The sequence below is a fragment of the Thioalkalivibrio sp. XN8 genome (assembly GCF_011058255.1).
In the GTDB taxonomy this organism is placed as follows: Bacteria; Pseudomonadota; Gammaproteobacteria; order Steroidobacterales; family XN24; genus XN24.
In genome coordinates, this window is record NZ_JAALFH010000048.1 from 1 (window position 1) to 54,876 (window position 54,876).

Annotated in this window: 55 protein-coding genes and 1 tRNA gene (1 of these 56 only partly in view); 21 read left to right on the top strand and 35 right to left on the bottom strand. The window is 71.0% G+C overall.

Features of this window, described 5'->3' with window-relative positions:
• Together G6N75_RS04930 and G6N75_RS15245 are read left to right on the top strand one after the other, a co-directional pair.
• Positions 1–1,959: S9 family peptidase (locus G6N75_RS04930; protein WP_165347191.1), on the top strand; the 1,959-nt coding region annotated here is incomplete at its 5' end.
• A complete protein-coding gene (locus tag G6N75_RS15245) occupies positions 1,956–2,507 on the top strand; it encodes a DUF4136 domain-containing protein (protein ID WP_165347194.1) in 552 nt (183 codons plus the stop codon). The genes G6N75_RS04930 and G6N75_RS15245, both read left to right, overlap by 4 nt.
• A 57-nt stretch (positions 2,508–2,564) precedes the next feature.
• Here the strand turns inward: G6N75_RS15245 and G6N75_RS04940 are convergent, their stop codons facing one another.
• The 5 genes from G6N75_RS04940 to G6N75_RS04960 all read right to left on the bottom strand — a co-directional run bounded on the left by G6N75_RS04940 (position 2,565) and on the right by G6N75_RS04960 (position 8,092).
• Positions 2,565–3,731 carry a hypothetical protein gene (locus G6N75_RS04940; RefSeq protein ID WP_165347196.1) on the bottom strand — a complete coding sequence of 389 codons (1,167 nt, stop codon included), beginning with the start codon at positions 3,729–3,731 and terminating at the stop codon, positions 2,565–2,567.
• A 143-nt stretch (positions 3,732–3,874) separates the two neighbouring features.
• Positions 3,875–6,592 (bottom strand): phosphoenolpyruvate carboxylase, encoded by a 2,718-nt coding sequence (ppc, locus tag G6N75_RS04945; RefSeq protein ID WP_206202932.1) that lies wholly within the window; start codon positions 6,590–6,592, stop codon positions 3,875–3,877.
• A 5-nt stretch (positions 6,593–6,597) separates the two neighbouring features.
• The gene (locus G6N75_RS04950) at positions 6,598–7,266 is read right to left on the bottom strand and encodes a glutathione S-transferase N-terminal domain-containing protein (protein ID WP_165347198.1); all 669 of its coding nucleotides are present in this window, start codon (positions 7,264–7,266) and stop codon (positions 6,598–6,600) included.
• Between the two features lie 2 nt (positions 7,267–7,268).
• Positions 7,269–7,751, bottom strand: a complete 483-nt coding sequence (locus G6N75_RS04955) for a YajQ family cyclic di-GMP-binding protein (RefSeq protein WP_165347200.1) — start codon at positions 7,749–7,751, stop codon at positions 7,269–7,271.
• Between the two features lie 11 nt (positions 7,752–7,762).
• Positions 7,763–8,092 (bottom strand): hypothetical protein, encoded by a 330-nt coding sequence (locus tag G6N75_RS04960; protein ID WP_165347202.1) that lies wholly within the window; start codon positions 8,090–8,092, stop codon positions 7,763–7,765.
• Between the two features lie 161 nt (positions 8,093–8,253).
• Here G6N75_RS04960 and G6N75_RS04965 point away from each other — a divergent pair, with 161 nt between their 5' ends.
• The 9 genes from G6N75_RS04965 (at position 8,254) to trpA (ending at position 17,967) form a co-directional block, all read left to right on the top strand.
• A complete protein-coding gene (locus G6N75_RS04965) occupies positions 8,254–9,405 on the top strand; it encodes a hypothetical protein (protein WP_165347204.1) in 1,152 nt (383 codons plus the stop codon).
• A gap of 54 nt (positions 9,406–9,459) precedes the next feature.
• Positions 9,460–11,337, top strand: a complete 1,878-nt coding sequence (locus G6N75_RS04970; RefSeq protein ID WP_165347207.1) for an SLC13 family permease — start codon at positions 9,460–9,462, stop codon at positions 11,335–11,337.
• Between the two features lie 210 nt (positions 11,338–11,547).
• A complete protein-coding gene (locus G6N75_RS04975) occupies positions 11,548–12,912 on the top strand; it encodes an anthranilate synthase component I family protein (protein WP_165347209.1) in 1,365 nt (454 codons plus the stop codon).
• Between the two features lie 14 nt (positions 12,913–12,926).
• Positions 12,927–13,496: an aminodeoxychorismate/anthranilate synthase component II gene (locus G6N75_RS04980; RefSeq protein ID WP_165347301.1), complete on the top strand. Its 570-nt coding sequence runs from the start codon at positions 12,927–12,929 to the stop codon at positions 13,494–13,496.
• Positions 13,493–14,536, top strand: coding sequence for an anthranilate phosphoribosyltransferase (gene trpD / locus G6N75_RS04985; RefSeq protein ID WP_165347211.1), 1,044 nt, complete (start codon positions 13,493–13,495; stop codon positions 14,534–14,536). The genes G6N75_RS04980 and trpD overlap by 4 nt, the downstream gene beginning before the upstream one ends.
• Positions 14,506–15,351 carry an indole-3-glycerol phosphate synthase TrpC gene (locus G6N75_RS04990; protein WP_206202933.1) on the top strand — a complete coding sequence of 282 codons (846 nt, stop codon included), beginning with the start codon at positions 14,506–14,508 and terminating at the stop codon, positions 15,349–15,351. Before trpD ends, G6N75_RS04990 begins: the two co-directional genes overlap by 31 nt.
• Positions 15,351–15,956, top strand: a complete 606-nt coding sequence (locus G6N75_RS04995; RefSeq protein WP_165347214.1) for a phosphoribosylanthranilate isomerase — start codon at positions 15,351–15,353, stop codon at positions 15,954–15,956. Before G6N75_RS04990 ends, G6N75_RS04995 begins: the two co-directional genes overlap by 1 nt.
• Positions 15,957–15,958: 2 nt before the next feature.
• Positions 15,959–17,200 carry a tryptophan synthase subunit beta gene (trpB, locus tag G6N75_RS05000; protein ID WP_206202938.1) on the top strand — a complete coding sequence of 414 codons (1,242 nt, stop codon included), beginning with the start codon at positions 15,959–15,961 and terminating at the stop codon, positions 17,198–17,200.
• Positions 17,197–17,967, top strand: coding sequence for a tryptophan synthase subunit alpha (gene trpA / locus G6N75_RS05005; protein WP_165347219.1), 771 nt, complete (start codon positions 17,197–17,199; stop codon positions 17,965–17,967). The genes trpB and trpA overlap by 4 nt, the downstream gene beginning before the upstream one ends.
• A gap of 51 nt (positions 17,968–18,018) precedes the next feature.
• Here the strand turns inward: trpA and G6N75_RS05010 are convergent, their stop codons facing one another.
• On the bottom strand, positions 18,019–18,399 hold the full coding sequence (locus tag G6N75_RS05010) for a DoxX family protein (RefSeq protein ID WP_165347222.1): 381 nt from the start codon (positions 18,397–18,399) through the stop codon (positions 18,019–18,021).
• 40 nt (positions 18,400–18,439) lie between these two features.
• Positions 18,440–19,294 carry a pirin family protein gene (locus tag G6N75_RS05015; protein ID WP_165347224.1) on the bottom strand — a complete coding sequence of 285 codons (855 nt, stop codon included), beginning with the start codon at positions 19,292–19,294 and terminating at the stop codon, positions 18,440–18,442.
• 102 nt (positions 19,295–19,396) lie between these two features.
• On the opposite strand from G6N75_RS05015, the gene G6N75_RS05020 reads away from it, so the two are divergent.
• Positions 19,397–20,284 carry a LysR family transcriptional regulator gene (locus G6N75_RS05020; protein ID WP_165347226.1) on the top strand — a complete coding sequence of 296 codons (888 nt, stop codon included), beginning with the start codon at positions 19,397–19,399 and terminating at the stop codon, positions 20,282–20,284.
• On the opposite strand, the gene ubiB is transcribed toward G6N75_RS05020, so the two are convergent.
• The 9 genes from ubiB to dapF form a co-directional block, all read right to left on the bottom strand.
• The gene (gene ubiB, locus G6N75_RS05025; RefSeq protein WP_165347228.1) at positions 20,259–21,911 is read right to left on the bottom strand and encodes a ubiquinone biosynthesis regulatory protein kinase UbiB; all 1,653 of its coding nucleotides are present in this window, start codon (positions 21,909–21,911) and stop codon (positions 20,259–20,261) included. The genes G6N75_RS05020 and ubiB overlap by 26 nt on opposite strands.
• Positions 21,908–22,489, bottom strand: coding sequence for an SCP2 sterol-binding domain-containing protein (locus G6N75_RS05030; protein WP_165347230.1), 582 nt, complete (start codon positions 22,487–22,489; stop codon positions 21,908–21,910). The genes ubiB and G6N75_RS05030 overlap by 4 nt, the downstream gene beginning before the upstream one ends.
• Entirely contained in the window at positions 22,489–23,241 is a 753-nt protein-coding gene (gene ubiE / locus G6N75_RS05035) for a bifunctional demethylmenaquinone methyltransferase/2-methoxy-6-polyprenyl-1,4-benzoquinol methylase UbiE (protein WP_165347232.1), read from the bottom strand. Before ubiE ends, G6N75_RS05030 begins: the two co-directional genes overlap by 1 nt.
• Positions 23,238–23,615 (bottom strand): DUF971 domain-containing protein, encoded by a 378-nt coding sequence (locus tag G6N75_RS05040; RefSeq protein ID WP_165347234.1) that lies wholly within the window; start codon positions 23,613–23,615, stop codon positions 23,238–23,240. The genes ubiE and G6N75_RS05040 overlap by 4 nt, the downstream gene beginning before the upstream one ends.
• A gap of 95 nt (positions 23,616–23,710) precedes the next feature.
• Entirely contained in the window at positions 23,711–25,060 is a 1,350-nt protein-coding gene (gene hslU / locus G6N75_RS05045) for an ATP-dependent protease ATPase subunit HslU (protein ID WP_240900948.1), read from the bottom strand.
• Positions 25,057–25,590, bottom strand: coding sequence for an ATP-dependent protease subunit HslV (gene hslV / locus G6N75_RS05050; protein ID WP_165347237.1), 534 nt, complete (start codon positions 25,588–25,590; stop codon positions 25,057–25,059). Before hslV ends, hslU begins: the two co-directional genes overlap by 4 nt.
• Positions 25,591–25,621: 31 nt before the next feature.
• Positions 25,622–26,530 carry a tyrosine recombinase XerC gene (gene xerC, locus G6N75_RS05055; protein ID WP_165347239.1) on the bottom strand — a complete coding sequence of 303 codons (909 nt, stop codon included), beginning with the start codon at positions 26,528–26,530 and terminating at the stop codon, positions 25,622–25,624.
• Entirely contained in the window at positions 26,527–27,267 is a 741-nt protein-coding gene (locus G6N75_RS05060) for a DUF484 family protein (protein ID WP_165347241.1), read from the bottom strand. Before G6N75_RS05060 ends, xerC begins: the two co-directional genes overlap by 4 nt.
• Positions 27,264–28,136, bottom strand: a complete 873-nt coding sequence (gene dapF / locus G6N75_RS05065; protein WP_165347243.1) for a diaminopimelate epimerase — start codon at positions 28,134–28,136, stop codon at positions 27,264–27,266. Before dapF ends, G6N75_RS05060 begins: the two co-directional genes overlap by 4 nt.
• A 46-nt stretch (positions 28,137–28,182) precedes the next feature.
• On the opposite strand from dapF, the gene ubiD reads away from it, so the two are divergent.
• Positions 28,183–29,649 (top strand): 4-hydroxy-3-polyprenylbenzoate decarboxylase, encoded by a 1,467-nt coding sequence (gene ubiD, locus G6N75_RS05070; RefSeq protein ID WP_165347246.1) that lies wholly within the window; start codon positions 28,183–28,185, stop codon positions 29,647–29,649.
• 64 nt (positions 29,650–29,713) lie between these two features.
• Positions 29,714–30,352 (top strand): ParA family protein, encoded by a 639-nt coding sequence (locus tag G6N75_RS05075; protein ID WP_165347248.1) that lies wholly within the window; start codon positions 29,714–29,716, stop codon positions 30,350–30,352.
• Positions 30,353–30,379: 27 nt separating this feature from the next.
• On the opposite strand, the gene G6N75_RS05080 is transcribed toward G6N75_RS05075, so the two are convergent.
• The gene (locus G6N75_RS05080; protein WP_165347250.1) at positions 30,380–31,030 is read right to left on the bottom strand and encodes a GntR family transcriptional regulator; all 651 of its coding nucleotides are present in this window, start codon (positions 31,028–31,030) and stop codon (positions 30,380–30,382) included.
• Positions 31,031–31,077: 47 nt separating this feature from the next.
• The gene (locus G6N75_RS05085) at positions 31,078–32,001 is read right to left on the bottom strand and encodes an NAD-dependent epimerase/dehydratase family protein (protein ID WP_165347252.1); all 924 of its coding nucleotides are present in this window, start codon (positions 31,999–32,001) and stop codon (positions 31,078–31,080) included.
• Between G6N75_RS05085 and G6N75_RS05090 the strand changes: the two genes are divergently transcribed.
• Positions 31,993–33,012, top strand: a complete 1,020-nt coding sequence (locus G6N75_RS05090) for a CDP-6-deoxy-delta-3,4-glucoseen reductase (protein ID WP_165347254.1) — start codon at positions 31,993–31,995, stop codon at positions 33,010–33,012. The two genes, G6N75_RS05085 and G6N75_RS05090, sit on opposite strands and share 9 nt — an antisense overlap.
• A gap of 11 nt (positions 33,013–33,023) precedes the next feature.
• Here G6N75_RS05090 and G6N75_RS05095 read toward each other — a convergent pair whose 3' ends face one another.
• From G6N75_RS05095 to G6N75_RS05155, 13 genes are all read right to left on the bottom strand, one after another.
• Positions 33,024–34,220, bottom strand: a complete 1,197-nt coding sequence (locus tag G6N75_RS05095) for a heme biosynthesis HemY N-terminal domain-containing protein (RefSeq protein WP_165347256.1) — start codon at positions 34,218–34,220, stop codon at positions 33,024–33,026.
• Positions 34,221–35,429, bottom strand: a complete 1,209-nt coding sequence (locus tag G6N75_RS05100; protein WP_165347258.1) for a uroporphyrinogen-III C-methyltransferase — start codon at positions 35,427–35,429, stop codon at positions 34,221–34,223. It lies immediately after the preceding gene.
• A complete protein-coding gene (locus G6N75_RS05105; protein ID WP_165347260.1) occupies positions 35,426–36,223 on the bottom strand; it encodes a uroporphyrinogen-III synthase in 798 nt (265 codons plus the stop codon). The genes G6N75_RS05100 and G6N75_RS05105 overlap by 4 nt, the downstream gene beginning before the upstream one ends.
• Positions 36,224–36,227: 4 nt before the next feature.
• Positions 36,228–37,145 carry a hydroxymethylbilane synthase gene (gene hemC, locus G6N75_RS05110; protein WP_165347262.1) on the bottom strand — a complete coding sequence of 306 codons (918 nt, stop codon included), beginning with the start codon at positions 37,143–37,145 and terminating at the stop codon, positions 36,228–36,230.
• The gene (locus G6N75_RS05115) at positions 37,142–37,870 is read right to left on the bottom strand and encodes a LytTR family DNA-binding domain-containing protein (protein ID WP_165347264.1); all 729 of its coding nucleotides are present in this window, start codon (positions 37,868–37,870) and stop codon (positions 37,142–37,144) included. The genes hemC and G6N75_RS05115 overlap by 4 nt, the downstream gene beginning before the upstream one ends.
• Positions 37,867–38,949 carry a histidine kinase gene (locus G6N75_RS05120; protein ID WP_240900949.1) on the bottom strand — a complete coding sequence of 361 codons (1,083 nt, stop codon included), beginning with the start codon at positions 38,947–38,949 and terminating at the stop codon, positions 37,867–37,869. Before G6N75_RS05120 ends, G6N75_RS05115 begins: the two co-directional genes overlap by 4 nt.
• Positions 38,950–38,969: 20 nt before the next feature.
• Positions 38,970–39,845, bottom strand: a complete 876-nt coding sequence (locus G6N75_RS05125; RefSeq protein WP_165347266.1) for an NAD(P)-dependent oxidoreductase — start codon at positions 39,843–39,845, stop codon at positions 38,970–38,972.
• 2 nt (positions 39,846–39,847) lie between these two features.
• Complete coding sequence (gene speA, locus G6N75_RS05130; RefSeq protein ID WP_165347268.1) at positions 39,848–41,725, bottom strand: biosynthetic arginine decarboxylase; 1,878 nt, start codon at positions 41,723–41,725, stop codon at positions 39,848–39,850.
• Between the two features lie 149 nt (positions 41,726–41,874).
• Complete coding sequence (locus tag G6N75_RS05135) at positions 41,875–42,330, bottom strand: DUF4124 domain-containing protein (protein ID WP_165347270.1); 456 nt, start codon at positions 42,328–42,330, stop codon at positions 41,875–41,877.
• Between the two features lie 12 nt (positions 42,331–42,342).
• The gene (gene glnK / locus G6N75_RS05140) at positions 42,343–42,681 is read right to left on the bottom strand and encodes a P-II family nitrogen regulator (protein WP_165347272.1); all 339 of its coding nucleotides are present in this window, start codon (positions 42,679–42,681) and stop codon (positions 42,343–42,345) included.
• A 137-nt stretch (positions 42,682–42,818) separates the two neighbouring features.
• Positions 42,819–44,072, bottom strand: coding sequence for an ammonium transporter (locus tag G6N75_RS05145; protein ID WP_165347274.1), 1,254 nt, complete (start codon positions 44,070–44,072; stop codon positions 42,819–42,821).
• Between the two features lie 13 nt (positions 44,073–44,085).
• The gene (locus G6N75_RS05150) at positions 44,086–44,424 is read right to left on the bottom strand and encodes a P-II family nitrogen regulator (RefSeq protein WP_165347276.1); all 339 of its coding nucleotides are present in this window, start codon (positions 44,422–44,424) and stop codon (positions 44,086–44,088) included.
• 5 nt (positions 44,425–44,429) lie between these two features.
• Positions 44,430–45,059 carry a TorF family putative porin gene (locus tag G6N75_RS05155; RefSeq protein WP_165347278.1) on the bottom strand — a complete coding sequence of 210 codons (630 nt, stop codon included), beginning with the start codon at positions 45,057–45,059 and terminating at the stop codon, positions 44,430–44,432.
• A 191-nt stretch (positions 45,060–45,250) separates the two neighbouring features.
• Here G6N75_RS05155 and G6N75_RS05160 point away from each other — a divergent pair, with 191 nt between their 5' ends.
• From G6N75_RS05160 to G6N75_RS05170, 3 genes are all read left to right on the top strand, one after another.
• Complete coding sequence (locus G6N75_RS05160) at positions 45,251–45,499, top strand: accessory factor UbiK family protein (protein ID WP_165347281.1); 249 nt, start codon at positions 45,251–45,253, stop codon at positions 45,497–45,499.
• A gap of 130 nt (positions 45,500–45,629) precedes the next feature.
• Positions 45,630–47,282: a DUF2254 family protein gene (locus G6N75_RS05165; protein ID WP_165347283.1), complete on the top strand. Its 1,653-nt coding sequence runs from the start codon at positions 45,630–45,632 to the stop codon at positions 47,280–47,282.
• 94 nt (positions 47,283–47,376) lie between these two features.
• Entirely contained in the window at positions 47,377–48,870 is a 1,494-nt protein-coding gene (locus G6N75_RS05170; RefSeq protein ID WP_165347285.1) for a YifB family Mg chelatase-like AAA ATPase, read from the top strand.
• Between the two features lie 52 nt (positions 48,871–48,922).
• Here G6N75_RS05170 and G6N75_RS05175 read toward each other — a convergent pair whose 3' ends face one another.
• Positions 48,923–49,678 (bottom strand): hypothetical protein, encoded by a 756-nt coding sequence (locus tag G6N75_RS05175; protein WP_165347287.1) that lies wholly within the window; start codon positions 49,676–49,678, stop codon positions 48,923–48,925.
• 189 nt (positions 49,679–49,867) lie between these two features.
• On the opposite strand from G6N75_RS05175, the gene G6N75_RS05180 reads away from it, so the two are divergent.
• Complete coding sequence (locus G6N75_RS05180; protein WP_165347289.1) at positions 49,868–51,871, top strand: UvrD-helicase domain-containing protein; 2,004 nt, start codon at positions 49,868–49,870, stop codon at positions 51,869–51,871.
• A 1-nt stretch (position 51,872) separates the two neighbouring features.
• Here the strand turns inward: G6N75_RS05180 and G6N75_RS05185 are convergent, their stop codons facing one another.
• Positions 51,873–52,415, bottom strand: a complete 543-nt coding sequence (locus G6N75_RS05185) for a c-type cytochrome (RefSeq protein ID WP_206202934.1) — start codon at positions 52,413–52,415, stop codon at positions 51,873–51,875.
• 187 nt (positions 52,416–52,602) lie between these two features.
• Between G6N75_RS05185 and G6N75_RS05190 the strand changes: the two genes are divergently transcribed.
• Positions 52,603–52,679, top strand: a tRNA-Arg gene (locus tag G6N75_RS05190).
• A gap of 295 nt (positions 52,680–52,974) precedes the next feature.
• Positions 52,975–53,967: a matrixin family metalloprotease gene (locus tag G6N75_RS05195; protein ID WP_165347290.1), complete on the top strand. Its 993-nt coding sequence runs from the start codon at positions 52,975–52,977 to the stop codon at positions 53,965–53,967.
• Here G6N75_RS05195 and G6N75_RS05200 read toward each other — a convergent pair.
• Positions 53,941–54,756, bottom strand: coding sequence for an ion transporter (locus tag G6N75_RS05200; protein WP_165347291.1), 816 nt, complete (start codon positions 54,754–54,756; stop codon positions 53,941–53,943). The genes G6N75_RS05195 and G6N75_RS05200 overlap by 27 nt on opposite strands.
• 9 nt (positions 54,757–54,765) lie before the next feature.
• Positions 54,766–54,876: the 3' end of a tellurite resistance TerB family protein gene (locus G6N75_RS05205; RefSeq protein ID WP_165347292.1), read on the bottom strand. It continues 561 nt past the right edge of the window; the window shows 111 of its 672 coding nt (coding positions 562–672); its start codon lies beyond the right edge, outside the window; the stop codon is at positions 54,766–54,768.

The window sequence follows — 54,876 nt, forward strand, 5'->3', positions numbered from 1 at the left end:
GAGCCGCCGGCACTGATCGAGCGCGACAAGCTGTTCGGCAACCCCGCCCGCTCCAGCGCCCAGCTCAGCCCCGACGGCCAGCGGATCGCCTACCTGGCGCCGCGCGACGGCGTGATGAATGTCTGGGTCGCCCCGCTCGACGACCCGGCCGCGGCGAAGCCCGTGACGGAGGAGAAGGTCCGCCCCATCCGCGGTTACTCCTGGTCGCCCGACGGCACGCAGATTCTCTATGTGCAGGACAAGGGCGGCGATGAGAACTTCCTGCTCTACGGCGTCGACCTGGAGGGCGGCGAGACCCGCAACTACACCCCCTTCGAGGGCGTGCGCGTCACCCTCGTCGGCGCCAGCAGCCAGATCAAGGACGCGATCCTGATCGGGCTCAACGACCGGGATCCGCGCTGGCACGACGTGCATCGCCTGAACCTGGAGACCGGTGAGATCACCCTGGTCCGCCAGAATGACGGCTATGCCGGTTTCGTCGCCGACGACAACCTGGAGCTGCGCCTGGCCGCCAAGCCCACGCCCGATGGCGGCTTGCTCATCGAGCGCATCGGCGCCGACGGCGAGACCTCGCTGCTCACCACCATCCCGGCGGAAGACGCGCTGACCAGCAACGTGGTCGGCATCCCGCAGGGCGCCGATTTCGCCTACATGCTGGATTCACGCGACCGTAACCTCGGGGCGCTGGTCAAGCTCGACCTGGAGAGCGGCGAGACCGAGGTCATCGCCAGCGGCCGCAAGGCCGACATCGGCGGGATCATGACCCACCCGGTGACCGGCGAGGTCCAGGCCTACGCCGAGAACTACCTGACCAACCGCTGGTACCCGATCGGCGACGCCATCGAGGACGACATCGCGTTCCTCGACCGGGAAGCCGGCGGTGAGTGGACGGTCACCAGCCGCACCGACGACGACCGCTTCTGGTCGGTGGTGATCGATCGCGTGACCGAGCCCGCGGCCTACTGGCTGTACGACCGGGAGGCCAAGAGCCTCGCCAGGCTGTTCACCATCCGCCCGGACCTCGAGGGCGAGACGCTCGCGCCGATGTTCCCGGTAGAGATCACGAGCCGCGACGGCCTGACGCTCGTCAGCTTCCTGTCGCTGCCGCCGCATCTGGATCCCGACGGTGACGGCGTCCCGGTGGAGCCGGTGCCCCTGGTGCTGAACGTCCACGGCGGCCCCTGGGCCCGCGACAGTTTCGGCTACCGCGGCGACCACCAGTGGCTGGCCAACCGTGGCTACGCCGTGCTGTCGGTGAATTTCCGCGGCTCGACCGGCTTCGGCAAGGACTTCGTCAACGCCGGCGACCTGCAGTGGGGCCGGAAGATGCACGACGACCTGATCGACGCGATCGACTGGGCCATCGAGCAGCGCATCACCACTCCCGACCAGGTCGCCATCTACGGCGGCTCCTACGGCGGTTACGCCGTGCTCTGGGGCATGACGAACACCCCGGAGCGCTTCGCCTGCGGCGTCGATATCGTCGGCCCGTCCAACCTCAAGACGCTGCTCGACAGTATCCCGCCGTACTGGGCGTCGTTCTTCGAGCAGTTCGCGCGCCGCGTCGGCGACCCGCGCACCGAGGAGGGCCAGGCCCTGCTGGCGGAGCGTTCGCCGCTGAGCTACGTGGAGAACATCCGGGAGCCGCTGCTGATCGCCCAGGGCGCCAACGACCCCCGCGTCAAGCAGGCCGAGAGCGACCAGATCGTGGCCGCCATGACCGAGCGCGAGATCCCGGTGACCTACGTGCTGTACCCGGACGAGGGCCACGGCTTCGCCGTGCCGCAGAACCGGCTCAGCTTCTTCGCGGTCTCCGAGGCCTTCCTCGCCGACTGCCTGGGCGGACGCTACGAGCCGGTCGGCGACGACTTCGAAGGCTCGAGCATCCAGGTCCCGGCCGGCGCCGGCTTCGTGCCGGGCCTCGAAGAGGCGCTGCCGAGCGCCTCGGGGGCCGAGTGATCCGCGAGCATGCGAGCCGTCCCCCCCGGGGGCGGCTCGCCGGCCTGGCGCTGGCTGTGGCGATCCTCGCCGGTTGCGCCGCGACGCCCCGGCTGAGCGTGGACAGCCTGGACCAGCCCTGGCCCTGCAGCAGCGTGGGCTGGCTGGAAGAACCCGGGCAGGTGCCGGCGTCGCTGCTTGGGCAGCGGCTCCGGGCGGAGGTGCTGGAGGGCCTGCAGGCGCGCGGCTACACGATCGACCCGGCGCAGCCTGATTGCCTGGTGCACGGCGTGGTCTTCACCGGCGTGCGACCCGGCTCGCCGGTGAGCGTCGGCATTGGCGCGGGCAGCTGGGGCGGGAACGTCGGCGGCAGCGTCGGGGTCAGCCTGCCGCTCGGCGGCAGCCGGACGACCGGCAACCTCGCCATCGACATCATCGACGTCGCGGCCAACGCCGAGATCTGGCGGGGCACGCTGGAGTCGGCTTTCCCGACGCCGGAGCCGGACACGGCGCAACTGGCGGCGGCGGTGCAGCAGGTGCTGGCGTCCGTGCCCGCACCTGCGCCCTGAGTCGAGCCGGAGGGGCGGCCCGGGAGGGAGCCCGGGCACACCCCCTGCTTCACGCGCCTACGGCTCGAAGAACACGAGGGTCATCCGGCCGTCGATGACCGAAACCAGTTCGGCCGCGGCAACCGTGCCGGCGCCGTCACCGTCGGCGTCGAAGATCTCCCACTCCTCGAGTCCGCGGAACTCGATGCCGCCGGGCCGCTCGGCCACGCCCGGGCCTTCCCACCCGATGCGCACGAGCGTCTCGCCGGCCGTCCGCTGCTCATAGGCCTCGGTCAGGCTGTTCAGCCCCACCTCGCCGTTGACCAGGTCGTCGATATCGTCGTCCGGGTCGATTTCGAGGCAGTAGTCGAAGGCCATGACGAAGCTGTCGCCGACACCGACCGCGCCGTCCGGACCGCTGCCGCCATCGCTGCCGTCGTCGATCCAGGAGAAGGTCAGCGCGCCCTGGTTCGGGAACGTCGGCGGCGCCGGCGGCACGCTGAGACCCAGGTCGCTGAAGGCGTCGCACAGGACCACCACCTGGCCGCCGGTCTGGGCGAGGCCCTCGTTGATGAAGTCGAAAGCCTCGATGCCGACCTGGGCCAGCTCGAACATGAACTCGATGGTGCCTTCGTAGGCGAAGTTGCCGAGCAGCTGCCACTCGGTCGCCGCCGGGTCGTCTTCCAGGTCGTCGAACTCGTTCCAGGTGAAGTCCTCCGACTCCTCGTAGACGCCGTCACCGGCCGCATCCCAGCTGACGCGGACCCCGGCGCCATTGTTGATCACGGCCACCTCGATGCGTTCCTTGCCGCGGCTGACCACCAGGGCGCCGCTCTCCGGGTCGGAATCCGCGGGCACGGTCCAGTCTGCCGTGGCCTCGACGCTGAAGTCACCGAACAGGGTGATCAGCTCCGCCGGCGCGTCGTTGGCAAACAGCGGGCCGGACTCCTCGATCGTCAGGCTCGAGCCCGAGAACACCGAGAAGTCGCCGGTTTCCGGGCTGTATTCGCCGAACAGGCCGGGCCCCTCGAACAGGTGGCCGATGGTTACTGACAACGGGCTACCCGCCAGCGAAACGGTGATGGGATCGTCGGCGGTGCTGGTCAGCTGGTACTCGTACACCGGCAGGACGATGACATCGTCTTCGACCACGTCACCGCTGCTGCCGCTGCTGCCGCAGGCGACCGTGAAGGTCGCCGCCAGCAGGAGCGCCGGCCAGCGCATGATTCTCGTCGAGATTTTCATGGCAGTCCTCCTCTGCTATTGGGCCAAAAGGAGGTCTCGCAGCTGGATTCGCGGGCTGCCATGGAGTCCGAAGGCCCGAGCTACGAGGCCTTCCCAAGTCTTGACCTGAGTATAGTCCGCGCGGCGGGGGTTGCCGGCTGCGGTCAGCCCGTGTTCTGCAGTCCGTGGGCGATGCCGTTGACCGACAGCAGGAGCGCCCGGAACAACGCTTCGTCCTCGCGGCCACCCTCGCGCCAGCGCCGCAGCAGGTCCACCTGCAGCAGGCTCATCGGGTCCACGTAGGGGTTGCGCAGCCGGATGGTGCGGCTGAGCGTGGGGTCGTTCGCCAGCAGCCGGTCGGCGCCCTTGAGACGCAGCACCAGCTCGACGGTCTGCCGGTACTCGGCCTCGATCAGCTCGACGTAGGGCCGGGCCGGGGATGCCGCGAGTTCGGCGTAGCGGCGCGCGATGCCGAGGTCGCACTTGGCGAGCACCATCTCGAGGTCCTCGAGCATGGCGCGCAGGAACAGCCAGTTGCCGAACATTTCCCTCAAGGGGCCCTCGCCATGGCGTTCGACGGCCGCCGCCAGGCCGGCGCCGACGCCGTACCAGCCAGGCAGGATGGCCCGGGTCTGGGTCCAGGCGAACACCCAGGGGATGGCCCTGAGGTCCCGGATGCCCTGCATCTGCCGCCGGGAGGGCGGGCGCGAACCGATGTTCATCCGCTCGATTACGTCGATCGGCGTGGCCTGGCGGAAATAGGGATAGAAACCTTCGTCCTCGTGGACCAGCGCGCGGTAGCAGCGCCGGCTCTCGGTGGTCACCGTATCCATGACGTCACGCCACAGCTGCGGCGGCGGGTCCGAGCCATCCCGCAGCGTAGCTTCCGCCACGGAGCTTGCCGCCTGCTCGAGGGTACGGATCGCGATGCCCCGCAGGCCGTACTTGGCGTTGATGATTTCGCCCTGCTCGGTGACCCTGAGCCGGCCGCGCACCGCCCCGCGGGGCGCCGCCAGCGCCGCCGTGTGGGTCCGGCCGCCGCCGCGGCTGATGGTGCCGCCGCGGCCGTGGAACAGCGTCAGGTCCAGCCCGCGCGCCTCGGCCACGGCGACCAGCCGCTCCTCGGCCTGGTGCAGGGCCCAGCGCGCCGCGGCGATGCCGGAGTCCTTGTTGGAGTCCGAGTAGCCGATCATCACCATCTGCCGGCGCCGGCGCGTGTCGAGATGCGCCTTGTACACCCGGTCGTCGAGCAACTCGGCGACGATCTCCGGGCCGCGCTCGAGGTCGTCGACCGTCTCGAGCAGCGGGGCGATGTCCAGCGGCACCACGCCCTGCTCGTCGGCCAGCCCGGCCCAGCGCGCCAGCAGCAGGACGGACAGCACGTCGTCGGCGCCCTGCGCCATGGAGATGATATAGGGACCGATGGCGCGCGCGCCGTAGCGGGCGAGGCACTCGCCGGCAGCGCGGAACACTTCGAGCGTCTTCTCCGCCTCCTCGTCTTCCACCAGCGGGCACTGGGCGCCCTCGTCGAGCAGCTGCTGCAGGCGCGCGGTACGCTCGGCCTGGGGCCGCTCCATCCAGTCCTCGTCGCGCAGGCAATGGGCGATGCAGCGGCGATGCACTTCCGAGTCCTGGCGCAGGTCGAGGGTGGCGAGATGGAAGCGGAAAGTCTCGGCGCGCCGCTGCAGGCGGCGCACGGCGTAGCGCCCGGCATGCTCGCCCTTGTTCTCGAGCAGGCTGCGCGACATCAGCGCCAGGTCCTCGAGGAAGGCCTCGGCGTTGGCGTAGCCGCCCGGCGCGCCCTGCGCCGTCAGCTGCAACCGGCGCCGGAGCAGGGCGCACCAGACGCGGTAGGGCATGTCGCGGTGCCGGGGCGCGACGTCCGCCAGCGCCTCCGGGTGCGCCCTCAGGCCGGCTTCGATGCGCGCCAGCAGCTCGGGATCGAAGCCGATGCGGCTGGGCGCCTGGGACAGCTCGCGTGCCACCTGCCGCAACTCGGCCCGGTACAACTCCAGTGCGGTGCGCCGGTGCAGGGCCAGGGTCTCGCGGATGGTCCCGGGGCCGACGTTCGGGTTGCCGTCCATGTCGCCGCCGACCCAGCTGCCGAAGCGGAAGATGATGCCCGCCCGCGGCTGGTCGGCATCGTCGCCCCAGACCTCGGCAATGGCCTGTTCGAGGTGCTCGTAGACGGCCGGGACGACCCGGTAGAGGCTCTCCGCCAGGAAGAACAGGACCTGCTCGCGCTCGTCGCCCACGGTGATCCCGGTGCTGGGATGCTCTTCGGTCTGCCAGGCCGAGGTGACCTGGGCACGGATATTGGCGAGCAGCGCGGCCTGTTCCTGCGGCGTGAGGGCGGGGTTCATGCGCTCGACCAGGCGCCGCGCGATCTGCTGCTGCTTCAGCAGGATGGTGCGGCGGGTCGGCTCCGTGGGGTGGGCAGTGAACACCGGCTCGATCAGCAACTCGTCGAGGAAGGCCTGGGCATCGCGCGCGCCGGGCCGGCGCTCGGCCAGGAGCCGCATCGCCGCCTCGAGGCTGTCGGAGCGCTGCTGGCGCGTGTCGCGCAGCCACTCTCGCCGGCGCCGTATACGGTGCACCTTCTCGGCGATGTTCACGACCTGGAAGTAAGTCGAGAAGCCGCGGATGACCGCGCCCGCGGCGGCCGTGTCGAGCGAGTCCAGGAGCGCCCGCAGGTCGCCGCGCTGGCCCGTCTCCCGTTGCTCGATGGCGGCCTGGCGGATCTGTTCGACGGCCTCGAACACCGCCTCGCCGCATTGCTCGGCGATCACCGCCCCGACGACGGCGCCGAGTTCGCGCACGTCCTCCCGCAGGGCGGCGTCCTTGGGCTCGAAATGCAGCGGTTCGCGGGCGGAGTCGGCCACGCGGCTCAGACCAGCATCTTGCGCGCGCCGGCGACGAACTTTTCGACGTTCGGGCGCGGGTTCCAGGGCTTCGGCACGTCCATCCCGCGGCGCACTGCGGGCCGTGCGCCGACCGCGCCCAGCCAGCGCTGCAGGTGCTCGAGCCCGTCCACCACCACCCCCGACCAGTCGTGCGAGATGATCCACGGCCAGGTGGCCATGTCGGCAATGGAGTACTCGCCGGCGAGATACTCTTGCTCCGCCAGCCGCCGGTCGTACACCTCGAACAGCCGCCGCACCTCGCGCTGGTAGCGCTCGATGGCGTAGGGGATCTTCTCTTCCGCGTAGCGGTAGAACACGTTCGCCTGGCCCATCATCGGCCCGACCCCGCCCACCTGGAAGAACAGCCACTGCAGGACCACCGAGCGCGGCTTCGCCGCCGCCGGCAGGAACCGCCCCGATTTCTCCGCCAGCCAGAGGAGGATCGCGCCCGACTCGAACACCGGGAACCCGCCGGCCTCGCGATCGACGATCGCGGGGATGCGGCCGTTCGGGTTGATGGCCAGGAACTCAGGCGTCTTCTGCGCGCCGGCCATCAGGTCGACGGCATGCACCTCGTAGGGCAGCTCCATTTCCTCCAGGGCGACGGAAACCTTGCGCCCGTTCGGGGTCGGCGCGGTGTAGAGCTCGATCATGGCTAGTCCCGGAAGTTGGTGAACTGCAGCGGCAGGCCGAGCTCGGCCTGCTTCAGCAGCGCGATCACGGCCTGCAGGTCGTCGCGCTTCTTGCCGGTCACGCGCACCTGGTCGCCCTGCACCTGGGCCTGCACCTTGAGCTTGGCTTCCTTCACCAGCTTCACGATCTTGCGCGCATTGTCGCTGTCGATGCCGTGGCGGAGGATCACTTTCTGGCGGGCCTTGTTGAGCGCGATCTCTGGCTCCTCGATCTGCATGCAGGCCACGTCGATGCCGCGCTTCGCCAGTTTCTGCGTCAGGATGTCGAGCATCTGCTTGAGCTGGAAATCGGCCGGCGCCTCGAGGCTGACGACGAAGTCGCCGAGCTCGAACTTCGCGCCCGTGCCCTTGAAGTCGAAGCGCGTGTCGACCTCGCGGTTGGCCTGGTCCACGGCATTGGCCACCTCGTGGCCGTCGAGTTCGGATACGACGTCGAATGAAGGCATGGTGTCTTCGCCTAGCCGGGCGGGGCGAGGCGCTCCTTGTGCTTGCGGGTGAGAGCCAGGAAGCGCGGCGTGGGGCCGGCGTCCTCGTAGACGGGATCGCCGAACTCGTCTTCCCGGGCGACCCGGGTGCCGGCCTGGTAAGGCATCGCGGCCTCCAGCTCGGCCAGCGCCGCGGCGAGCAGGTCGCGCAGGATGTCCTCCTCGGCGACTGCCGGGTACATCTCGGCCAGCGCGTGGACGCGGGCGGCGTACTCCACCGGCAGGTGGATGGCGTAGGTCTCGGCGGTCAGCTGCGGCTGGCGCGTCCCTTCCCAGTGCTCGAGCAGGTCCCTGATCTTCACGTGCGTCTCCCGTCCGGGCTTTCAATCATGGTGTCCACGGCGCGCCGCTGCAAGGCGCGCGGGACGTTTCCGGGCGCGGTCGCCGCATTCACGCCCTTCAACGGGCGCGGCGGCCGGGAGAGACTGCGTCCTCCTGTAACGGAGGAAACGGGGGACCAGGGATGGTGGACCTCGATGCAATCCGGGGGCCGGCGGCAGGGACGCCGCCGGTCCCCGCCCGGGTGGTGCTGCTCGATTCCGCCTGCCCCCTGGAAAACCTCGACGAAGCTGCCCGGCTGCTCGGCGAGGCTCGCGGGGCCGGCTGCCGCGATACGCTCCGCCTGGTGGGCCCCTGCGAGCCCGAGCCGGCGGGCGCGCTGCTGGCGGCTCTCGCCGCACGCCTGGGCGGGCCGGAACAGGGGCCGGCGGCGCTGGCCTGGCCGGGCGCCACGCGGGCTCCCGAGGCACTGGCGGCGGAGCTGGGCCTGGCGTCTCCGTCTACGGGCGCGCGCTACCTGTTGTTGCCGGGCGCCGCCCTGGAGGCAGTGCAGCGGCGGGGCCGGCTGGTCCTCGCGGACGGCGGCGAAGGCGATGCGCGGCGCTGGTGGGCAGAGCTCCTGGCGCTGGCGGCGGCGGACCCGCGTTGCAGCCTGGTGCCGGAGGCGCCGGGCCCCGGCGTGACCCGGCTCGCGCCCGGCAGCCCCTGGGCCGGTCCCTCACCCGGCGCGGGCGAGCTGATCCCGGCGCGGGCCCGGCGGCTCCGGCTGCCGCTGGACTTCGACCTGCTGCTCACGGTGGCGGGCGAGCAGCCGGCAGCGGTCGGCCGGCTGGCCGCCGACCTGGTGACAGCGGCGGACGAGCGCGTTGCCAGCCAGCCGGCAGGCGCTGCCCGGCGACTTGCCCTGGAGCTGGACGGGATCGCCCGTGCCGCCGTCGCCCGGGGTCGGGACCCGCGGAGTTTCGCCACCCTGCGCTGGGTGAAACGACTGCTGGTGGCCTTCCGCGACGGCGCCTGCGCCGCATCGGTGCGGCTCGCGCGCCAGCACGGCCCCGGCGGCGGGCCGGCGCCGTTCCCGCTGCCGGGCCGGCTGGAGGTGGCGGAGACCGGGCCCCGCGAGCGCGCGGTCCTGGCGCACGGGGCCCGGCATTCCCACCTGGTGTGCCTGTCGCCGTGGAGCCTGGCGCCGCCCGAGCTCGGCCGGGATGCGCTCGGGCTCCTGCCGGCGCTGGCCTGTGCCGACAGCATCAGCTGGCGGCGCCCCGCTGCGGGGCATGATGTCGAGTGGTATAGCGAGGCCCTGCGCTTTGCCTGGGCGGTGGCCCTGCGCAGCTAGCGACTTGGAGCCCGGCATGGTAAACGTGGCCTCCCCACGCCAACCCCGGGCCTGATGGAAACACTCGCGAACCTTGCCTTGCCGGATAATCACGGCCTCGCCGTCATCGGCCTCGCGCTGTTCGCCCTGGTGGCCCTGACGCGCCCGGCCGTGCCGCAGGAGTCCGCCAGCCTGATGGTGCTGATGCTGCTGGTGCTGGGCTTCGAGATCTTTCCCTACGCCGGCCCGGCCGGCATGGTAGATGCCGGCAACTTCCTGGCGGTGTTCGGCAACCGGGGCCTGATCACGATCCTGGCCCTGCTGGTGGTCGCCCGCGCGCTCGAGGTCACCGGGGCCATGCAGCCGCTGACCCGGCTGCTGTTGCGGGCATGGCAGGGCCCGCGCCCGCTGGCCCTGTTCGTGACGCTGCTGGTCGCCATGCTGCTGTCGGCCTTCCTGTCCAATACCCTGGTGGTGCTGGCGCTGCTGCCGGTGCTCGTCGGCGCCTCGACGCGGCTGCGCTTTCCCGCTTCCCGGGTGCTGATGCCCGCGGGCTTCGCGGCCCTGCTGGGCGGCATGACCACCACCATCGGCACCTCCACCAACCTGCTGGTGGTGACCGAGGCGGAGAGCCTCGGCCTCCCGGCTTTCGGCATGTTCAGCTTCGTCGTCCCGGCCGCCGCCGGCGCAGTGGTCGGCCTGCTGTTCCTCTGGTTGCTGGCGCCGCGCATGCTCCCCGAGCGCGACGCCCCGATCCGCCAGGCGGCGCCGCGCATCTTCAAGGCGATGTTCTTCGTCGGCGAGGACAGCTGGGCCGTGGACCGCACGCTGGCCGAACTGCGGGAGCGCACGGGCCGGCGTATGAACGTCTCGCGCGTCCAGCGTGGCGACGGCCTGCAGGTGGCCAAGCTGCCGTCGATGCGGCTGCAGGCCGGGGACCGGCTGATGGTGGCGGACACCCGCGAGCACCTGAAAGAGTTCGAGCGCCTGCTCGGCGTGCGGATGCACAGCGAGTTTGCCGGGGAGGGCGAGGAGCCGGATGACGATGGCGCGGTGGAGCAGCAGCTGGCCGAGCTGGTGGTGACGCCCGATTCGCCGCTGTACGGTCGCACGCTCTCGACCACCCGCTTCCGGCAGCGGTTCCGCCTGTTGCCGCTGGCCATTCATCGCGCCACTGCCGCCGGGATGAGCGAGGTGACGGGCGACTTCGAGGACGCGATCCTCCAGGCGGGCGACGTGATCCTCGTCCAGGGCCCGCCCGACCGGATCCGCGAGCTGCGGACCAGCGGCAGCATGCTGGTGCTCGACGGCCGGATGGACCTCCCCAAGACTTCGCGCGCGCCGCTCGCGCTGGCCCTGGCGCTGGGCGTAGTCGTCACCGCGGGCGCCGGGTGGCTGCCGATCAGCGTGGCGGCCGTCGCGGGCGCCGCGCTGCTGATCGCCACGGGGTGCATCGGCTGGCGCGAGGTGGGTGGCGCGCTGTCGGCGCCCCTGGTGCTGATGGTGGTGATGAGCCTGGCGCTGGCGCAGGCGGCCGTGGCCACCGGCGCCGCGGCCTTCGTCGGCCAGTTGTTCCTGGCCGGCTTCGGCACCTTGCCGGCTGCGGCTTCGCTGGCCCTGGTGGTGCTGCTGGTCGCACTCGGCGGCAGCCTGGCGCCCAACGTGGCAGTGGCGCTGCTGGCGGTGCCGGTGGCGGTCGCCGTCGCCCAGGGCCTGGGCGTGGGCGCGGAGCCCTTCGTGCTGGCAGTGCTGTTCGGCGCCAACCTCAGCTTTGCCACCGCCATCGGCTCGCGGCCGAACCTGGTGGTGGCCACGGCGGGCGGTTACCTGGCGCGCGACTTCCTGCGGGTCGGACTGCCGCTTACCGTGCTGGTATGGCTGGCGGTCTCGCTGGCCCTGGTGTGGACCTACGGGATTCCCTGGAGCCTGCCCCGGGGGCTGAATGGGGGTTGACCGGCGTCCGGCTGCGGGTAACATCCCTTCCAGCATGAACACTGAATGCAACTGCGCGCGCAGCCACTGGTGGTGGCCCGGGTCCCCGGAGGGGGTCCGGTCGCGCGCTGCCGCCTGACGCAGCCCACGTACCGAACCCGACTCCGGAGCCTGCCGGGGAAGGGTGCCCGCGACCTCCTCCCGGACGGCCCCGGTTCGCTGGAGAGAGGAATGATGCAGACGCCCTTCGACATCGCCGCCGACCTCGATACGCCGGTCTCGGCGTATATGAAGCTGGCGCCGTTCCGGCCGCGCTTCCTGCTCGAGAGCGTGGAGGGCGCGGAGCGGCTCGGGCGGTACTCCTTCATCGGTTTCGGCGATGCGCTCAAGGTGCGGCTGGACCGCGACGGCCTGCATTTCGGCGGCCGCAGCCGCCCGGTGGACGGCGACCTGCGCGCCGGCCTGCGGGAGGCCATGGCGCTGGCGCCGACGCTGTCGCCGGAGGCCGGGCTGCCGTTCGACGGCGGGCTGGTCGGCATCGCGGCCTACGACATCGTGCGCCATTTCGAACGCGTGCCGGACGGCGGCCGGGACTTTCCCGAGGGCCTGTGGGTGGCGCCGCAGTCGCTGCTGGTGTTCGACCATCTCACGCGCCGCGCCGCACTGCTGCACGCGGGCGACGAGGCCGAGCGGCAGGCGCTGCGCCGGGAAGTGGTGCAGGCGCTGGCGGGGGGCGTGCCCTTCCGCCGCAGCGGCCGCCATGCCCCGCCGGTCGCCAGCATGAGCGAGGCGGAGTTCCTTGCTGTGGTGGAGCAGGCCAAGGGCAACATCACCGCCGGCGACGTGTTCCAGCTGGTGCTGTCGGTGCGCTTCTCGGGCCACAGCGACCTCTCGCCGTTCGAGGCCTACCGGGCCCTGCGGCTCCTGAACCCCTCGCCCTACATGTACTTTCTCGAACTCGACGGGCTGACGGTCGCCGGCTCGTCGCCCGAGGCGCTGGTCAAGCTGGAGGGGCGCCGCGCCTCGCTGCGGCCGATCGCCGGCACGCGGCCGCGCGGCGAGACGCCGGCCGAGGACCGGGCCCGCGAGGCGGAGCTGCTGGCCGACCCCAAGGAGAATGCCGAGCACGTGATGCTGGTGGACCTGGCGCGCAACGACCTGGGCCGCGTGGCGGTGCCGGGCAGCATCCGGGTGGAGCCGAGCCGGGCCATCGAGCGCTACAGCCACGTGATGCACATCGTCAGCGGCGTGACCGGCGAGCTGGAAGCCGGCCGGGATGCCTTCGACCTGTTCGCCGCCACTTTCCCCGCCGGCACCCTGGTCGGCGCGCCCAAGGTGCGGGCCATGGAGCTGATCGAGGCCTACGAGCCGGTCGGGCGCGGGCTGTATGCCGGCACGGTCGGCTATTTCGCCCGGCGCGGCGGCATGGACCAGGCGATCGCCATCCGGACCCTGGCCTTCCAGGGCGACGAATACAGTTACCAGGCGGGGGCGGGCATCGTCGCCGACAGCATCCCGGCGGCGGAGTACCGCGAAGTGCTGGCCAAGAGCGCCATCCTGCGGCGCGCCCTGCAGATGGCGGAGGAAGGCCTGTGAGCGCGCGGGTGCTGATGATCGACAACTACGACTCCTTCACCTACAACCTGGTGCAGTACCTGCGCATGCTCGGCGCGGAGGTGCTGGTGTATCGCAACGACGCCCTCGATGCGGAGGCCGCCGCGGCGCTGGCGCCCACCCACCTCGTGGTCTCCCCCGGACCCGGCACGCCCCGGGACGCCGGCCGCTCGATCGAGTTGATCCGCGCCTTCGCCGGCCGCGTGCCGGTGCTCGGCGTCTGTCTCGGGCACCAGGCCATCGTCGAGGCCTGGGGCGGCCGCGTGATCCCGGCCAAGACCCTGATGCACGGCAAGACCTCGCGGGTGCACCACGACGGCCGCGGCGTGTTTGCGGGCCTGCCGCAGCCCTTCGAGGCCGGGCGGTACCATTCGCTGGCGGTCGGGCGCGACGAGCTGCCGGCCGAGCTGGCAGCCACGGCGCACACCGAGGACGGCGAGGTGATGGGCGTGCGCCATCGTGAGCTGGCGGTGGAGGGCGTGCAGTTCCATCCCGAGAGCGTGCTGACGCCGCAGGGACTCGAGCTGTTGCGCAACTTCCTGGCGCCGGCAAAGGAGCAGGCATGAGCACCCGTGAACTGACCCAGACGCTCGAGAAGCTGCTCGCGGGCACCAACCTGACGGAACAGGAAGCCGCGGAGCTGATGGTGGCGCTGACCCGCGAGGACCTGCCGCCGGCCCTGGCGGGCGCCCTGCTGGTGGCCCTGCGGGCCAAGGGCGAGACGGCGAACGAGGTGCGCGGCTTCGCCCGCGCGATGCGGGCGCTGGCGCTCACGCCGGAGATTCCGGCGGACACCCCGCTGCTCGACATCGTCGGCACCGGGGGCGACGGCTCGGGCAGCCTGAACATTTCGACCGGCGCCTCGCTGCTGGCGGCGGCCTGCGGCATCCCGGTGGTGAAGCACGGCAACCGCAGCGTCTCGAGCCGCAGCGGCAGCGCCGACGTGCTGGAGGCGCTGGGGATGCAGCTGCCCGCGAACGCGGGGGAAGCCGCGGACCGCCTGGCCGCGACCGGCTACACGTTCCTGTTCGCGCCGCATTTCCATCCGGCCATGAAGGCGGTGGCGCCGGTGCGCCGCGCGATGGGCGTGCGCACGGTATTCAACCTGCTCGGCCCGCTGACCAATCCGGCAGCCCCCCACTACCTGCTGCTGGGCGCCTTCAGTCCCACGGCGGCGCGGCTGATGGCCGAGGCGCTGGCCGGCTTCGAGGGCCTGGAGCGGGCCTGCGTGGTGCATGGCTCGCCCGGCTGGGACGAGGCCACGCCGGTCGGCCCCTTCGTGCTGTACGAAGTGCAGGGCGAGGACGTGACCGAGACCACGCGTGATCCCGAGGAGTGGGGGTTGCCGCGCTGCGGCGTGGCCGACCTGCTCGGGGGCGACGCGGACGAGAACGCCGCGCGGCTGCGGGCGGCGTTGCAGGGCGAGGAGCGCGGGGCGCACCTCGACGCCCTGCTGCTCAGCGCCGCGCTGGCGCTGGAGTTGACCGGCCGCGCGGGCAGCCCGCAGGAAGCGATCCAGCTGGCGCGGGCCGCGGTGGAGGACGGCCGGGCGCGGGCGCAGCTCGAGTCCCTGTCGTGGCGGCCAGGCCCGGGGGCGACGGCGTGAGCTTTCTCGACCAGATGGCGGCCGCCTCGGCCGAGCGCGTGCGTGCGGCCCGCGCGACGGGCAGCGAGGCCGCGCTGCTGGCGGCCTGCCGCGAGGCCCCGGCCGCCCCGCGCCTGCGGCTCGGGGACTTCGAGCTGATCGCGGAGATCAAGCGCCACTCGCCCGCCGAGGGCGCGCTTGGCGCCGAGACGGACGTGGCGGCCCGGGCGGGCGCCTATGCCGCGGCCGGCGCCGCTGCCGTGTCGGTGCTGACCGAGCCGGCGCGCTTCGGCGGCAGCCTCGACGACCTCGAAGCCGCCGTGGCGGCGCTCAGCGGCACCGGCGTGCCCGCCATGCGCAAGGATTTCCTCGTCGCTCCGTGGCAGGTACTCGAGGCGCGGGCCGCCGGCGCCGGGGGCGTGCTGCTGATCGTCGCCATGCTGGCTGACGCGGTCCTGCGCGAGATGCTGGCGGCGGCCCGCGAGCAGGGGCTGTTCGTGCTGCTGGAGGCTTTCGACGAGGCCGACCTCGAGCGTGCCGCGCCGCTCTGCGGCGGCGTGCCCGGCGCGTCGGTGCTGGTCGGCGTCAACAGTCGCGACCTGCGGACGCTGGCGGTGGACCCGTCCCGGCTGGAGCGCCTGGCGCCGCGCCTGCCGGCGGGCGTGCCGGCGGTGGCCGAGAGCGGCCTGCATACGCCGGCCGATGCGGCGACCGCGGCAGCGCTCGGTTACCGGCTGGCGCTGGTCGGCACTGCGCTGATGCGGGCCGAGGATCCGGGCACCCTGGCCGGGGCCATGCTGGCCGCCGGCCGCAACCAGGCAAGGGAGTGTGCGTGATGAAGGTATTCGTGAAGATCTGCGGCCTGACGACGCCCGAGGGTGTGGCCGCGGCCGTGCGGGCGCGGGCCGATGCCGTCGGCTTTGTGTTCGCGCCGTCGCCGCGGGAGGTGACGCCGGCCCAGGCGCGCCAGCTGGCGGCAGCCCTGCCGGCGGGGATGAAGCGCGTGGCGGTGTTCCGGCATCCGCCGCCGGGCCGGATCGCGCAGGTGCTGGAAGAATTCCCGGCCGACTGGGTGCAGAGCGACGCGGTGGATCTCCCGGGTGCCGACCTCGGCGGCGCCGAGGCGCTGCCGGTGTTCCGCTCCGGTGCGCCGCTGCCGCCGCTGTTGCCGGAGCTGCTCCTGTTCGAGGGCCCCGACAGCGGCACGGGCCAGGTGGCGGACTGGGCGGCGGCGGCCCGGCTGGCGCCCCGCACCCACGTGATCCTGGCGGGCGGGCTGGACGCGGGCAACGTGCGCGATGCCATACGGACCGTGCGCCCCTGGGGCGTGGACGTGTCGAGCGGCGTGGAATCGGCGCCTGGCGTGAAAGACCCGTCGCTGGTGGAAGACTTCGTCGCCGCCGTGCGGCGCGCCGAGCAGAGCGAGGAAGGGAACGCATGAGCATGACGGCAAGGCAGGAACTGGACCCGGCGGCGCAGCTGGAGGCATTGCTCGACGGCCGGCTGCCCGACGCCCGCGGGCGCTTCGGGCCCTGGGGCGGGCGCTACGTGCCGGAGACGCTAGTGCCGGCGCTGGACCGGCTGCAGGCCGGCGTGGCGGCACACCTGCATGCCCCGGAATTCCAGGGGTGCCTCGGCGCCGAGCTGCGCGACTGGGTGGGACGCCCGACCGCGCTGACCCCGGCGCCCCGGCTGTCGGAGGCCTGGGGCGCGGAGGTGTGGCTGAAGCGCGAGGACCTGGCGCATACCGGCGCGCACAAGATCAACAATGCGCTCGGCCAGGCGATGCTGGCGAAGATGCTGGGCGCGCAGCGGGTAGTCGCCGAGACCGGCGCCGGCCAGCACGGCGTCGCCTCCGCGGCGGCCTGCGCGCGGATCGGCCTGCCCTGCCTGGTCTACATGGGCGAGATCGACTGCGAGCGCCAGGCCTTGAACGTGGAGCGCATGCGCCGGCTCGGCGCCGAGGTCGTGCCGGTCACCAGCGGCGACCGCACCCTCCGGGCCGCCATCGACGAGGCGCTGCGCGACTGGGTCTCGGACCCGGAGGGCACGTACTACCTGCTCGGCTCCGTGGTGGGCCCGCATCCCTATCCCTACCTGGTGCGCGAACTGCATGCCGTGATCGGGCGCGAGGCGCGCAGCCAGGTGATTGAGCGCGCCGGGGGGCTGCCGGACCTGGTCGTGGCCTGCGTCGGCGGCGGCAGCAACGCCATCGGGCTGTTCCACGGTTTCCTCGGCGACCCGTCGGTGGAGATCCTCGGCATCGAGGCCGGCGGCCGCGGCGCCGGGCTCGGCGAGAACGCGGCGACCATCAGCTTCGGCCGCCCCGGGGTGTTGCACGGCACCTACTCGCTGCTGTTGTCGGACGACGACGGCCAGATCTACGAGACGGACAGCGTTTCCGCGGGCCTCGATTATCCCGGCGTGGGTCCGGAGCACGCCTTCCTGCACACCATCGGCCGGGTGCGCTACGAGTACGCCGGCGACGTTGACGCGCTCAACGCGCTGGACGAGTGCTGCGAACTGGAGGGCATCCTGCCGGCGCTGGAGACGGCGCATGCCTTCGCCGGCGCGAAGCGCTGGGCGCGGGACAACCCGGGCAAGCGCATCCTGCTCGGGCTCTCCGGCCGCGGCGACAAGGACATGCCGACGCTGGCAAGGTTTCCCAAGGGAGGCGCGCGATGAAGCCCCACGAGCAGGTCAGCGCCGCCATCCGCGCCGCGGGCGAGGAAGGGCGCACGGCGCTGGTCGCCTTCATCACCGCCGGCTACCCCGACAAGAACGCCTTCTGCCAGACCCTGGCCGAGGTGGCGCAGGCCGCCGACGTGGTCGAGGTGGGCGTGCCTTTCAGCGATCCCATGGCCGACGGCCTCACCATCCAGCGCGCCAGCCGCGGCGCCATCGAGCAGGGCGTCACCCTGTCGTGGATCCTCGGCGAGATCGAGGCCATGGCGCCGAAGCCGGCCGCGCCGGTGGTGCTGATGAGCTATCTCAACCCGCTGCTGGCCATGGGCTACCAGCGGCTGGCCGAGCGGGCGGTGGCGGCCGGTGTGGCCGGCTTCATCGTGCCGGACCTGCCGCTGGACGAGAGCGAGCCGCTGGACGAGGCCCTGGCCGCCCGGGGCCTGGCGCTCATTCACCTGGTCAGCCCGGTGACGCCGCCGGCGCGGGTCGCAGCTGCGGCCCAAGCGACGCGCGGGTTCCTCTACGCCGTCAACATCACCGGGATTACCGGCGGCGCCAAGGCGGCCGGCGAGGGGCTGAAAGACTATCTCGCCGGCGTGGCGGCGCAGTCGCCGGTGCCGGTCTGCGCCGGCTTCGGCGTGCGCAGCGCGGCGCAGGTGCGCGAGCTGGGGCAGGTGGTGCCGGGCGTGATCGTGGGCTCGGCGCTGGTCGAGGCGCTGGAGCGGGGCGAGGCGCCGGGCGAATTCCTCGGCGCGCTGCGCAGCTGAGCAGGGCGGTGGCCCGGCAGGCCCGCGAGCCTGCCGGGCAGCCTCGAGGTTTCAGCGCCGGCGCGCGTCCAGCGAGTACCGGCCGGCGCCGTGAACCACGAGCAGCAGGAAGCCGCCGGCGATGGCCAGGTTCTTCAGGAACTGCGTCTGCTCGTTGGGATCCAGCGGGCTGTGGAAAATGAGCCCGCTGAGGAACGAGAAGCCGGCCAGCAGGAACGCCACCAGGCGGGTGCGATAGCCCACCGCGATGGCGATGCCGCCGACCAGTTCGAGGGCGATCACCAGCGGCAGCAGCACGCCGGGCACGCCCATCGAACTCATGTAGCCGGCCACGCCCTCGTAGCTGCCGATCTTGCCGAAGCCGGCGATGATGAACAGCGCCGCGAGCGCCAGGCGCGCCGCCAGCTGGATCCAGGGGTTCAGTTTGTCCATGGGTTCTCTCCTGGTTGGAGGTCAGTTCGTGGTTTCTTGATCAATGGCGGGGCGCCACGAGCGCGCCCGTCTGGTAATCGAGAATGGCCTGGCGGATTTCCTCCGGCGTGTTCATCACGAAGGGGCCGTACTGCACGATCGGCTCGCCCAGCGGCCGGCCGGACAGCAGCAGCATCCCGGCGGGCTCCTCGCCGGCCTGCAGCGTGATCGGCCCGGCATCGTGGAGCACCGCCATGCGGCCGCTCTCCAGGCCGTCCAGCTGGTCGATGCCAGCGCCAATGCTGACGGCGCCGGCATAAGGCCGCACCAGCGCCCGGTGGCCGGCCGGCGGGGCCCACTGGTAGCGCCCGCCCGGCGCCAGCTGCAGGTCCAGCACCACGGCTTCGCAGGCCGGGTGATCGATCGGCGAGACCAGCTCGCCGTGCCGACCCGCCAGCACCCGCAGGCGCCCGGCCTCGAGTTCCTGCACGGGCAGCTCGGCGGCCTCCGCCTGGGCATAGTCCGGCTCCTGCAGCTTCGTCGCCGCCGGCAGGTTGATCCACAGCTGGAAGCCGTGGATCCTGCTCTCTTCCGGCAGCGGCATCTCGGAGTGGATCACGCCGCGCCCGGCGGACATCCACTGCGCCCCGCCGGAGCGGATCGCCGCCCGGTGGCCCATGTGGTCCTGGTGCTCGAAGCCGCCGTCGAGCATGACGGTCAGCGTCTCGATGCCGCGATGGGGGTGGGGCGGAAAGCCGGCCACGAAGTCGTCGCGCTGGTCGGAGCGGATCTCGTCCAGCATCAGGAACGGGTCCATGTCGTGCTGGCCGCGGCCCACGGTGCGCAGGATCCGCACGCCGGCGCCGTCGGAGGCGGGCTGGCCGGTGAGTACCTGGCGAATGCGTCTGGCAGTCATGTGCATCTCCCGAAGGATCAGTTGTCGATGGGCGCTACGTTAAATTCGACTTGATCGAAGATAAACAGCAAAATATCGCGAGTTCTTTTCGAGTAATTAGAAATGAGGCCCCGGGTTACCCTCGAACAGTGGCGCATGCTCCAGGCCGTGGTCGACCACGACGGCTACGCCGGCGCGGCCGAGGCCCTGTCCAAGTCGGTCTCCACGGTCAGCTACGGAATCCGCCGGCTGGAGGCCGGCCTGGGCGTGGCGCTGCTCGAGATGCAGGGGCGTCGGGCGGTGCTGACGACGGCCGGGCGGGAGCTGCTGCGGCGTTCCCGTTACCTGCTCGACGAGGCGCTGGCGATCGAGCGGGCCGCCGGCATGCTCGCGAAGGGCTGGGAGCCCGTGGTGCGCCTGGCGGTCGAGGTGATCTTTCCCCAGGAGCGGCTGCTCGCCAGCCTCGATGCCTTCGCCAGCGTCACCGGCACCACGCGGGTGGAGCTGATCGAGAGCGTGCTCTCGGGCACCAACGAGCAGCTCGTGGCGGGCAAGGCCGACCTCGCGATCACCGCGATGGTGCCGCAGGGGTTTCTCGGCGAGCCGCTTACCACCGTCGAGTTCATCGCCGTGGCGCATCCGGAGCATCCGCTGCACGCTCTCAGCCGGCCGCTGACCCAGCGCGACCTGCGCCAGCACCGCCAGCTGGTGGTGCGGGACTCGGGCCTGCGGGAGCCGCGGGACGCGGGCTGGCTCGGCGCGGAGCAGCGCTGGACGGTCAGCCACCTGGCGACCTCGGTCGAGGCCGTGGCGCGCGGCATGGGCTTCGCCTGGCTGCCGCGGCACCGGATCGCCGGGCTGCTGGCGGACGGGCAGCTCCAGCCCCTGCCGCTGGCCGAAGGCGCGCTGCGGCACGTCGAGCTCTACCTGGTGTTCGCCGACCGGGAAGACGCCGGGCCGGCGGCCCGGGCACTGGCGGATTGCCTCAGGCGGAGCTGCCCGGCCGACTGAAGAGCAGCACGGCCAGGCCGGCGGCGAGCAGCGCCCAGCCGGCGGGCAGCGGCGCGGCCTCCAGTCCCAGCCACAGCACGCCCGCGAGCAGCAGCGCCCCGCCCGCGGTCACCCGCCAGCGCTCGCGCCGGCCGCGTGCGAGTTCGGCCCGCAGCGGCTCCAGGCCCGGGTGCTTCACCTCCACCTGCAGCTTGCCGCTGGCGGCCTGCTGCAGGATGGCGTGCACAGCCTGCGGCAGTTCCTGGATGGTTTCGCCGACCTCGGGCAGCTGCTCGCGCAGACGCTCGACGATGGCCCGCCCGCTGACCCGCTCGCGCATCCATTCCTCGAGGATCGGCTGCGCGGTCTCCCACAGGTCGAGGTCGGGGTAGAGTTCGCGGCCCAGGCCCTCGACGTTGAGCAGGGTCTTCTCCAGCAGGATCAGCTGCGGCTGCACCTCCATGTCGAACTGCCGCGCGACGGTGAACAGCCGCACCAGGAACTGGCCGAAGGAGATGTCTTTCAGCGGCTTGTTGAAGATCGGCTCGCACACCGTGCGAAAGGCCGACTCGACCTCGTCGATGCGCGTGTCCGGCGCCAGCCAGCCCGACTCCACGTGCAGCCGCGCCACCCGCTGGTAGTCGCGCTTGAAGAAGGCCAGGAAGCTTTCGGCCAGGTACTGCTGGTCGCTGGCGCTGAGGCTGCCGACGATGCCGAAGTCCACCGCGATGTACTGCGGGTTTGCCGGGTTGTCGACGTTCACGAAGATGTTGCCCGGGTGCATGTCGGCGTGGAAGAAGTTATGCCGGAACACCTGGGTGAAGAAGATCTCGACGCCGTTGGCGGCCAGGCGGTGCATGTCGACACTCGCCTCGCGCAAAGTGTCGGTCTGGCCGATGTTGATGCCGTAGATGCGTTCCATCACCAGCACGGTCGGGCGGCACCAGTCCCAGTAGACTTCGGGGACGAACAGCAGCGACGAGCCCTCGAAGTTGCGTTTCAGCTGGGCCGCGTTGGCCGCCTCGCGCATCAGGTCGAGCTCGTTCATCAGGGTGTGGTCGAACTCCCGCACCACTTCGCGCGGACGGAGGCGGCGGCCTTCCGGCCAGTAGCGCTCGGCCAGCGCCGCCAGCGCATGCAGCACCTCCAGGTCGCGCCGGATCTGTGCCCGTACGCCGGGACGCAGCACCTTGACGATGGCCTCGCGGCCGTCAGTCAGGCGGGCGGTGTGGACCTGGGCGATGGAGGCCGCCGCCAGCGGCTCGTCGTCGAAGCGCTCGAACAGCTCGGTGAGCGGGCGGCGATAGGCGGCGGCGAGCTGGCGGTGGGTCTCCTCGGCGGGAAACGGCGGGACGCGGTCCTGCAGTTTCGCCAGCTCGTCAGCGATCTCGCGCGGCAGCAGGTCGCGCCGGGTGGAAAGTGCCTGGCCGAACTTGACGAAAATCGGACCCAGCTCGACCAGCGCCTCCCGCACGCGAACGCCCACCGGCTGCGCCCGCGCCGCCCGGCTGACGCCGAGGCCGGGGATGCGACGCAGCCAGGCCACGGGGCGGAACAGGTGGGTGGCGGCGACCAGTTCGTCCAGGCCATGCTTCAACAGCACGCGCTGGATGTGCAGCAGGCGCCACAGCTGGCGCGGCCGGATCACCCCGCCTGCTCCAGCCGCTGCAGCCGCGCCTCGAGCCGGGCCATGTCCTCGGCCAGCTGGTCCACCGCATCGAGGAAGGCCTCGACCTCGGCGCGCGCCGGCAGGTCGCGGCTCTCTTCCTGCAGGTATTCGGCCGTGGTGCGGGACAGCCGGTCGGCTGCGTCGAGGCCCCAGCCGCCGAGGCCGCGGACGAAGTTGCCGACCTGGCGCGCGGCCACGTCGCCGACCAGCCGCGCCAGCTCTTCCTCGAAGTCCGGCGCCGCGATGGCGATCAGGTCACGGAAGTCCCGGGCCACCAGCGGATCCCCGCTGATGCGCACGGCGCGGCTGCGCAGCAGGCTCTCGTCGCCGCTCATGCCGAGGCGCAGGAGCGCGCCCGGCGAGCCGGCCAGGGTGGCATCCGGTGTCACGTCGTCGGCGAGTTCCACCTGCTCCTCGCGGGCCAGCAAGGTCAGGCCGAGGTCGAGCCCGTCGAGCTCGATGCGGAAGCTGCGGCCGTCGAGCTCGCGGCAGCGCCGGGTGGCGTCGGTGGACCGCCGGATGCCGCGATTGAGCAGGCTGGCCAGCGGCCCGAACATCAGTACTTCCAGCCGCGGTGCAGGGCTACGATGCCGCCGGTGAGGTTGTGGTAGCGGCAGTCCTCGAAGCCCTGCGCCGCCATCATGTCCCGCAGCGTGTCCTGGTCGGGATGCATGCGGATGGATTCCGCCAGGTAGCGGTAGCTGTCTTCGTCGCCCGCCACCACCTTGCCGATGGCCGGCAGCACGCGGAAGGAATACACGTCGTAGGCCGGCGCCAGCGCCGGGACGGGGCGGGAGAACTCCAGCACCAGCAGCTGGCCGCCGGGTTTCAGCACGCGGTACATCTCGCCCAGCGCCGTCTCCTTGTGGGTGACGTTGCGCAGGCCGAAGGCGATGGTGACCACGTCGAAGGACTCGCTGCCGAAGGGCAGGCGCTCGGCATCGGCCAGGCAGTACTCCACCCGGTCGCCGGCCAGGCCGCGGTCGAGCAAGCGCTCGCGGCCGCGCGCCAGCATGGCCTCGTTGATGTCGGAGAGGACGACCTTGCCGCCGGGCGCCACGCGCGGCGCCATCAGCGCCGCCAGGTCGCCGGTGCCGCCGGCCAGGTCCAGCACTTCCATGCCGGGCCTCAGCCCGGCTTTCTCGATCGTGAAGCGCTTCCAGACCCGGTGGATGCCGAGCGACATCAGGTCGTTCATCAGGTCGTAGCGCGAGGCCACGGAATCGAAGACGCCGCGCACCTTGCGGGCCTTCTCCGTGACCGGCACCTCGCTGAAGCCGAAGTGCGTGGTGTCCTTGTCGGCGCTCATCCGGCCGGGACTTCCTTGCGCTTGTAACCGACTTCCTCGCAGCGCTTCAGGTAGGTGGCCCAGTTCTCGTCGTAGTTGCTGCCGAGCCAGTGCAGGTAGGACCAGGAGAACAGCCCCGAGTCGTGCTTGTCGTCGAAAATCAGCTTCACGGCGTAATTGCCGACCGGCTCGATGGCGGCGATGCTCACCTTCTCCTTGCCGACCAGGGTCACGGCCTGGCCGGGCCCGTGGCCCTGCACTTCCGCGGAGGGCGAGAACACCCGCAGGTATTCGCAGGGCAGGTTGAAAGAGGTGCCGTCCTCCCAGTCCACCTGGAGCACGCGCGACTTGCGGTGCATGCGGATCGCGGACGGCGTCGGGGTTTCAGCGCTCATGGCGTCACCTGGCTGGGGCCGGACAAGACCGCCATTTTAACTGATTGCGCGTGGGGACTGTCCCCAGGACCGGTCCTGGGGACAGTCCCCACAGCTCAGAGGATATAGCGCGAGAGGTCCTCGTCCGCGGCCAGTTCGCCGAGCGCCTCGTCCACGTAGGCGCCGTCGATGACGACCTCCGCGCCCTCGCGGTCGGCGGCCTCGTAGGAGATCGCGTCCAGCAGCCGCTCCAGCACCGTATGGAGGCGCCGCGCGCCGATGTTCTCGGCCTGCTCGTTGACCTGGTCGGCGATCTCGGCGATGCGCCGGATACCGTCGTCGGTGAAGCGGAGCTGCACGCCCTCGGTCGCCAGCAGGGACTGGTACTGCACCGTCAGCGAGTGGTCGGGCTCGGTGAGGATCCGGACGAAATCGTCGGCCTTCAGCGCGTCCAGCTCCACCCGGATCGGGAGGCGGCCCTGCAGCTCGGGGATGAGGTCCGAAGGCTTCGCGAGGTGGAAGGCGCCGGAGGCGATGAACAGGATGTGGTCGGTGCGCACCATGCCGTAGCGGGTGCTGACGGTACAGCCCTCCACCAGCGGCAGCAGGTCGCGCTGCACGCCCTCGCGCGACACGTCCGCGCCCGAACCCATGCCGCCCTCGCGGCGGGTGACCTTGTCGATCTCGTCGATGAACACGATGCCGTTCTGCTCGACGTTGGCGATCGCCTTGAGCTTGATCTCCTCGTCGTTGACCATCTTGGCGGCTTCCTCGTCCACCAGCAGTTTCATGGCGTCGCGCACCTTGAGCTTGCGCGGCTTGCTGCGCCGGCCCATGTTGCTGAACAGGCCCTGGAGCTGGTTAGCCATCTCCTCCATGCCCGGCGGCGCCATGATATTCACGCCCGCCGGCGCGGCGCTGACCTCGACCTCGATCTCCTTGTCGTCGAGCCGGCCCTCGCGCAGCATCTTGCGGAACTTCTGCCGGGTCTCGGCGCCCCGCGCGGCCTCGCCCTCTTCGCCCCTGGCCTCCCAGCCGGAGCTCGTCCCGGGCAACAGGGCGTCCAGCACCCGCTCCTCGGCGGCGTCCTCGGCCCGGTGGCGGACCCGGTCCATTTCCTGCTCGCGGGTCATCTTCACCGCCGCATCGGCCAGGTCGCGCACGATGCTGTCGACCTCGCGCCCGACGTAGCCGACCTCGGTGAACTTGGTGGCCTCCACCTTGATGAAAGGCGCGCGCGCCAGCTTCGCCAGGCGCCGCGCGATCTCGGTTTTGCCCACGCCGGTGGGGCCGATCATGAGGATGTTCTTCGGCGTGATCTCCGAGCGCAGGGGCTCGTCGATCTGCATGCGGCGCCAGCGGTCGCGCAGGGCGATGGCCACGGCCCGCTTGGCCGCCTCCTGGCCGACGATGTGCTTGTCGAGTTCCTGCACGATCTCGCGCGGTGTCATCGGCGTGCTGCTCATGACAGGGTCTCGATGGTCAGGTTGCGGTTGGTGTAGACGCAGATGTCGGCGGCGATGCCGAGCGCCTTGTCGACGATGGCCGGCGCGTCGAGCTCGGTGTTCTCCAGCAGCGCGCGGGCGGCAGCCTGGGCGAAGGGCCCGCCCGAGCCGATCGCCATCAGGTCGTTTTCCGGCTCGATGACGTCGCCGTTGCCGGAGATGATGAAGCTCTTGTCCCGGTCGGCGACGCACAGCAGGGCCTCGAGCCGGCGCAGCATGCGGTCGGTGCGCCAGTCCTTGGCCAGTTCGATGGCCGCGCGGGTCAGGTTGCCGTGCTGCTGCAGCTTGGCTTCGAAGCGCTCGAACAGGGTGAAGGCGTCGGCGGTGCCGCCGGCGAAGCCGGCCAGCACCTTGCCGTCGTAGAGCCGGCGCACCTTGCGCGCGTTGCCCTTCATGACGGTGTTGCCCATGGACACCTGCCCGTCGCCGCCCACGGCGACGACACCGTTGCGACGCACGGACAGGATGGTGGTGCCGCGAAACTGGTCCATCTTGGCTCCGGAGTTCGGGTGGGTCGGCGCCTCAGCGGCGCTTGCGCGCCCGCGGGTGCGCCTGGTCATAGATGCGGGCTAAATGCTGGAAATCAAGATGGGTGTAGATCTGGGTGGTGCTGATGTCGGCGTGGCCGAGCAACTCCTGCACCGCGCGCAGGTCGCCGCTGGACTCCAGCAGGTGGGTGGCGAAGGAGTGGCGGAAGGTGTGCGGGCTGACGCCCTGGGGGAGGCCGAGGCGCCGGGCCCAGTATTCGACCCGGGCCTGGATATTCCGTGTCGATAGCGGGCGGCCGATGCGGCTGATGAACAGCGCGCTGGTCGGCTCCTTCTCGAGTTGCGGCCGGACTTTGAGCCAGTCGCGCAGGGCCGCGCGGGCCTTGGTGCCGACCGGCACGATGCGGGTCTTGGCGCCCTTGCCGGTGACCCGCACGGTGCCCTCCTCGAGGTCGATCGAGGTGGCTTCGAGGGTCGCCAGTTCCGCCAGCCGGAGACCGGAGGAATACAGCAGTTCCATGATCGCCCGGTCGCGCGTGGCGATCGGGTGGTCGCCACGGATGTCCAGCAGCCGTCCCATGGCGTCGGCATCCAGCGTGGCGGGCAGCCGCCGCGGGGCCTTGGGCGCGGTGACGTCCGCTCCCGGGTTGGCGTCCACCACCCCTTCGCGCAGCAGGAAGGCAAACAGGTTGCGTACCGCTGCCAGCCGGCGCTGGATGCTGCGCGGGGCCTGGCCGCGCCGGTGCAGCCGGGCCGCGAAGGAGCGCACGTGGCCGCTGTCGACCTCGGCCCAGCCCGGCACCTCGGCGTTGCAGAGGAAGGTGTAGAGGGCCTCGATATCGCGATGGTAGTTCTTCACCGTCAGCGCCGACAGGCGGCGCTCGTAGCGCAGGTGGTCGAGCCACCGCTCCAGCCAGAGCCGCTCGGGGCCCGCTGTCGTCATGCGCCGCCGGCAGCCCGCGACTGCCGCTGGCGGACGGCGGCCAGCGCGGCGGAGGCCAGGTCGCCGATCCGCGCCAGGAAGTCGGTGCTCATGGTCGGATTGAAGCGATGCGGGTCGCTGCTGCCGATCGCCAGCATGCCCAGCTCGCAGCCCGCGCCCAGCGGCACCATGGCGACCGAGGCGATGACGGCGCTTTCGCCGGGGAAGAGGAAATCGCGCTGCACGTCGCGGATGCGGCCGCAGCGGGGCTTGGCCTGCTGCATGAAGGTGCCGAAAGCGAGCAGCTCACTGCTGCCACGGCGGGCATGGCGCAGGAAGCGGCCCCCCTCCGGCGGCAGCGGCTCGTCGCTGCCGTAGAACAGGACCACCACGGCCTCGTGCGCGCCGAAGTCCTCGCGCAGCCCGGCCTCCAGGGCCGCGAGCACGGCTGCCTGGTCGCCGGCCCGGAGCAGGCGGATGGCCAGGGCGTGGATCTTGTCCGAGAGCGTCGAATTGTCGCGCGCCACCTGCACCAGTTCGCGCAGGCGCCGCTCCAGGCCCCGGTTCTTGTCCTGCAGCACGCTGACCTGGCGCTCGACCAGCGAAACCGTGGCGGCGCCGCTGTGATGGGGCAGGCGCAACTGCTCCAGCAGGCCGGCATGGCGCTCGAAGAAGTCGGGATTCTCCGACAGGTAGTCCGCGACGCCCTGGTCGTCGCCCGCAGTGGCGGCTTCGCCGCTGTGCTCTGTGCTGCTCACAATTCGATGCTTCCTTCGAACACTTTCCTGGACGGCCCGCTGAGCCAGACTGGTTGTCCGCGCCCCTGCCACTCGACGACCAGTCGTCCCCCCGGCAGGTCGACGCTCACCCGGGAGTCTACCCTGCCCGCGTCCCGCAGTACCGCCACGGCGGCGCAGGCGCCCGTGCCGCAGGCCTGCGTCTCGCCGCAGCCGCGCTCCCAGACCCGCAGGCTGACATGTCCCCGGTCGCGAAGCTCGGCAAAGCCGACATTCACGCGGCGCGGAAAATCCGGGTGCGTCTCGAGCGCCGGCCCGAGCTCCGCGACGGGCGCAGTGGCGGCGGGGCCGAGGCCCAGCTCGTCCAGTACCAGCACGGCGTGTGGATTGCCCATGGACACGGCCCCGACCTCGACCTGGCGCCCGGCAGCCCGGAGCACGTAACGGGGCGCCTCGGCGCGGGCCGCCAGCGGGATGGCGGCGGGAGCGAAGTCGGGCACGCCCATGGCCACGGCGGCCTCGCCGCCGCGCACGCAGGCCTCGACCTGCCCGCCGGCGCTGTGCATGCGGAACGAGGTGCTGCCGGGCGCCAGCTCTGTTCCCCACAGCAAGGCCAGGCAGCGCGCGCCGTTGCCGCACTGCTCGACCTCGCCGCCGTCGGCGTTCCAGATGCGGTAACTGAAGGCGGTGTCGGCGTCCGGGGCGGGCCCGATGACCAGCAGCTGGTCGCAACCGATGCCCTCGCGCCGGTCGGCGAGCCGCCGCGCCAGCGCGGCGTCGGGAACAAAGGGCGCGCCGCGGGCGTCGACGACCACGAAGTCGTTGCCGGCGCCCGCCATCTTGTGGAAGTGCAGGCGAGGCGGAGCGGCGCTGGCGGCTGTTTGGCTCATGACTGGGGCGCAATTATAGTGGGCGCGCCGCAACCAGGGTGCTGGGATGAAATATACCGACCTCAGGGACTTCATGCGCCTGCTCGAGGAGCAGGGCGAACTCAAGCGCATCCGCGCGCCGGTGAGCCCGGTACTGGAGATGACCGAGATCTGCGACCGCACCCTGAAGCGCGGCGGTCCGGCGCTGCTGTTCGAGCAGCCCAGGGGCTTCGACATGCCGGTACTCGGTAATCTCTTCGGCACGCCGCGGCGCGTGGCGCTGGGCATGGGGCAGGACTCGGTCGAGGCGCTGCGCGAGGTCGGCAGGCTGCTGGCCTTCCTCAAGGAGCCCGACCCGCCCAAGGGCATGCGCGACGCCTGGGAGAAGCTGCCGATCTTCCGCCAGGTGCTGAACATGGCGCCGAAGACGGTGCGCTCGGCGGCCTGCCAGCAGAACTTCGTCGCGGGTCCGGACGTGGACCTGGAGAAGCTGCCGATCCAGACCTGCTGGCCCGGCGACGCGGGCCCGCTGCTGACCTGGGGGCTGGTCGTCACGCGCGGGCCGGAACGACCGCGCCAGAACCTCGGCATCTACCGCCAGCAGCTGATCGGCAGGAACAGGCTCATCATGCGCTGGTTGTCGCACCGGGGCGGCGCGCTGGACTTCCGCGACTGGCAGCAAAAACATCCCGGGCAGCCGTTCCCGCTGGCGGTGGCGCTGGGCGCGGACCCGGCGACCATCCTCGGAGCGGTGACGCCGGTGCCGGATACCCTTTCGGAGTACGCCTTTGCCGGACTGCTGCGCGGCGGGCGGACCGAGGTGGTGAAGTGCTCGCACGCCGATCTCGAAGTGCCGGCCAGCGCCGAGATCGTGCTGGAGGGTCATCTCCATCCCGGCGACACCGCGCCCGAGGGGCCGTTCGGCGACCACACCGGCTACTACAACGAGGTGGACGAGTTCCCGGTCTTCACCGTGGACCGCATCAGCTGGCGCGACAACCCGATCTACCACAGCACCTACACGGGCCGGCCGCCGGACGAGCCGGCCGTGCTCGGCGTGGCACTGAACGAGGTGTTCGTGCCGATCCTGCAGAAGCAGTTCCCGGAAATCGTGGACTTCTACCTGCCGCCCGAGGGCTGCTCCTACCGCATGGCGGTGGTGAGCATGAAAAAGCAGTACCCGGGCCACGCCAAGCGCGTGATGCTCGGCATCTGGTCCTTCCTGCGCCAGTTCATGTACACCAAGTTCGTGGTGGTCACGGACGACGACGTCGACGTGCGCAACTGGCAGGACGTGATCTGGGCCATGACCACGCGCATGGACCCGGCGCGCGACACGGTGATCATCGAGAACACGCCGATCGACTACCTGGACTTCGCCTCGCCGGTGTCCGGGCTGGGCTCCAAGATCGGCTTCGACGCCACCAACAAGTGGCCGGGCGAGACGCAGCGGGAATGGGGCCGGCCGATCAGCATGGACCCCGAGGTCAAGGCCCGGATCGATGCGCTCTGGCCCGAGCTGGGTATCGACTGAAGTAAACATAATCCGGGCCGCTGGTGGTACGCTTGCGGCCGCCCACAGACGCAGGGAGAGGTTCATGCGGCATATCCTGGTAATGAATCCGAAGGGCGGTTGCGGCAAGAGCACCGTCGCCACCAATCTCGCGAGCTGGTACGCCACGCGCGGCCGGCCGGTCGCGCTGGCGGACTTCGACCCCCAGCGCTCGAGCCTCGACTGGGCCGGGCTGCGGCCGGCGGATGCTCCGCCGATCACGGCCGTGGCGGGCTTCGAGGACGGGCTGCGCGGCGTGCCGCGCAGCGCCGACGTAGTGGTGATCGACGCCCCGGCGCGGGCCCATGGCCGGGAGCTGAACGAACTGGTCCGGCGGGCCGAGACGGTGCTGGTGCCGGTGCTGCCGTCGGCCATCGACATGCGGGCCGCCGCCAACTTCATCACCGAGCTGCTGGAAGTGGGTCGCGTGGCACGCCAGCAGGCGAAGATTGCGGTGATCGCCAATCGCATCAAGGAACACACGGTGAGCTTCGACGAGCTGGACGCCTTCCTGCGCAAGCTGGGCGTGCCCTACGTCGCGACGCTGCGTGATGCCCAGAATTACGTGCGCGCTTACGCCCGCGGCCTCGGCGTGTTCGAACTGCCGCCATACCTCGCCTGGCAGGACTGGGAGCAGTGGGCGCCGCTGACGGACTGGCTCGACAGCGCCGCCAGCCGTCCCTGACCGTCTCCGGGCGGCCGGCGCGGCGGACTAGGCGGCGTGGCCGCCCTGGATCCAGGCGGTGACGACCCGGATGCCGCCGACCCAGTGGCGCAGGACAGCTTCGGCTGCCTGGTCCACTTCGCCCCGCGCCAGCAGGCGCGCGATTTCCGCGTGCTCGCTGCGCGCCTGCTCGACGTCCCGGGCGCTGCGCTCCCAGCTGCCGGCGTAGGGGCGCAGGCGGGCACGCACCCGCTCCAGCAGCTGCCCCAGTTCCCGGTTCGGATTCCGGCTCACCAGGGTCTGGTGCCAGCGCCGGTCCAGGTCGGCACGCTGCATGGGGCTGAGATGGACCGAGCCCAGCCGCTCATTGAGGGCCTCGAGCTGTGACGCGAGTTGTGGGGCCTGGGGCCCGCTGAGGCGCACCGCCAGTCCCTCGAGCGCGCCGACGACGGGGTGGAGGTTCCGCACCCGCTCGGCCGACAGCTTGGGGACCCGGAAGCCGCGGCGGGGGATCGCTTCCACCAGGCCGTCACTGGCCAGGCTGGTGAGGGCCTCGCGCAGCGGCGTGCGGCTGACGCCGAGCGCCCGGCTGATCCGCTCCTCTTCGAGCCGCTGCCCGGGCGGCAGGCGGCCATCGGCCAGCCAGTCGAGCAGCTCCTCGCGGACCTGGTCACGCAGGTTCGAACGCTGGATAGCCATGGGAGCGCTCCTTCAGCTTGGAAATACTGTGGATTGTATACCGTATTTCACAGCTGGGGACTGTCCCAAGGACCGGTCCCTAGGCTGGCGGCGATGCCGGCCTCGAGCGAATCGTAGCGCGGGGTGAAACCCAGTTCCGTCCGCATCCGGCTCGTATCCACCCGCCGGCTCTCAACCAGGAACCCGCGCATGGCCGGGGATACCATCGCGAGCAGCTCTTCCAGGGGCACCTCCGGAGGCGGGGGCAGGCCGGCCGCTGCCGCCACCGCACGGCAGTACTCGGTCGTGCTGGCATGGTTGCCGTCGCCCACGTTGAACACCCGGCACAGCCCCTGGTAATCGGCGGCCGCCAGGCAGGCGGCGGCGAGATCATCGACATGAATCCGGTTGCCCGGCCCGGCGTCGCCAGTCCGCACGATGGGCGCCCCCTGCCGGATCCGCTCCAGTGGCAGGCGGCCGGGGCCATAGATGCCGGGGACGCGCAGGATGCGCAGCGGCACCCCGCGTTCCCCGGCCCAGGCCAGCAGCGCCTGCTCGGCGTCGAGCCGGCGCCGGCCCCGGATTGAACCCGGCGCCGGCGACGTCTCTTCGTCCACCACTGCGCCGCCGGTGTCGCCGTAGACCCCGGTGGTGCTGAGGTAGACTAGAACCCGCGGCAAAGCCGGCAGGCCGGCAAGGAAAGCACGCAGCCGGGGATCCGTGTCGGCCGTGTCGGGTGGTGGCGCCATGTAGACCACCGCCCGGTCCCGGCACTGCTCCGGCGCCAGTCGGGCGTCGGCGCGATCGAGATCGAGCCGCACGGCGGGAATCCCGAGCGCGCGCAGGCCGGCGAGGCTTTCATCCGAGCTCGCCGTGCCGACGAAGTCGCGGTCCCGGGCCCGACAGATTTGCCACAGGCGGCGGCCGGTGTAGCCGCAGCCCACCACGGTCAGGCCGGCGGGAGCGGCCGCGGGAAGTTCTGCATGACTCATCGCGTCAGATTACAGCCAGGCGGCGAAACCTTCGAGGTTCTCGACGAGGAGTCCGTGCTCGCCGCGGGGCTGCGGGCCGGCTTGCACCTGCCGCACAGCTGCCGGGGCGGCAGCTGCGGTGCATGCGAGGCGCGAGTGCTCAGGGGCGAGCTGCGCTACCCCAACGGCCTGCCGCCCGGCATCACCGCCGACGAGGTGGCGGCCGGGCGCGCGCTGTTGTGCCAGGCGCGCGCCTGCAGCGATCTCGAGCTGGAGGCGCGGGCCCTCGAAGTGCCGGAGGAGGTGCGCATCCGCCGGCTGCCCTGCCGGGTCGAGAAGCACGAGCGCCTGTGCCACGACGTCGTGCGGATGGCGGTGAAGCTCCCGGCGCTCGACCCCTTCGTCTTCCTGCCCGGCCAATACGTCGACTTCCTGCTGCATGGCGGGCGCCGGCGCAGCTATTCCATCGCCAGCCCGCCGCACCAGCCTGAACGGCTCGAGTTCCACGTCCGTCGTGTCGCGGGCGGCGAGTTCACGACCCAGGTGTTCGAGGAGATCGACGCCCGCTCGCTGCTGCGGCTCGAGGGGCCGCTGGGCGGGTTCTGGCTGCGCGAGGACAGCGGGCGCCCGCTGGTGATGGTGGCGGGAGGTACGGGCTTCGCGCCCATCAAGTCGATGCTGGCGCACCTGCGCCATGCCGGGGCGGTGCAGCCGGTCCGGCTCTACTGGGGCGTGCGCCGGCCGCGGGACCTCTACGAAGGGGACCTCGTGGCGCAGTGGGCGGCGGAGCACGACTGGCTGGAGTTCATCCCGGTGATGTCCGAGGCCTTGCCGGAGGATGCGTGGACGGGGCGGACCGGCTGGGTGCACCAGGCGGTGCTGGAAGATTACCCCTCGCTGGCCGGCGTGGACGTCTACGCGGCCGGTCCGCCGCCGATGATCGCCGTGATCCAGGAGCTGTTCCCGGCCCGCGGATTGCCCCAGGGACGGCTGTTCTTCGATTCTTTCGAGTTCTCCAGCCCGGCGGACTGAACGCCGCCGCCTCAGCCAGCGGCGGATCGGGGCGCGGCCAGCGCGGGCGTGTCGCCGGCGGCCGCGGCCAGGCCCTTGCGAAACGCCTCGGAGGCGGCACCGGACTCGCCCAGCTGCACCAGCAGCTCGCCATAGATGCGCCAGGTTTCCGGCCGCGGCCGGATTGCGAGGCTGGTCTCGAGATAGCTGCGCGCCTTGCCCCACAGCTCGTTCTTCAGGCACAGCCGCCCGCAGGCCAGCAGCAGCTCGGCATCCTCGGGCCGCTGGGTGAGCCACTTCTCCAGAACCGCCAGCTGGGCCGCCGGGTCCTTGGTCTCGAGGCGGCCGTAAAGCCCTACCAGCTGCGGCGCCCACTCGGATTTCAAAGCCTTGCGCAGCACGGCCTCTGCCTCTCCGGCGAGCCCGAGCTGCGCCGCGCGGCGGGCATAGGCCTCGATGAGCTCCGGTCGCTGGCGCAGCCGGCGCGCGCGGCTTTTCCATGCGGCTTCCAGCGCGGCCGCATCGCCCGCCTTCTCCAGGGCCGCGCGGGCGGCGCGGACCTCGAGCTGTTGCAGGGCCTCGTCGTCGAGCACTTTCGCGCTGCGCAGGCGCGGCAGCAGGGCCTCCAGCCCCTGCCAGTCGCGCAGCTGTTCCAGCGCGCGCGCCTGGAGCGTCAAGCCGCGCGGGTGGGCCGGGCTGGTCTGCTCGAGCCGCTGCAGCGTCGCCAGCGCTTCTTCCAGCTGGCCGCTGTCCAGCTGCAGCTCCGCCTGCGTCAGCAGCACCGCGGGCGTGGCGGCCGGGTCGGCCTCGTAAGCCAGCCGCAGCCACTCGTCGCGCCGGTCCACCGCCGCCTGGTGCTGGGCCGCCCGCGCGGCGGAGAGGTAGCCGGCCAGGGACGCAGGCCCGCGCGCGGCGCGCCCGAGCAGCCGCTCGCCGCGGCTCCACTGGCCTTCGGCGATGGCAGCGAAAGCCTGGTCCAGGTGGCGCTGGGTCCGGCGGGCACGGTACTCGCCGACGGCCTCGCCCATGCGCCGCGGGGCGCGGACGAGCCAGATGACCAGCCGCACGGCCGCGTAAAGCAGGAGCAGTGCGATCACCAGTCCCGGCACGGAGGTTTCCACGGTCCAGCCGCGGATGTCGATCAGCACGTAACCCTGGTCCCCGAGCAGCCAGTGCGCGCTAATCGCCCCGAGGGCGAGCGCCACCAGCAGGAGGATGCCCCAGCGCATCTAGTTTCCGGTCCCCACGCCGCGCAGCAGCGCCAGCGAGCGAGAGATCTCCGGCCACTGCGGCTCGATATCGCGCTGCTGCAGCTCTTCGACGGCAGCGAGCACGGCAGCCACCGCCGGGTCGCCGGCCTCGAAGTACTCGACCAGCGCAGCCCGGGCGCTCGCCAGCCCGGCCGCATAGTTGGCGCTGTCGCCCGCCAGCACGGCGAGCCGGGCGCTCTTCAGGTCGAGTTCGACGTTGCGGTAGAGAAAGAACGACTCGTCCGGGGCCAGCAGGGGCGCCGCGGGCTGGTCGCTGCGCCGGACCCTGAACAACCCGGCAGCGGCGCCGCGCACCCGGGCCACGAACCGTTCCCACCCGCTGGCCGCAATCTCGTCGCCCGGCGCGCCGTCGACGGGCGGCGGCGCCAGGCTGCCCCGCAGCGGCAGGCCCTCGATACGATCGGCCAGGCTGGCAAGGCGCATGGCGATGCCGGCATGGTCGATCCCCGCGACGGCCTCGACCGCCGCGATTTCGTCGTTGACGGCCGCCCGCACCTCGGCCAGCGCCGGCTCGTCCATGCGGGCGATACGCCGGTCGGCTTCGCGCAGCGCCGCCAGCGCGATGCGCGGGTTGTCCGCCAGGTGCAGCTCCCGGTCCGCCAGCAGCAGCAGGTACTCCAGTTCCGCCAGCGAGGGGGCGCGCGCCGGGCCGGCGTCCACCTGCGCCAGTGATTCGAGGCGCTCGCGGACCGCCGCCACCTGTCGTTGCACCTGCTGTTCCAGGGTCGCGACGGCCCGGCCGCGCTCCGCCTGGGCGTCCTCCAGGGCGGCGAGCCGACGACGCAACGCATCTTCTTCGGCGCGAAGCTCCGCCAGCTCGCCGGCAGTCTCGGCTGCGCGCGTAGCAGCCGCCGCCCTTGCGGTCTGCGCCTCTTGTTGCAGCCAGTAGAGGTAACCGGCGCCGCCGGCCGCCGCCAGTGCGACCAGCAATGCCAGCAGCGCCACGCCGCCGCCGCGCCGTTCGCTGCGGCCGGTTTCGGGCCGCGGATCGCGGGGCGGGGGCGGAGGTGGGGGGGCCGTCGTGTCGCCCAGCAGGGGGGAAGATTCGGGGGCCTCGGCGGCTTCGGGGCCGGGTTCGGCCGGGGCGCTGCTCTCGGCACTCTCGGTGTCGGGCGCTTTCGAGCCGATGGCGTCGTCCCTGGGTTCGTCAGTCCGGGAATCGTTCATTCCTTCGCTCCCGTCCGGTCTGTCGCCAGGGCCGCATGCCAGCGGGCGATGGCCTCGGCGAGGCTGTGGTCGTCGGGCCCGTCCGCCAGGATCCGGTCGGCGTCGTGGCCCCACTCTGTCGCAATTTGTAACACACGCTCGCTCACGGTCACCAGCGGCGTCCGCCGGATCAATGCCTCGCCCTCGCGTCCCAGCATGCCGCACAGGTTGTGGAACACGTCGCCGCTGGTGGCGGTGAAAACGTGGATCTCGCCCCCGGCCCAGCGGTCGAGGATGATCTGGCGGCGGTCCGGGTCCAGCGTGGCCTGCGCCCGCCGGTAGACGTCGAGGAAGCGCACCCGAGCGCCGCGCTCCTTCAGCCCCGCCGCCAGGGCCTCGCGCCCCCCCTCGCCGCGGATGATGAAGACCCGGACGCCGGCGAGATTCTCCAGCTCGGGCTGCGCCAGCAGGTCTTCGGACGTGAATCCGGCCGGGCGCACGTCCGGCTGCAGCCCGAGCTCGGCCAGGGCCTTGGCGGTGGAGGGCCCGATGGCCGCGATGCGCGGGCGCGGCTGCGGCAGGTACCGGGCGCCCCAGGCGACGGCATTGCGGCTGGTGAAGACCACCAGGCCGCCGGCCGGCACGGTAGACAGCTCGGCCAGCTCGGAGGTGTCGGGCTGGACCGGCTGGATATTGATGCTGGGCATGAGGATGGCCTCGCCGCCCCGCGACTCGATCGCCTGCACGAGGTCCTCGCCCAGCCCCTGGGGCCGGGTGACCAGCACTGTCACGCCGCGGAGGCTGGTCGCCGTCATCCGCTCAGCGGTCCTGGAGCAGCGCTGCCGCTCCGCGGTCGAAGAGGTCCTGCGCCAGCGCCGCGCCGATGGCCGCGGCCTCGCTCGCCGGGCCGCGCCGCTCCCCGCGCAGGACGGAGGCGCCGTCATGCGTCGCGACCAGGCCGCGCAGCCACAGCTCATCGCCCTCGATCACGGCGAACCCGGCCACCGGCGATTCGCAGCTCGCGCCCAGCCCCCCGGCAAAGGCCCGCTCCGCGTCGACGCACCGGCGCGTGTCCGGGTGCTCGAGCGCGGCCACCAGGGTCGCCACCTCCGCGTTGCTGTCCAGCGCTTCGATGCCGACGGCGCCCTGGCCCACGGCCGGCAGCGATACCTCGCAGGGCAGGAAGCCGGCGATCCGTTCGGCCAGGCCGAGCCGCTTGAGGCCGGCCGCCGCCAGCAGGATGGCGGCGAAGTGGCCGTGATCCAGCTTGCGCAGCCGCGTCTCGACATTGCCCCGCACCGGCTCGACCGCCAAATCGGGGCGGGCGTGGCGAAGCTGGGCCTGCCGCCGCAGGCTCGAGGTGCCGACGACGCCGCCGGCGGGGATGTCGGCGATATTGAGGTAGTCGGCCGACACCAGCGCATCCCGCGGGTCCTCGCGTTCCAGCACGGCGGCGATCCCGAAGCCGGCCGGCATCTCGGCCGGGACATCCTTCATGGAGTGCACGGCGATATCGGCCCGTCCTTCCAGCATCGCGGTCTCGAGTTCCTTGATGAACAGGCCCTTGCCGCCGATCTTGGCCAGCGTGGTGTCCAGGATCTGGTCGCCCTTGGTGGTCATGGGCACGAGTTCCACGGTCAGGCCGGGATGGTGGCGGCACAGTTCGGCGGCGACGTGCTCCGCCTGCCACATGGCGAGCCGGCTCTCCCGAGTCGCGATCCTGATGGTCCTGTTCATCCCGACTGTATCCTCCTGCGCAGCTCCGGCGCGTGCCGGCGGCTGACTGCCAATGGTTCCGCGACGCCCTCGATCCGCACGACCAGCTGGCCGCCCTCGCCCCGTTCGATTGCCGCCAGGTGCCGGAGCGCCACCAGCGCGTTACGGTGGATGCGCACGAAATCGTCCGCGAACTCGCTCTCGAGGTCCTTCAGGGACTCGTCGATCAGGTCCCTGCCGGCCTCATGGTAGACCGTCACGTACTTCTGGTCGGCCTGGAAAAACCGAATTGTATCAACCGGGATCAGTTGCAGCGCGTCGCCGAGCCGGGCGGCGATGCGTTGCCGGCGCGCGCCGGCGCCGGGGCCCAGCGCATCGAGCTGCGGCCGGGTGAGCCGCGCGGCCCGGGCCAGCGCGGCTGCGAGGCGCTCGCGGCGCACGGGCTTGAGCAGGTAGCCGACGGCCTGGGCCTCGAAGGCCTCGATGGCGAAGGCGTCGTAGGCGGTGACGAAGATCACGGCCGGCGGGGCCTCGAGCGCGGCGAGGTGCCGGGCGGCTTCGAGTCCCTGCATCCCCGGCATCCGGATGTCCAGCAGCACCACGTCCGGCTGCAGCGCCACTGCTTCGCTCAGGCAGGTCTCGCCGCTGTCCGCCTCGCCGACGACCTCGTGCTCGCCCATCTTGGCCAGCAGCGCGCGCAGGCGATCACGCGCCAGGGCCTCGTCGTCGACCAGCAGGATCCTCACGGCTGCTCCTCAGCCGGGAATCGCAGCACCACGCGGTAACTCTCTCCCTGCGGGCCGGCTTCTACCGAGGCCCGCGTGCCCCAGGCCAGCTCGAAACGCTGGCGCAGGTTGTCGAGTGCGATCCGGTTGCCCTCGCGCGGCCCGCCGTTGCCGCCTGCGCCGGCGGGCAGGGGATTCTCGATCGACAGCTCGACGATGCCATCGACGCAGCGGCCGGTGATGATTACGGTGCCGCCGCCCGGCCGGGGCTCGATGCCGTGGTAGATCGCGTTCTCCAGCAGCGGCTGAACCGACAGGGCGGGAATGCGGGCGCGGGTCGGCAGGTCCTCGAGGCGCCAGCGGACCTGGAGCCGCTCGCCGAGCCGGTGCTGCTCGACGCGCTGGTAGGTGCGCGAGAGCTCCAGTTCCTCCCGCAGGGTGACGGTGCTGGCGGCGTCCGACAGCGAGGCGCGGAACAGGTCGGCAAGGTCTTCCACCGCTTCTTCGGCCCGGGCCGGGTCGCTGCGGGTCAGCGCGGCGATGGTGTTCATGCTGTTGAACAAAAAATGCGGCCGCATGCGCGCCTGCAGCGCGCGGATGCGCGAACGCGCTTCTTCGCGGACCTGGCGCCGCCACTGGGCGGTGACCCAGAAATAGCGCAGCAACAGCCCCGTGAAGATGGCCGCAATCGCCAGGTTGGCGAGCAGGAACTCGGACAGTGCCCCGGGTTCGCCGCCGAGCAGCACCGGCATGCCCTGCCAGTTGCCGGCCAGCCACCAGGCGCCGACCGATACCAGCGACACCGCCAGCAGCACGATGGCCAGGGCCGCGGTGCTGGTGGCGACGGGTCCCCGCCCGGCGAACAGCCGCCGCGTCCAGCACAGCAGCGCGGCCGACAGCAGGGTGCACCAGAGCAGGAACAGGGAAATGCGGCCGAGCGCGTCCCAGAACCGGTCGCTCGATTCGTAGCGGGCCAGCGCCAGCAGGATCGCCACCAGCTGCGCCAGCAGCACGACCGCCAGCGCTACTCGCGCGGAGCAGAAATCGGGCAGGAAGGGCCCGTCGCTGGGGCGGGCCTGGCGTGACTCGTGCGGCTCCATGGGGGTCGCGCTGGCGCGACTCAGTCGTCGCTGGCGTCGAACATATCCGATTTCAGGCGGAAAAGCGCGGAGATGTCCTCGTCGGCGCTGGGCGCGGGCAGCCGCGCGTAGTGCAGCAGCGTCATCTCCACCACGGGCAGCTTCACGCCCAGCTCGGCGGCCATGCGGCGGCAGATCTCCAGGTCCTTGGCGTGCAGCCCGACCTTGAAGCCCAGTGGATACTCGCCCCGGATCATGGTCGGTCCGCGCCGCGACAGGAACCAGTTGCCGGCCGCGCCCTGTTCGAGCGCCGTGATCAGTCGGTCCATCGGCAGGCCCTGGGCCCGGCCGAAGGCGAGGGCCTCGGTGACGGCCTGGTTGATGCCGGCGACCATGATCTGGTTGGTGGCCTTGGCGGCCTGGCCGGCGCCGACCGGGCCCAGGTGCACGATACTGCCGCCCATCGCTTCCAGCGCCGGGCGCGCCGCGGCCAGGTGGGTTTCGTCGCCGCCGACCATGATCGACAGCGTGCCGGCCGCGGCGCCCTCGGTGCCGCCGCTCACCGGGCAGTCGAGAAAGCCCGCGCCGACGGCCGCGAGTTTGGCCGCGGCGGCGCGCGCGGTGGCGGCGGCGACGGTCGAGCAGTCCACCACCACGGCGCCTGCCGGCAGGGCCGGCGCCACGGCATCGATCACCTCGAGCAGGTCGTCGTCGGCGGAGACGCAGGTCACCAGCACGTCGCAGCCCGCCGCGAGTTCGGCGGGGTTGGCCGCGGCCGTGGCGCCGGTCTCGGCCGCCAGGGCTTCCGCCCTGGCGCGGGTGCGGTTCCAGGCGCCGACCAGCAGCCCGGCGCGATGGAGGTTGAGCGCCATGGGAAGGCCCATGGCGCCGAGGCCGATGAAGCCGACGCGCAGCATGTTCAGTCCTCCAGGTAGGTGTAGCCGGAGAGGCCGTCGCTCAGCGCCCGCAGGAAGTAACTCTGGTCTTCCTCGTCGAGACCCGCCGCGGCGATCTTGCGGGCGTAGGCCGCGCGCAGCTCGTCGGCGGCGAAATGCACATAGGCCAGGAGCTGTTCCGCCGTGTCGCCGCTGCGCGGCATGCCCAGCACCGGGTCGCCGGCCGGCGAGAGATAGACGTCGACACTGTCGGTGTCGCCGAAGAGGTTGTGCAGGTCGCCGAGGATTTCCTGGTAGGCCCCCACCATGAGGATGGCCAGGAGGTACTCCTCGTCGGCGCTGATGGCATGCACCGGCAGGCTGTGCTCGATGCCCTCGCCGTCGACGTACAGGTCGACCCGGCCGTCGGAGTCGCAGGTCAGGTCGCGCAGCACGCCGCGGCGCGTCGGCGCCTCGTCCAGGCGCTGTGCCGGAATGATCGGGAACACCTGGTCGATGGCCCAGATGTCGGGCAGCGACTGGAACACCGACATGTTGATGAACAGCTTGTCGGCAGTAATCTGCTTGAGTTCGTCGACGATGGCCCGCGGCGGGTTGCCCTGCGCCAGCAGGCGGTCGCGCACCGCGTGCATCAGGGCGCGGGCCAGTGCCTCGCCATGGGCTCGTTCGCGCAGGTCGAGCTCGCCGCCGATATAGCGCTGGTGGAGTTCCGCCATCAGGTGCTGGGTCTCGCGGTAGACCTCTTCCGGCGAGCCGTCCTCGAGCCGCTCGAACTGCCGCCACAGGCCCTGCACCTCGGCGCCGGCCCCGTCGGGCGGCTCGGTCGGCCGTGCCTGCGACGGCACGTCCGTGTCGATGACGTTGGTTACCAGCACGGCGTGCTGCGCCGCCATGGCGCGGCCGGACTCGGACACGATTTCGGGCCGCTCGATCCCGGCGGCGTCACAGACGTCGGCAATGGTGTCGACGACGGTGCGGGCGTAGTCCTCGATGCTGTAGTTGACCGAGTTGGCGCTGCGCGAGCGCGTGCCCTCGTAGTCGACGCCGAGTCCGCCGCCGACGTCCATCAGCCCGAGGCCCAGCCCGGCCCGCTGCAGGTCGGCGTAGACGCGCGCAGCCTCGGTCATGCCGCGGCGGATGTCACGCAAATTCGGCACCTGGGAGCCGACGTGGACGTGCAGCATCCGCACGCAATGGCCCATGCCGGCCTGGGTGGCCCGTTCCGCGGCCGCCAGCAGCTGTCCGGCGGTCAGGCCGAACTTGGATTTCTCGCCGCCGGTGTCCTGCCAGTTGCCGGCGCCCACGCTGGACAGCCGCAGCCGCACGCCGAGCCGCGGCTCGAGCTCGAACTCCCGCGCGATCTGGATGATGCGGTCCATTTCCGACAGCTTCTCGACCACGATGTAGACCTCGTGGCCGAGGCGCTGGGCGATCAACGCCAACTCCAGGTACTCGTGGTCCTTGTAGCCGTTGCAGACGATCAGGCCGCCCGGGGGGGAAACGCCCAGCACGGCCATCAACTCCGGCTTGCTGCCGGTCTCGAGGCCAACGCGGGCGCCGCCGTGACCGACGAGCGTGTCGACCACGCTGCGCTGCTGGTTGACCTTGATCGGGTAGACGACACGGTAGCGGGCCTCGTAATCGCGCTCGGTCATCGCGTTGCGGAAGGCGTTGTGCAGCCGGTCGAGGCGATCGCGCAGGATGTCGGTGAAGCGGAACAGGATCGGCGGCGCCAGTCCGGCGAGGCGGGCGCGGCGAACCAGTTCGACGAGATCGATCGCTGCCCCGTTGCGGAACGGGCGCACCACCAGGCGGCCCTTCGGCCCGATGTCGAAGTAGCCGTCGCTCCAGCGGGAAATCCCGTACAGGCGCCGGTTTGATTCGATCTGGTCCTGGCTCATGCGGGCATGCCTCCGGCGGTCGGGTGGGAGGGCGGGGGAAAAGGCCGCGCAGTATAGCGCATCGAGGTGCGGTTGCAGGTACGGGAGGAGGGCGCGGCACGGGTACCGCGCCGGCGCTCAGGCGGGCAACAGGAGGGCCGGGTCGGCGGCTAGTTGCTAGACTCGGGCTCGCAGAAGTTCGCCACTGCCTGGCGCGCCTTCTGCCGGGCCTCGATCACTTCTTCGTCGCTGAGATAGCGACGGCCCCCGTCCGGCAGCTGCTCATACAGCCGCGGGGAGTTCTCGTAGGTTTCCAGGGCCTTGCGCGCTTCGGCGCAGGCCTCGGCCTTGAGCCGTGACTGCTCGGCGCGCGCCGCCGCCATATCGGCGCCGTTGCCGGCCCCGCGGCTGCCGGCTGCCGGCGGGGAGCCGGACTGGCCGGACGTTGCCGGCGCCTGGCCCTGCTGTCCCGGCTGGGACCGCATCTGGACCCGCACTGAGCCGGCCGAGATCGGGCGGTCGCTGTAGACCACCGTGCCGTCGGGCTGCACGGTGCGATAGACCTCTTCGGCCTGGACGCCGAAGGCCGCGAGCGCCAGCAGCAGGGTGATCAGCAGCGTTCTCATGTCGTGGCCTCCTCAGAGCGCCTTGTCGTCGGTTTCCCCGGTGCGGATGCGGATCGCCTGTTGCAGGTCGTAGACGAAGATCTTGCCGTCACCGATCTTGCCGGTGCGCGCCGTGTTGACGATCGCCTCGAGCACGCGCTCCAGGGCGTCGTCGGTCACGGCCAGCTCCAGCTTTACCTTGGGCAGGAAATCCACCACGTATTCCGCCCCACGGTAGAGTTCAGTGTGGCCCTTCTGGCGCCCGAAACCCTTGACCTCGGTCACAGTTATGCCCTGCACGCCGAGGTCGGCGAGTGCCTCGCGGACGTCGTCCAGCTTGAAGGGCTTGATGATGGCGCAGACCATTTTCATCTTCGTTCTCCGTGTCATTCCGGCCGGGGGAAGTCTAGCACCGGCCCGTGCGGGTGTAGAGCGGGCAAAAAAAAGGCCGGGGGCAGTCTGCCCCCGGCCGGAGAAGGCGCTTCCTGCGCCTGCCATGCGAACGAAAGTCAGTCGCCCGACTTGGTGAACTCCGGATAGGCCTCCAGGCCGCATTCGTGCAGGTCGACGCCTTCGTACTCTTCCTGCTCCGAGACGCGGATGCCCACCGTCGACTTGAGGATGAACCACACTGCCAGGCTGACGAAGAAGACCCAGCTGAAAATCACGGCCAAGCCGATGAGCTGGCCGGAGATCGTGGCGTCGCTGTTGGACAGCAGCACGGCGAGCACGCCCCAGATGCCGGCGGTGCCGTGCACCGAGATGGCGCCGACCGGGTCGTCGATGCGCAGCTTGCGATCCAGGAGCACGATCGACACCACCACCAGCAGGCCGCCGATGGCGCCAATCACCATCGCCAGCAACGGCGACGGTGACAGCGGGTCGGCGGTGATGGACACCAGGCCCGCCAGCGCGCCGTTCAGCGCCATGGTGAGGTCGGCCTTGCCGAACCAGGCCTTGGCCAGCAGCAGCGCCGCCACCAGGCCGGCCGCGGCCGCCAGGTTGGTGTTGGTGAACACCATGGCCACGTTGTTGGCCGACTCGACGTTGGAGACCCTCAGCTCCGAGCCGCCGTTGAAGCCGAACCAGCCCAGCCACAGGATGAACATGCCGAGCGTGGCCAGCGGCAGGTTGGAGCCCGGAATGGCGTTGACCTGCCCTTTCGGCCCGTACTTGCCCTTGCGGGCCCCCAGCACGATCACCCCGGCCAGTGCCGCCGCTGCGCCGGCCAGGTGCACGATGCCCGAGCCGGCGTAGTCGGTGTAGCCGAAGTTTTCGCCGAGGAAGCCGCCGCCCCAGGTCCAGTAGCCCTGCACCGGGTAGATGACTGCCGTCATCACGACCGCGAAGGCAAAGAAGGACCAGAGCTTCATGCGCTCGGCCACGGCGCCCGACACGATCGACATGGCGGTGGCGACGAACACCACCTGGAAGAAGAAGTCCGCCAGGTTGGAGTAGTAGGGCGCATCGTCCCCGCCGGCTACCACTTCCGCCACCGTGTTATCGGCCGTGCCCAGCATGCTGATGCCCGGGATGATGCCGTTGCCGTCGCCGTACATGATCCCGTAGCCGACCAGCATGTACATGATGCAGGCGATGGAATACAGGCCGACGTTCTTGGTCAGGATCTCGGCGGTGTTCTTCGCCCGCACCAGTCCCGCTTCCAGCATGGTGAAACCCGCGGCCATCCACATGACCAGGGCGCCGGACATCAGGAAGTAGAAGGTGTCGAGCGCATAGCTCAGTTCGAGTATCTGTTCCACTTGCTTCCTCCCCTCAGACCGCTTCCGGACCGGTTTCGCCGGTCCGGATGCGGATGACCTGTTCCAGCGGCGTGACGAAGATCTTCCCGTCGCCGATCTTGCCGGTCCGCGCCGTGTTGCAGATGACCTCGATGACCTGCTCCAGCAGCTCGTCGTCGATGGCGACCTCCACCTTCATCTTGGGCAGGAAATCGACCACGTACTCGGCGCCGCGGTAGAGCTCGGTATGGCCGCGCTGGCGGCCGAAGCCCTTCACCTCGGTCACCGTGACGCCTTTCACGCCGACGTCCGCCAGCGCCTGGCGCACGTCGTCGAGCTTGAATGGCTTGATGATTGCCGTGACCAGTTTCATGCCGCTCACCTCAGGTCGAAGGTCTTGCCGATGGAGAACACCAGCGAGGTCTCGCTCGAGCCGGTCGCCGACAGGTCGCTGTCACTCATGATGGCGGCCACGCCGATGTCGAAGCCCGACACCTCGGTGCCGTAGCCGACTTCGCCGTAACTGCCGTCGAAGTCTTGCGAAAAGGTGCCGTAGGTGGCGTAGAAACCCTCGTACTCGACCGTGCCCGCGAGGAAGGTGTAGTCGAGCTCGGGCCCGTCGAAGTTGTCGTAGGTGCCGAAGGAATACTCGACGCTGAACAGGCTGTAGCCGGCCGTCAGGTTGATTTCCTGGTAGGTGTCGTCGAAGTCGTCGGTGTAGAAGTAACCTGTATAGCCGATGCCGTAGCTGAAATCGCCGATCGAGCCGGCGAACCCGGTGTAGAGGTCGATTTCCATGCCCTGGCCGACGTCGGCGCCCCAGGTGCCGGCGTAGAAGCCGCTCTGGTGCTCGTAGTCGAGCCCGGCAAAGGCGGAGGCATCGCTCTGCTTGATGCCGCGGAAGATGTAGTCGGACATCATGCCGACGTTCGCGCTAAAATCGCCGGCGAGTGCCGCCGGGCTGGCCGCCAGCCCCAGGGCCGCGAGCAGGTACTTGGATCGGGTCATGTTGGTTCCTCCCAGTGCAAAGCGTGGTCCGGGTCGACATGGCCCGGTTGCATGCTGCATAGCACGATGCGTGCCAGCTTCGAGGAATCAACGGCTTGGCCCCGGCAAGAGGCCGCCGGCGGGCACTGGCGCACCGTCATGGTGCAGGGCAGCATCCCCCTATGCCCCATCACGGGGCGCGAGGAGCGAGCATGGAACCCAGGAAGCCGAACATTGATGAACTCGCCCGGCGGCTGGCCGACAGCCTGCCCGGCGGGCTGAAGGCGCTGCGCGAGGACGCGGAGCAGAACTTCCGCGCCGTGCTCCAGGCCGGGCTGGCCCGGCTCGACCTGGTGACCCGGGAGGAGTTCGACGTGCAGGCCGCCGTCCTGCGGCGAACCCGCGAGAAGCTCGAGGCCCTCGAAGAGCGCCTGGCGCAGCTGGAGCAGTCGCCCGACTGAGTCCGGCGCCGCCGCTTCCCCGCAGGATTCCCTGCCGATGGCCGCGCACAGTGGCGGGACCGTGAATTTGCGTCCATAGTTAGCCGACGGCCGCACCGGATGCACGGCCGGTCAGGAGGACAGCACTTCGATGGATCGGTCTGAAATCCCCGACCGGGGTGGCAGGAGCCCGCGGCATCCCGCCGGCATCGCGGCGCCGCGCACGGGTCGGGCAGCGGCGCCGCCGGTGGTGCGCACCTGGATTCTGCCGATGGTGATCGTGATCGCGATCGCCGTGTTTTTCTGCACCGCCTTCTACGTCATCGACGCGATTTATTTCGGGGCCGGCCTGCATGGCCCGCTCGGCCTCTTCGAGCACTACCTGTCCTTCGACGCCGAGCTCATCACCGACGCCCTGCCCGCGCTCGGCATGACCATCGTGGCGGTGCTCGGCATCGTGCTGACGGTCGTCGCGATCATCGTCCAGCTGTCGTCCGAGCGGTACACCAGCGTCGCGATCATGTTCCTGCGCGAGCCGGTCCACATCGCCGTCATCAGCTTCTACATCGTCGCCAGCCTCTGCGCAGTCTGGCTCAGCGTCACATTGCGCCCCGACTTCGTACCGCGCAGCCTGCTGCTGCTGGTGATGATCCTCACCAGCCTCGGCCTGGCCGTGATGCTGCCGTACTTCGCCTACACCTTCTGGTTCCTGGAGCCCGGCAACATCATCGACCGCTTGCGCCGCCACACCACGCAGCTCACCGGGCGCGGCCTCGCCGCCGCGTCCACGGAGGAAGCTCACAAGCTGCAGGGCCGGGTCCTGGAACAGATGGAAGAGATCACGGATATCGCCAACAACTCCATCGAGGGTCGGGACAAGATCATCGCGGGCCGCGCCATCGATGCCCTGTGCGACTTCACCGTCCACTACATCGCGACCAAGCCGCGCGAGGACCTGGCCTGGTACCACCTCAGTCCGGAATTGCGCGCGAATCCGGATTTCGTCGCCATGGACCGCGAGCTGCTGGCCGAACTCGAGGCGCGCCGGCTGTGGGTGGAGTGGAAGACGCTGCACGAGTTCCTGCGCGTCTACCACGAAGCGCTCGAGTCGATGGGGGACATCGATTCCCAGGTGGCCATCGATACCCGCTACCTCGCCGAGGCCGGGGCCGTCCACCGCGAGACCGACCTGATCCGGATGGTGTTCCGCTTCCTCAACTCCTACCTGCGGGCCGCCATCGACCGCCGCATCGAGCAGACGGCGGACGCCGTGCTGCTGCAGTACCGGATGCTGATCGAGGAACTCCTGCGGCGCGACTTGTGCGACGAAGCCTGCGAAGGCGTACGGTTCCTGAAGTTCTACGGGTACCTGGCGTTCGAGGACGAGCTGAGCGCCATCACCGAGACGGTCGCCTACGATATTGCCAGCCTGTGCCGCTATGCCCACAGCGAGCGCCTCGGCTGCGACCTGGCGATGCTGCGCGAGCTGCTGGCGCTGGACGCCGAGGAAGCCAGCCACTCCCATCGCCACTATCGCGGGCTGCGCGGCGTCCGCAAGGCGCAGATCCGGCTCGGGGTCTACTACCTTTCCGAAGGCGAGGAGCAGCGGGCGCAGCTGATCGCCGACGACATGGCCGACATGTCCGAGGATTCCAGGGCCACGCTCCGCGAAGAGCTGATGACGCAGGCGCCGCCCCACTTCTGGGAGATCGTGGACCGCGGGCGCAACCTGCACTACCTCACCGACAGTGAGCGCGCTCACCTCGACCGGTTCTTCCAGCGGGTCGGCGCGCCCGGTCCCTAGCCGCCGCATTTCCCGCCGCCGTCCCCCGATTACCGGCCTGCCGGCGGCGGTGATGCCCGGGGCATCATGAGCGCTGGTTCCCGCGGAGCCCGTCATGGCCCTCGCCAAAGTGCTCAGCCGCGCGCAGTGCGGCTTGGACGCCCTGCCGGTCACCGTCGAGGTCCACGCCGGCGGCGGATTGCCGGGCTTCAGCATCGTCGGCCTGCCCGCCACCGCCGTGCGCGAGAGCCGCGACCGGGTCCGCGCCGCGCTGGCCAATTGCGGCTTCGACTTCCCGACCGGCAAGGTGATCGTGAACCTGGCGCCGGCCGACCTGCCCAAGGAGGGCGGCCGCTTCGACCTGCCGATCGCCATCGGCGTGCTCGCCGCGTCCGGCCAGTTGCCGGGCCGCGGCTGCAGGGAGACCGAGTTCCTGGGCGAGCTGTCGCTCAACGGCGACCTCCGCCCGATCCACGCCGCGCTCTGTGCCGCAATCGCGGCGGCGCAGGACGGCCGCGTCCTGGTCCTGCCGGCGGTCTCGGCCGCCGAGGCGGCGGTGGCCGGGGTCAGCGGCGTGCGCGCAGCGGAGCACCTGCTGGCCGTGGCGGCGCATCTCCGCGGGCGCCAGCCGCTGCCTGCACCCGCCGCCCCGGAGCCCGAGCGCGGGCCCGGCGCTGCTGCCGACCTCGCCGACGTCCGCGGCCAGCAGCGCGGTCGCCGGCTGCTGGAGATTGCGGCGGCCGGCGGGCACAACCTGTTGTTCATCGGCCCGCCCGGCACCGGCAAGACCATGCTGGCGCGCCGCCTGCCGGGCCTGCTGCCGCCGCTCGAGCCCGCGGCGGCGCTCGAGGTAGCCGCCATCGCCTCGGCGGCCGGGCGCCCGTTCCGGGTCGCCGACTGGGGCCGCCGGCCGTTCCGGGCGCCGCACCATTCGGCCTCGGCAGCGGCGCTCACCGGCGGCGGCAATCACCCGCGCCCGGGCGAGGTCACGCTGGCGCACCGCGGCGTGCTGTTCCTCGATGAGTTGCCCGAGTTCAACCGGAGCGCGCTGGAGGCGCTGCGCCAGCCGCTGGAGGCAGGCGAGCTCACGCTCAGCCGCGCCGGCCTGCAGCGGACCTTCCCGGCCGGCTTCATGCTGGTGGCGGCGATGAATCCCTGCCCCTGCGGTTACCTGGGCGACCCGCGCGGCAATTGCCGCTGCAGCGCCGACGTGGTGCAACGCTACCGGGCGCGGATTTCCGGACCGCTGCTGGACCGGATCGACCTGATGGCCGAGATGCCGCGACCCGGGCCGGTCGAGCTGCTCGGGCCGCCGGCCGAGGGCTCGCGTCTCGTCGCCGCCCGCGTGGCGCAGGTGCGGGCACTCGGCCGGACCCGCCAGGGTGGCCTGAACGCAGGGCTGGAAGGCGCCGCGCTCGACCGGCACGCGAAGCTGGGCGCCGCGGAACAGGCGCTGCTGGCGCGCGCGGCCCTGCAGTTGGGCCTGTCCGCGCGCGCCCAGGCGCGGGTACGGCGGGTGGCGCGGACGATCGCCGATGCGGCGGGGGCCGACCGCATCGAGACCGCGCACCTGGCCGAGGCGATCGCCGCCCGGCCGGTGGCGGCATAAGACAAGCCCGGGGCCGCCGGCCCCGGGCTTGCCTGCCGCGTGGCGCGGCGGCTTACTGGCTGTGGCTCAGGTCCGGCACGCGCCGGTAAATGTAGCTCCAGCCCGCGTCCATCGACTTCATGAAATCGGCGCGCAGGCGCTCCGATTCTTCTGCGCCATGGACCTTGGTCACGATGTCCCAGACGCCGTCCCGCTCCTGGTCGAGGGCGGCGAAATTCTCGAACGGCGTGGAGACGAAGAAATCGGGGGCCTTCTCGTGCCCGCCCGCCACGTCGTACCAGTAGCCGCGGGAATCGCCTTCCACCTGCTTCATCGCGGCGCTGACCTTACGGACCACGTCCATCATCAGCCGGCCGTCCTTCGCCCTGAAGCTGGAAACCCAGAGCACGTCGCCGCTGGGCCCGGCGCGACTGATGTCCGGCATGCTGGAGGCATAGGAGTTGACCGTCTTCTCCCCGTGGGTGAAGGGGATGATCTGGTCGCGGGCCACTTCCTGGCAGGCCTGGGACGCCGCGTCCGGCGTGTCCACGTCGGCCCAGCTCTTCATCTGGAAGACGGCCGCGTACACGTTGCCCATGCCCTGTTGCCGGCGCCACAGGTTCCAGCTGCCCTCGCCGTCGTTCGCCAGGTAGCATTCCTTCCAGGCCGCGAGGCCGGCCCGGAAGTCGCTGTCGTGCCCGGCCTTGACCTGGATCTCGAGAATCGAAAGCATGTGGCTTTCCGCTTCTTCCTGGGCCGTCGCGATCGATGCGGCGCACAACGCCATGGCGCTGACGAACGTCAGCGCAATCCTCTTGCGGTCGTTCATTGACTCTCTCCCTTTGATATTAACTTTTTGTTTTGTCGGGCATTGTGCCGCTTTTGGGCGGGCGCAGTGCCGGCCGACGGTAGTCCCTCTCGCGAGGCCCTGTCAAATGAGCCGGTCGAATCCCGCCGGCCTGCGGCGCGCCGGCTTCGGGTATAGTCGCGCCGTCCCAGACGCCGACGCCCCTGCCCGATGTCCCTGAATTCCGTCCAGCTAGAGGCCGTGAACTACACGGCCGGCCCCCTGCTCGTGCTCGCCGGCGCGGGCAGCGGCAAGACGCGCGTCATCACCCACAAGATCGGCGCGCTGGTGGCGGGCGGCGTGCCCGCCTACGCCATCGCGGCGGTCACTTTCACCAACAAGGCGGCGCGCGAGATGCGCCAGCGCGCGGCGGCCCTGCTGGACAAGGACACGGCGAAGGCGCTGAAGATCTCGACCTTCCACACCCTCGGCCTGAACATCCTGCGCCGCGAGTACGGCAACCTCGGCTACAAGCGCGGCTTCACCATTTTCGACGCGCATGACAGCCGCGCGCTGGTGAAGGAGCTGCTGCGCAGCGACAACGCCGACACCGAGGCCGCCGTGGACATGGCCGGCGCGGCGATCTCGAACTGGAAGAGCGAGCTGGTGGATCCGCCCACCGCGCTGGCGACGGCGAGCGACGAGCTCGAGGCCGCGCGCGCGCGCCAGTACGCTGCCTACCAGCGCGCGCTGCAGGCCTACAACGCGCTGGACTTCGACGACCTGATTGCGCGCCCCGTGTTCCTGTTCCGCGAGCTGCCGCAGGTGCTGGCGGCGTGGCAGGACCGCATCCGCTACGTGCTCGGCGACGAGTACCAGGACACCAACCAGGCCCAGTACCAGCTCATGAGCCAGCTGGTGGGCACGCGCGGCGCTTTCACCGTGGTCGGCGACGACGACCAGTCGATCTACGCCTGGCGCGGGGCCCGCCCCGATAATCTCAAGCGGCTCGCCGAGGACTTTCCGGCGCTGCGGGTCATCAAGCTGGAGCAGAACTACCGCTCCTCCGGCCGCATCCTCGAGGCCGCCAACGGCCTTATCGCCAACAACCCGCACCTGTTCGAGAAGCGGCTGTGGAGCGGGCACGGGCCGGGCGACCGAATCCGCGTCATGGCGGCGCGCGACGGCGCCGACGAGGCCGACCGCGTGGCGATGGAGATCATGCGCCAGCGCATGGAGCGCGGCGGCAGCTGGGGGGATTTCGCGGTGCTCTATCGCGGCAACCACCAGGCGCGGCCCTTCGAGCAGTCGCTGCGCACCCTGCAGATCCCGTACTCCGTCACCGGCGGCACGTCGTTTTTCGACCGCAGCGAGGTCAAGGACGTGCTGGCGTATCTCCGGCTGATCGCCAACCCGGACGACGATGCGGCCTTCCTGCGCATCGTCAACGTGCCGCGCCGCGAGATCGGCACGGCGACGCTGGAGAAACTCGGCGGCTGGGCTTCCGAGCGCGGCCTGGGCCTGCTGGCAGCGTGCATGGAGACGGGTTTGCACGGCGTGCTGCCGGCGCGCGCCGTCGAGCGCCTGTACGGCTTCGGCCGGCGCATCATCGAGCTCGGCGACGCGGCCGAGGGCGGCGCGCCGGTGGACGAGCTGGCGCGCGAGCTGATCGAGGACATCGGCTACCGCGACTGGCTGTTCGAGAACGCGCGCGACCCGCGCCAGGCGGAGACGGCGAACGAGAACCTCGGCGAGCTGCTCGACTGGCTGGCGAAAGCGGCGCGCAACGACGAGGCGCCGACGCTGGCGGACGCGCTGCGCCGGCTGTCGCTGATGGACATGCTGGACCGCGAGGCCGGCGAGGGGCAGGACGACCGCGTGCGCCTCATGACCCTGCATGCGGCCAAGGGGCTGGAGTTCCCGGTGGTGTTCCTCGCCGGCTGCGAGGAAGAGCTGCTGCCGCACCGCGCCAACCTGGCAGGGCCCGGGCTGGAGGAGGAGCGGCGCCTCGCCTATGTCGGCATCACGCGCGCCCAGCGGCGCCTGTTCCTCAGCTATGCGCGGCGGCGCAAGCGCTTCGGCGAGACGCTGGAGTGCACGCCCAGCCGCTTCCTCGAGGAGCTGCCGGCCGAGGTGCTGGAGTGGGAGGGCCGCACGGAGCTGAGCGCAGACGAGAAAAAGGCCCGCGGGCAGAATGCCATCGCGGGCCTGCGGTCGATGCTGGGCGAGGACTAGCTCAGTTCGGTAGCTGGTCCACCATGTACTGCACGGCGTCGCGGACCTGCTCGTCGGTCAGGCTCGAGAGGCCGCCGCGGGGCGGCATGTAGCCGGCCTCGCCCTGGAAGCCCTCGATGGCGTGCGTCACCAGCGTGTCCATGCCCTGCGCGAGCCGGGGTTCCCAGGCCGCGACAGCGCCGGTCTTGGGCGCGCCCGCGATACCGGCGCCATGGCAGGCCGTGCAGGCCACCTTGTAGACGTCTTCTCCCGTGAGGTCGGCGGCGGGCTGGGCCGCGGCAGCCGGGGCGGCGGCCAGGGCTGGACGGGGACCGCCCGGATCACGGATCTCCGAGTTGTCGGCGCCGGCCACGGCGACCTGGCCGACGGGCCGGATCCGTCCGACGTTGCGTTGCTGGAAGGCCGGGTCTTCCTTGATGTGGACTTCCTGGGTCCTGGCGGCCATGGAGTTCGCCAGGATGAAGATCCCGATGGAAATCACCACCAGGGCGCCGAGCACCAGCATGAAGGTGTCGAAAAACTTGCGATCCTCTTCTGCGGTCAACGCTGTTTCCTCTTCGCATGCGGGCGGGCCGCCGGCAGGTGCCGGTTCCCGGGGAAGCGCGGATTATATGGGTTTGCCGCAGTGCCGCCAAACGCCCGCGGGGGCGGGCCCGAAGGGCCCGCGCCGGGCCCCGGGGCGCATGGACGATTCAGGCGCATGCCGGTATGATTGCGCCCCCTCGTCGCGTGCGCCCGTAGCTCAGCTGGATAGAGCGTTGGCCTCCGGAGCCAAAGGTCAGAGGTTCGAATCCTCTCGGGCGCGCCAATAAAAAAGACCCCCAACGCGGGGTCTTTTTTGTTGGCTCTTCTGCGAGATTCGAACCTCTGACGAGCAAGGGTGGTTCGATGCCCGGCCGCCAGGCCGGGCGGGCGTCCCCGCAGGGGCGCCCCCATCCTCTCGGGCGCGCCAATAAAAAAGACCCCCAACGCGGGGTTTTTTTTGTTGGCTCTTCTGCGAGATTCGAACCTCAGACGAGCGAGGGTGGTTCGATGGCCGGCCGTGAGGCCGGGCGGGCGTCCCTGCAGGGGTGCCCCCATCCTCTCGGGTAACATTGGCGCCCATGCCGACCCGCACCGCCAACCTCGTCCTCGCCGGCCTGCTCCTGATCGGGGTAACCGTAGCCGCTCGTCAAATGCTGCGGACCGTCTATCCGCCCGACCCCCACGCCCACGCGCCCTGTGCCATCCCGGTGCACTACGCCCTGGGCAAGGTCGATCCGGGCTTCGGCCTGGACCGTATCACGGCTGTCACCGCCCTGGCCGAGGCGGTCAACCTATGGCAGGCGGAAGCCGGCCGGACGCTGTTCATCGAGTCCACCGATCCCCGCGCCATGCAGGTCGAGCTCAGCTTCGACGAGCGCCAGCAGGGCGCCGTCGAGCGCCGCTCGCTCCGCAGCCGGCTGGAGCTCGACCAGGGCGACCTGGAGCGGGAGCAGGCCACGCTGCAGTCCTGGAGCGAGCGGATCGAGCGCAACCAGGCGGCGCGGGAGCGGCGCGCCGCAGAGCTGCAGCCGCGACTTGAACGGCACGAGGCGGCCGTCGCCGGCTGGAACGCCGATCCCGTCAGTCGCTCGGAGTCGCAGCGCCGGGCGCTGGAGGCCGAAGGCGCCGCGCTGCGGGCCGAGCTCGCTGCACTGGAGCGCCGGACGAACGAACTCAAGGCCGACATCGATGCCTACAACCGGCGCGCCGAGGACGCGCGACGGCGGGCCGGGGAGATGCGCTCACGGGTCGAGCGGTACAACGCCACCGCCGCCGACGACCCGGTGGAGTCCGGCCGCTACAGCTACGACTACGAGCAGGGGCGCCGGATCGAGGTGTTCCGGGCCGCGAGTTTCGACGAGCTGGTCTGGGTGCTGGCGCACGAGTTCGGCCATGCGCTGGGCATCGGCCATGTCGACGAACCGGGGGCGATCATGCACGGCATGGTGCACGAGGGCGGGGCGCTGGAGCCCGGTCGCGGCCGGCCGGTGGCCCTGTCGGCGGCGGACCGGGAGGCATTGGGCGCAGTGTGCGGCAACGAGCGCCTAGGGGCCGCCGCGGGTTCCGAGTAGCGCCCGCAGTTCGGCGATCTCCGCCCGCAGCGAGCGCATCTCCGCGTGCAGCTCGCCCTCGATGTGGTCCTGGGCCTCGTGCACGACCTGCATCGTCTCCTCGTGTTCCGCTTCCTGGAAGGTCTGCATGGCGTTGACGATGATGGCGATGAACAGGTTCAGCATGGTGAAGGTCGCCACCAGGATGAAGGTGACGAAGAACAGCCAGGCATAGGGATGCGTCTCCATCACCGGCCGCGAGATGCCCATGGACCAGCTCTCCAGGGTCATCACCTGGAACAGGGTGTAGAGCGAACGGCCGAGGGTGCCGAACCATTGGGGGTGGGTTGCGGCGAACAGGTTGGTGCCGATGACGCCGAAGACGTAGAAGATGATTGCCAGCACCAGCGCGATGGACCCGAGCCCGGGAATCGCGGCCAGCAATGCGCCCACCACGCGGCGCATCGACGGCACCATGGTGAGCAGGCGCAGGACGCGCAATACGCGCAGGGCGCGCAGCACCGAGAACGGACCGGCCGCCGGCACCAGCGCGATCGCCACCACCGCGAAATCGAACAGGCTCCAGGGGTCGCGCCAGAAGGCGGCCCGGTGGGCGTAGATGCGCAGCGCGATCTCGACCACGAACACTGCGAGGATCGCCCGGTCCAGCGCCTTCAGCAGCCCGCCGGCGGTCGCCATCGCCGCGGGCCAGGTCTCCAGTCCCAGGATCGCGGCGTTGAGCAGGATCAGGCCGATGATGGTCGTCTGGAAACGCGGGTGCTGGATCCAGTGCGTGGCGCGCTCGCGCATGGGGTGGGCTCAGGTGGTGGTGCTGGACTCTACAGCGGAGTGCAGTTCATGCACCAGCCCCGGCTCGAGCTGCAGCGCGCGGGCCAGCGTGTCGAGGTAGATCTTCTCCGCGGGGGAGGC

What these genes read in the sequence shown, in the direction of transcription:
- G6N75_RS04955 (WP_165347200.1), bottom strand. Translation starts at nt 7,751, where the DNA reads ATGCCTTCATTCGACGTCGTATCCGAACTCGACGGCCACGAGGTGGCC.
- G6N75_RS05170 (WP_165347285.1), top strand. Translation starts at nt 47,377, where the DNA reads ATGGCCCTCGCCAAAGTGCTCAGCCGCGCGCAGTGCGGCTTGGACGCC.
- G6N75_RS05100 (WP_165347258.1), bottom strand. Translation starts at nt 35,429, where the DNA reads ATGAACGATTCCCGGACTGACGAACCCAGGGACGACGCCATCGGCTCG.
- G6N75_RS05200 (WP_165347291.1), bottom strand. Translation starts at nt 54,756, where the DNA reads ATGCGCGAGCGCGCCACGCACTGGATCCAGCACCCGCGTTTCCAGACG.
- G6N75_RS04995 (WP_165347214.1), top strand. Translation starts at nt 15,351, where the DNA reads ATGAAGGTATTCGTGAAGATCTGCGGCCTGACGACGCCCGAGGGTGTG.
- trpB (WP_206202938.1), top strand. Translation starts at nt 15,959, where the DNA reads ATGACGGCAAGGCAGGAACTGGACCCGGCGGCGCAGCTGGAGGCATTG.
- G6N75_RS05095 (WP_165347256.1), bottom strand. Translation starts at nt 34,220, where the DNA reads ATGCGCTGGGGCATCCTCCTGCTGGTGGCGCTCGCCCTCGGGGCGATT.
- G6N75_RS05015 (WP_165347224.1), bottom strand. Translation starts at nt 19,294, where the DNA reads ATGACTGCCAGACGCATTCGCCAGGTACTCACCGGCCAGCCCGCCTCC.
- dapF (WP_165347243.1), bottom strand. Translation starts at nt 28,136, where the DNA reads ATGAGCCAAACAGCCGCCAGCGCCGCTCCGCCTCGCCTGCACTTCCAC.
- G6N75_RS05165 (WP_165347283.1), top strand. Translation starts at nt 45,630, where the DNA reads ATGGATCGGTCTGAAATCCCCGACCGGGGTGGCAGGAGCCCGCGGCAT.
- G6N75_RS04970 (WP_165347207.1), top strand. Translation starts at nt 9,460, where the DNA reads ATGGAAACACTCGCGAACCTTGCCTTGCCGGATAATCACGGCCTCGCC.
- G6N75_RS05125 (WP_165347266.1), bottom strand. Translation starts at nt 39,845, where the DNA reads ATGCTGCGCGTCGGCTTCATCGGCCTCGGCGCCATGGGCCTTCCCATG.
- G6N75_RS04980 (WP_165347301.1), top strand. Translation starts at nt 12,927, where the DNA reads ATGATCGACAACTACGACTCCTTCACCTACAACCTGGTGCAGTACCTG.
- ubiE (WP_165347232.1), bottom strand. Translation starts at nt 23,241, where the DNA reads ATGAGCGCCGACAAGGACACCACGCACTTCGGCTTCAGCGAGGTGCCG.
- trpA (WP_165347219.1), top strand. Translation starts at nt 17,197, where the DNA reads ATGAAGCCCCACGAGCAGGTCAGCGCCGCCATCCGCGCCGCGGGCGAG.
- G6N75_RS05155 (WP_165347278.1), bottom strand. Translation starts at nt 45,059, where the DNA reads ATGACCCGATCCAAGTACCTGCTCGCGGCCCTGGGGCTGGCGGCCAGC.
- G6N75_RS04950 (WP_165347198.1), bottom strand. Translation starts at nt 7,266, where the DNA reads ATGATCGAGCTCTACACCGCGCCGACCCCGAACGGGCGCAAGGTTTCC.
- G6N75_RS04975 (WP_165347209.1), top strand. Translation starts at nt 11,548, where the DNA reads ATGATGCAGACGCCCTTCGACATCGCCGCCGACCTCGATACGCCGGTC.
- trpD (WP_165347211.1), top strand. Translation starts at nt 13,493, where the DNA reads ATGAGCACCCGTGAACTGACCCAGACGCTCGAGAAGCTGCTCGCGGGC.
- G6N75_RS05020 (WP_165347226.1), top strand. Translation starts at nt 19,397, where the DNA reads ATGAGGCCCCGGGTTACCCTCGAACAGTGGCGCATGCTCCAGGCCGTG.
- hslU (WP_240900948.1), bottom strand. Translation starts at nt 25,060, where the DNA reads ATGAGCAGCACGCCGATGACACCGCGCGAGATCGTGCAGGAACTCGAC.
- G6N75_RS05160 (WP_165347281.1), top strand. Translation starts at nt 45,251, where the DNA reads ATGGAACCCAGGAAGCCGAACATTGATGAACTCGCCCGGCGGCTGGCC.
- hslV (WP_165347237.1), bottom strand. Translation starts at nt 25,590, where the DNA reads ATGGACCAGTTTCGCGGCACCACCATCCTGTCCGTGCGTCGCAACGGT.
- G6N75_RS04940 (WP_165347196.1), bottom strand. Translation starts at nt 3,731, where the DNA reads ATGAAAATCTCGACGAGAATCATGCGCTGGCCGGCGCTCCTGCTGGCG.
- G6N75_RS05120 (WP_240900949.1), bottom strand. Translation starts at nt 38,949, where the DNA reads ATGGAGCCGCACGAGTCACGCCAGGCCCGCCCCAGCGACGGGCCCTTC.
- G6N75_RS05175 (WP_165347287.1), bottom strand. Translation starts at nt 49,678, where the DNA reads ATGAACGACCGCAAGAGGATTGCGCTGACGTTCGTCAGCGCCATGGCG.
- G6N75_RS05090 (WP_165347254.1), top strand. Translation starts at nt 31,993, where the DNA reads ATGACTCATCGCGTCAGATTACAGCCAGGCGGCGAAACCTTCGAGGTT.
- speA (WP_165347268.1), bottom strand. Translation starts at nt 41,725, where the DNA reads ATGAGCCAGGACCAGATCGAATCAAACCGGCGCCTGTACGGGATTTCC.
- glnK (WP_165347272.1), bottom strand. Translation starts at nt 42,681, where the DNA reads ATGAAAATGGTCTGCGCCATCATCAAGCCCTTCAAGCTGGACGACGTC.
- G6N75_RS05080 (WP_165347250.1), bottom strand. Translation starts at nt 31,030, where the DNA reads ATGGCTATCCAGCGTTCGAACCTGCGTGACCAGGTCCGCGAGGAGCTG.
- xerC (WP_165347239.1), bottom strand. Translation starts at nt 26,530, where the DNA reads ATGACGACAGCGGGCCCCGAGCGGCTCTGGCTGGAGCGGTGGCTCGAC.
- G6N75_RS05150 (WP_165347276.1), bottom strand. Translation starts at nt 44,424, where the DNA reads ATGAAACTGGTCACGGCAATCATCAAGCCATTCAAGCTCGACGACGTG.
- G6N75_RS05010 (WP_165347222.1), bottom strand. Translation starts at nt 18,399, where the DNA reads ATGGACAAACTGAACCCCTGGATCCAGCTGGCGGCGCGCCTGGCGCTC.
- G6N75_RS05135 (WP_165347270.1), bottom strand. Translation starts at nt 42,330, where the DNA reads ATGAGAACGCTGCTGATCACCCTGCTGCTGGCGCTCGCGGCCTTCGGC.
- G6N75_RS05040 (WP_165347234.1), bottom strand. Translation starts at nt 23,615, where the DNA reads ATGAGCGCTGAAACCCCGACGCCGTCCGCGATCCGCATGCACCGCAAG.
- hemC (WP_165347262.1), bottom strand. Translation starts at nt 37,145, where the DNA reads ATGAACAGGACCATCAGGATCGCGACTCGGGAGAGCCGGCTCGCCATG.
- G6N75_RS05075 (WP_165347248.1), top strand. Translation starts at nt 29,714, where the DNA reads ATGCGGCATATCCTGGTAATGAATCCGAAGGGCGGTTGCGGCAAGAGC.
- G6N75_RS05105 (WP_165347260.1), bottom strand. Translation starts at nt 36,223, where the DNA reads ATGACGGCGACCAGCCTCCGCGGCGTGACAGTGCTGGTCACCCGGCCC.
- G6N75_RS04965 (WP_165347204.1), top strand. Translation starts at nt 8,254, where the DNA reads ATGGTGGACCTCGATGCAATCCGGGGGCCGGCGGCAGGGACGCCGCCG.
- ubiD (WP_165347246.1), top strand. Translation starts at nt 28,183, where the DNA reads ATGAAATATACCGACCTCAGGGACTTCATGCGCCTGCTCGAGGAGCAG.
- G6N75_RS05030 (WP_165347230.1), bottom strand. Translation starts at nt 22,489, where the DNA reads ATGTTCGGGCCGCTGGCCAGCCTGCTCAATCGCGGCATCCGGCGGTCC.
- G6N75_RS05085 (WP_165347252.1), bottom strand. Translation starts at nt 32,001, where the DNA reads ATGAGTCATGCAGAACTTCCCGCGGCCGCTCCCGCCGGCCTGACCGTG.
- G6N75_RS05195 (WP_165347290.1), top strand. Translation starts at nt 52,975, where the DNA reads ATGCCGACCCGCACCGCCAACCTCGTCCTCGCCGGCCTGCTCCTGATC.
- G6N75_RS05180 (WP_165347289.1), top strand. Translation starts at nt 49,868, where the DNA reads ATGTCCCTGAATTCCGTCCAGCTAGAGGCCGTGAACTACACGGCCGGC.